Annotated in this window: 33 protein-coding genes, 1 rRNA gene and 1 riboswitch (1 of these 35 running past the window's edge); of the genes, 24 read left to right on the top strand and 10 right to left on the bottom strand. The window is 72.7% G+C overall.

Features of this window, described 5'->3' with window-relative positions; translation table 11 throughout:
• The 11 genes from rrf to IG94_RS0126605 form a co-directional block, all read left to right on the top strand.
• A 5S ribosomal RNA gene (rrf, locus tag IG94_RS39745) occupies positions 1 to 99 on the top strand; the annotation flags it as partial.
• A gap of 110 nt (positions 100 to 209) precedes the next feature.
• Positions 210 to 818: a cardiolipin synthase ClsA gene (gene clsA, locus IG94_RS0126650; protein WP_031042328.1), complete on the top strand. Its 609-nt coding sequence runs from the start codon at positions 210 to 212 to the stop codon at positions 816 to 818.
• A 112-nt stretch (positions 819 to 930) separates the two neighbouring features.
• Entirely contained in the window at positions 931 to 3,426 is a 2,496-nt protein-coding gene (locus IG94_RS44120; RefSeq protein ID WP_031042325.1) for a mannose-1-phosphate guanyltransferase, read from the top strand.
• A 166-nt stretch (positions 3,427 to 3,592) separates the two neighbouring features.
• The gene (locus IG94_RS0126640) at positions 3,593 to 4,429 is read left to right on the top strand and encodes a DUF881 domain-containing protein (protein WP_031042322.1); all 837 of its coding nucleotides are present in this window, start codon (positions 3,593 to 3,595) and stop codon (positions 4,427 to 4,429) included.
• Positions 4,426 to 4,758, top strand: a complete 333-nt coding sequence (locus tag IG94_RS0126635) for a small basic family protein (RefSeq protein ID WP_003977440.1) — start codon at positions 4,426 to 4,428, stop codon at positions 4,756 to 4,758. Before IG94_RS0126640 ends, IG94_RS0126635 begins: the two co-directional genes overlap by 4 nt.
• A gap of 5 nt (positions 4,759 to 4,763) precedes the next feature.
• Complete coding sequence (locus IG94_RS0126630) at positions 4,764 to 5,636, top strand: DUF881 domain-containing protein (protein ID WP_031042317.1); 873 nt, start codon at positions 4,764 to 4,766, stop codon at positions 5,634 to 5,636.
• A 61-nt stretch (positions 5,637 to 5,697) separates the two neighbouring features.
• Positions 5,698 to 6,633, top strand: coding sequence for a zinc-ribbon and FHA domain-containing protein (locus IG94_RS40780; RefSeq protein WP_078892428.1), 936 nt, complete (start codon positions 5,698 to 5,700; stop codon positions 6,631 to 6,633).
• A 43-nt stretch (positions 6,634 to 6,676) separates the two neighbouring features.
• Positions 6,677 to 7,417: a transcriptional regulator FtsR gene (ftsR, locus tag IG94_RS0126620; RefSeq protein WP_031042310.1), complete on the top strand. Its 741-nt coding sequence runs from the start codon at positions 6,677 to 6,679 to the stop codon at positions 7,415 to 7,417.
• An 84-nt stretch (positions 7,418 to 7,501) separates the two neighbouring features.
• A complete protein-coding gene (locus IG94_RS0126615; protein WP_078535699.1) occupies positions 7,502 to 7,975 on the top strand; it encodes a bifunctional nuclease family protein in 474 nt (157 codons plus the stop codon).
• A 193-nt stretch (positions 7,976 to 8,168) separates the two neighbouring features.
• Complete coding sequence (locus IG94_RS0126610; RefSeq protein ID WP_211269690.1) at positions 8,169 to 8,855, top strand: MerR family transcriptional regulator; 687 nt, start codon at positions 8,169 to 8,171, stop codon at positions 8,853 to 8,855.
• An 83-nt stretch (positions 8,856 to 8,938) separates the two neighbouring features.
• A complete protein-coding gene (locus IG94_RS0126605; RefSeq protein ID WP_031042300.1) occupies positions 8,939 to 10,390 on the top strand; it encodes a DNA polymerase IV in 1,452 nt (483 codons plus the stop codon).
• Here the strand turns inward: IG94_RS0126605 and IG94_RS0126600 are convergent.
• Positions 10,306 to 10,683 (bottom strand): PRC-barrel domain-containing protein, encoded by a 378-nt coding sequence (locus IG94_RS0126600; protein ID WP_031042297.1) that lies wholly within the window; start codon positions 10,681 to 10,683, stop codon positions 10,306 to 10,308. The two genes, IG94_RS0126605 and IG94_RS0126600, sit on opposite strands and share 85 nt — an antisense overlap.
• A gap of 165 nt (positions 10,684 to 10,848) precedes the next feature.
• A riboswitch (glycine riboswitch) is annotated at positions 10,849 to 10,944 on the top strand.
• A 175-nt stretch (positions 10,945 to 11,119) separates the two neighbouring features.
• On the opposite strand from IG94_RS0126600, the gene gcvP reads away from it, so the two are divergent.
• Entirely contained in the window at positions 11,120 to 14,005 is a 2,886-nt protein-coding gene (gene gcvP / locus IG94_RS0126595) for an aminomethyl-transferring glycine dehydrogenase (protein WP_031042294.1), read from the top strand.
• 137 nt (positions 14,006 to 14,142) lie between these two features.
• Here gcvP and IG94_RS0126590 read toward each other — a convergent pair whose 3' ends face one another.
• Positions 14,143 to 15,504 carry a CoA transferase gene (locus IG94_RS0126590; protein ID WP_031042291.1) on the bottom strand — a complete coding sequence of 454 codons (1,362 nt, stop codon included), beginning with the start codon at positions 15,502 to 15,504 and terminating at the stop codon, positions 14,143 to 14,145.
• A 123-nt stretch (positions 15,505 to 15,627) separates the two neighbouring features.
• Here IG94_RS0126590 and IG94_RS42625 point away from each other — a divergent pair, with 123 nt between their 5' ends.
• Genes IG94_RS42625 through IG94_RS0126565 form a run of 5 tightly spaced genes read left to right on the top strand, consistent with a single transcriptional unit; the run spans position 15,628 to position 20,435 of the window.
• On the top strand, positions 15,628 to 15,801 hold the full coding sequence (locus IG94_RS42625) for a hypothetical protein (RefSeq protein WP_157852313.1): 174 nt from the start codon (positions 15,628 to 15,630) through the stop codon (positions 15,799 to 15,801).
• Positions 15,798 to 15,887 (top strand): K(+)-transporting ATPase subunit F, encoded by a 90-nt coding sequence (gene kdpF / locus IG94_RS39985; RefSeq protein WP_037761677.1) that lies wholly within the window; start codon positions 15,798 to 15,800, stop codon positions 15,885 to 15,887. The genes IG94_RS42625 and kdpF overlap by 4 nt, the downstream gene beginning before the upstream one ends.
• Positions 15,888 to 15,895: 8 nt before the next feature.
• Complete coding sequence (gene kdpA / locus IG94_RS0126575) at positions 15,896 to 17,557, top strand: potassium-transporting ATPase subunit KdpA (protein WP_031042286.1); 1,662 nt, start codon at positions 15,896 to 15,898, stop codon at positions 17,555 to 17,557.
• A complete protein-coding gene (gene kdpB, locus IG94_RS0126570) occupies positions 17,557 to 19,761 on the top strand; it encodes a potassium-transporting ATPase subunit KdpB (RefSeq protein WP_031042283.1) in 2,205 nt (734 codons plus the stop codon). Before kdpA ends, kdpB begins: the two co-directional genes overlap by 1 nt.
• Positions 19,762 to 19,766: 5 nt before the next feature.
• The gene (locus tag IG94_RS0126565; RefSeq protein WP_031042280.1) at positions 19,767 to 20,435 is read left to right on the top strand and encodes a potassium-transporting ATPase subunit C; all 669 of its coding nucleotides are present in this window, start codon (positions 19,767 to 19,769) and stop codon (positions 20,433 to 20,435) included.
• A 157-nt stretch (positions 20,436 to 20,592) separates the two neighbouring features.
• Here IG94_RS0126565 and IG94_RS0126560 read toward each other — a convergent pair whose 3' ends face one another.
• Positions 20,593 to 20,796, bottom strand: a complete 204-nt coding sequence (locus IG94_RS0126560) for a DUF5999 family protein (protein WP_031042275.1) — start codon at positions 20,794 to 20,796, stop codon at positions 20,593 to 20,595.
• Between the two features lie 278 nt (positions 20,797 to 21,074).
• Positions 21,075 to 21,659 (bottom strand): hypothetical protein, encoded by a 585-nt coding sequence (locus IG94_RS0126555; protein ID WP_031042272.1) that lies wholly within the window; start codon positions 21,657 to 21,659, stop codon positions 21,075 to 21,077.
• A 565-nt stretch (positions 21,660 to 22,224) separates the two neighbouring features.
• On the opposite strand from IG94_RS0126555, the gene IG94_RS0126550 reads away from it, so the two are divergent.
• Together IG94_RS0126550 and IG94_RS0126545 are read left to right on the top strand one after the other, a co-directional pair.
• On the top strand, positions 22,225 to 23,742 hold the full coding sequence (locus IG94_RS0126550; protein WP_031042269.1) for a glutamate-cysteine ligase family protein: 1,518 nt from the start codon (positions 22,225 to 22,227) through the stop codon (positions 23,740 to 23,742).
• 155 nt (positions 23,743 to 23,897) lie between these two features.
• Positions 23,898 to 24,707 carry a CPBP family intramembrane glutamic endopeptidase gene (locus IG94_RS0126545; protein ID WP_052410860.1) on the top strand — a complete coding sequence of 270 codons (810 nt, stop codon included), beginning with the start codon at positions 23,898 to 23,900 and terminating at the stop codon, positions 24,705 to 24,707.
• Between the two features lie 172 nt (positions 24,708 to 24,879).
• Here IG94_RS0126545 and IG94_RS0126540 read toward each other — a convergent pair whose 3' ends face one another.
• Positions 24,880 to 25,689: a PhzF family phenazine biosynthesis protein gene (locus tag IG94_RS0126540; protein ID WP_031042266.1), complete on the bottom strand. Its 810-nt coding sequence runs from the start codon at positions 25,687 to 25,689 to the stop codon at positions 24,880 to 24,882.
• Between the two features lie 273 nt (positions 25,690 to 25,962).
• Between IG94_RS0126540 and IG94_RS0126535 the strand changes: the two genes are divergently transcribed.
• The 4 genes from IG94_RS0126535 (at position 25,963) to IG94_RS0126515 (ending at position 29,688) form a co-directional block, all read left to right on the top strand.
• On the top strand, positions 25,963 to 26,607 hold the full coding sequence (locus tag IG94_RS0126535; protein ID WP_031042265.1) for a PadR family transcriptional regulator: 645 nt from the start codon (positions 25,963 to 25,965) through the stop codon (positions 26,605 to 26,607).
• 201 nt (positions 26,608 to 26,808) lie between these two features.
• The gene (locus IG94_RS0126525; protein ID WP_031042263.1) at positions 26,809 to 27,348 is read left to right on the top strand and encodes a Clp protease N-terminal domain-containing protein; all 540 of its coding nucleotides are present in this window, start codon (positions 26,809 to 26,811) and stop codon (positions 27,346 to 27,348) included.
• A gap of 148 nt (positions 27,349 to 27,496) precedes the next feature.
• Positions 27,497 to 28,501 (top strand): EamA family transporter, encoded by a 1,005-nt coding sequence (locus IG94_RS0126520; RefSeq protein WP_031042257.1) that lies wholly within the window; start codon positions 27,497 to 27,499, stop codon positions 28,499 to 28,501.
• Between the two features lie 206 nt (positions 28,502 to 28,707).
• A complete protein-coding gene (locus IG94_RS0126515; RefSeq protein ID WP_031042254.1) occupies positions 28,708 to 29,688 on the top strand; it encodes a DMT family transporter in 981 nt (326 codons plus the stop codon).
• 19 nt (positions 29,689 to 29,707) lie between these two features.
• Here IG94_RS0126515 and IG94_RS0126510 read toward each other — a convergent pair whose 3' ends face one another.
• Positions 29,708 to 30,406 carry a pyridoxamine 5'-phosphate oxidase family protein gene (locus IG94_RS0126510; RefSeq protein ID WP_031042251.1) on the bottom strand — a complete coding sequence of 233 codons (699 nt, stop codon included), beginning with the start codon at positions 30,404 to 30,406 and terminating at the stop codon, positions 29,708 to 29,710.
• Between the two features lie 35 nt (positions 30,407 to 30,441).
• Here IG94_RS0126510 and IG94_RS0126505 point away from each other — a divergent pair, with 35 nt between their 5' ends.
• Positions 30,442 to 31,779: an aminotransferase class I/II-fold pyridoxal phosphate-dependent enzyme gene (locus tag IG94_RS0126505; RefSeq protein ID WP_031042248.1), complete on the top strand. Its 1,338-nt coding sequence runs from the start codon at positions 30,442 to 30,444 to the stop codon at positions 31,777 to 31,779.
• 142 nt (positions 31,780 to 31,921) lie between these two features.
• Here the strand turns inward: IG94_RS0126505 and IG94_RS0126500 are convergent, their stop codons facing one another.
• The 4 genes from IG94_RS0126500 to IG94_RS0126485 all read right to left on the bottom strand — a co-directional run.
• Positions 31,922 to 32,389 (bottom strand): pyridoxamine 5'-phosphate oxidase family protein, encoded by a 468-nt coding sequence (locus tag IG94_RS0126500; protein WP_031042245.1) that lies wholly within the window; start codon positions 32,387 to 32,389, stop codon positions 31,922 to 31,924.
• Positions 32,386 to 32,883, bottom strand: coding sequence for a Rieske (2Fe-2S) protein (locus IG94_RS0126495; RefSeq protein ID WP_031042242.1), 498 nt, complete (start codon positions 32,881 to 32,883; stop codon positions 32,386 to 32,388). Before IG94_RS0126495 ends, IG94_RS0126500 begins: the two co-directional genes overlap by 4 nt.
• A gap of 218 nt (positions 32,884 to 33,101) precedes the next feature.
• On the bottom strand, positions 33,102 to 33,974 hold the full coding sequence (locus IG94_RS0126490) for a TauD/TfdA dioxygenase family protein (protein ID WP_031042238.1): 873 nt from the start codon (positions 33,972 to 33,974) through the stop codon (positions 33,102 to 33,104).
• 69 nt (positions 33,975 to 34,043) lie between these two features.
• On the bottom strand, positions 34,044 to 41,438 hold the 3' portion of the coding sequence (locus IG94_RS0126485; RefSeq protein WP_052410859.1) for a non-ribosomal peptide synthetase. It continues 2,037 nt past the right edge of the window; the window shows 7,395 of its 9,432 coding nt (coding positions 2,038-9,432); the start codon falls outside the window, past its right edge; the stop codon is at positions 34,044 to 34,046.

Raw genomic sequence — 41,438 nt, 5'->3', positions numbered from 1 at the left:
GGGGAAACGCCCGGTTACATTTCGAACCCGGAAGCTAAGCCTTACAGCGCCGATGGTACTGCAGGGGGGACCCTGTGGGAGAGTAGGACGCCGCCGAACTTCTTTTAGAGCTCTGGCTCTTGGGCACGCAGCCCGAGAGCCAGAGCTTTTTTGCGTTGAGGTAGGGTCGGGGAGCATCATTGGCTCGTTTCCCTCCAGGAGGCCCCCGCGTGGAGGTCCAGGAGACCCGCGTGCAGACCGACCGGGTCCTCACCATCCCGAACATCCTCAGCATGGCGCGCCTGGTCGGCGTGCCACTCTTCCTGTGGCTCATCCTGCGGCCCGAGTTCGGCGGCCCGCAGAGCGATGGTTGGGCGCTGTTGGTGCTGGCCCTGAGCGGGGTCAGCGACTACCTGGACGGAAAGCTCGCGCGGCGCTGGAATCAGATCAGCAGCCTCGGCCGGCTCCTGGACCCTGCGGCTGACCGGCTTTATATCCTGTCCACGCTGGTGGGTCTCACGTGGCGCGAGATTCTCCCGCTCTGGTTGACCCTTGTACTTCTCGCTCGCGAAGCGGTCCTGCTGGTGATGGTGGCCATCCTCCGCCGGCACGGCTATCCGCCGCCGCAGGTGAACTTCCTGGGCAAGGCGGCCACGTTCAACCTCATGTACGCCTTCCCGCTGCTTCTGCTGAGTGACGGAAGCGGGTGGATCGCGTCACTCGCCGCTGTTTTCGGATGGGCGTTCGCCGGATGGGGTACAACCCTGTATTGGTGGGCAGGTGTTCTCTACGTGGTGCAGGTGCGCCGCCTGGTCCGTGCGGACACCGCGGCCGATTGAACTCGCTGATGGTCCGGTCCTGGTGGTCGGATGGCCCGCGCTGGAAAAGTGCGGGACCCTGGACGGGTGAAGTCGGCTTAACCGTCATCTCTTAGAGGAGGACGCTTCCGACATGAAGGCCGTCGTGATGGCTGGCGGCGAGGGCACTCGCCTTCGTCCCATGACCTCGAGCATGCCCAAGCCGCTCCTGCCGGTGGCCAACCGGCCGATCATGGAGCACGTGCTGCGGCTGCTCAAAAGGCACGGGCTCAACGAGACCGTCGTCACCGTCCAGTTCCTGGCCTCGCTGGTCAAGAACTACTTCGGTGACGGTGAGGAACTCGGAATGGAGCTCACCTATGCCAACGAGGAGAAGCCACTCGGTACCGCCGGAAGCGTCAAGAACGCCGAGGAGGCATTGAAGGACGATGCCTTCCTCGTCATTTCCGGCGATGCGCTGACCGACTTCGACCTCACCGATCTGATCAATTTCCACAAGGAGAACGGTGCGCTCGTCACCGTGTGTCTGACGCGGGTCCCCAACCCGCTGGAATTCGGCATCACGATCGTCGACGAAGAGGGCAAGGTCGAGCGCTTCCTGGAGAAGCCGACCTGGGGCCAGGTCTTCTCGGACACCGTGAACACCGGCATCTACGTGATGGAGCCCGAGGTCTTCGACTACGTGGACCCCGATGTGCCCGTGGACTGGTCGGGTGACGTCTTCCCGCAGCTGATGAAGGAAGGCAAGCCCGTCTACGGCTATGTCGCCGAGGGCTACTGGGAGGACGTCGGCACCCACGAGAGCTATGTGAAGGCGCAGGCCGACGTCCTCGAACGCAAGGTCGACGTCGACATCGACGGCTTCGAGATCTCGCCCGGCGTCTGGGTGGCCGAGGGCGCGGAGGTGCACCCCGACGCCGTCCTGCGGGGACCCCTCTACATCGGCGACTACGCCAAGGTCGAGGCCGGCGCCGAGATCCGGGAGCACTCGATCGTCGGCTCCAACGTCGTCGTGAAGAGCGGTGCGTTCCTGCACAAGGCCGTCGTGGCCGACAACGTGTACGTCGGGCCGCACAGCAACCTGCGGGGCTGCGTGGTCGGCAAGAACACCGACATCATGCGCGCCGCGCGGATCGAGGACGGCGCGGTCATCGGTGACGAGTGCCTGGTCGGTGAAGAATCGATCATCCAGGGCAACGTCCGCGTCTACCCGTTCAAGACCATCGAGGCCGGCGCCTTCGTCAACACCTCGGTGATCTGGGAGTCCCGGGGGCAGGCGCACCTCTTCGGCGCCCGAGGGGTGTCCGGCATCCTGAACGTGGAGATCACCCCGGAGCTCGCCGTCCGGCTGGCAGGCGCCTACGCGACGACCCTCAAGAAGGGCTCCACCGTCACCACGGCCCGCGACCACTCCCGCGGCGCCCGTGCGCTCAAGCGGGCGGTGATCTCCGCGCTGCAGGCCAGCGCCATCGACGTACGCGACCTGGAGAACGTACCGCTGCCCGTGGCGCGGCAGCAGACCGCGCGGGGGAGTGCCGGCGGGATCATGATCCGCACCACCCTCGGTGTGCCGGACTCCGTGGACATCATGTTCTTCGACGGCCAGGGCGCCGACCTGTCGCAGGGCAGCCAGCGGAAGCTGGACCGGGTGTTCGCGCGGCAGGAGTACCGGCGGGCGTTCCCCGGAGAGATCGGGGACCTGCACTTCCCGTCCAGCGTGTACGACTCGTACACGGGGTCGCTGCTGCGCAACGTCGACATCACCGGGATCGCGGACTCCGGGCTCAAGGTGGTCGTCGACGCCTCCAACGGCAGTGCGGGACTGGTACTGCCCAGCCTGCTCGGGAAGCTGGGGGTCGACTCGCTGACCATCAACCCCGGCCTCGACGAGGCCAGGCCGACCGAGACGGCCGACATGCGCCGGTCGGGGCTGGTCCGCCTCGGGGAGATAGTGGCGTCCTCGCGGGCCGCGTTCGGGGTGCGGTTCGACCCGGTCGGTGAGCGGCTTTCGCTCGTCGACGAGAAGGGCCGGATCATCGAGGACGACCGCGCGCTGCTGGTGATGCTGGACCTGATCGCGGCCGAGCGGCGCAGCGGCCGGGTCGCCCTGCCGGTGACCACCACCAGGATCGCCGAGCAGGTCGCGGCGTACCACGGCACGCAGGTCGAGTGGACGACGACCTCGCCCGACGACCTCACGCGGGTCGGAGGGGAAGAGGGCGCGATCTTCGGCGGTGACGGCAAGGGCGGCTTCATCGTCCCGGAGTTCAGCAGCGTCTACGACGGCACGGCGGCCTTCGTGCGGCTGATCGGGCTGGTCGCCCGGACCCAGCTCACGCTGAGCCAGATCGACGCTCGGATTCCGCGGGCGCACGTCCTCAAGCGCGACCTCGCCACTCCGTGGGCGGTCAAGGGCCTGGTGATGCGACGGGTGGTCGAGGCGGCCGGGGACCGGTCCGTGGACACCACGGACGGGGTGCGCGTCGTCGAGACCGACGGGCGCTGGGTGATGGTGCTGCCGGACCCGGCGGAGGCGGTGACCCACCTGTGGGCCGAGGGCCCGGACGACGCCTCCGCGCAGGCGCTGCTCGACGAGTGGTCCGCGGTGGTGGACAGCGCGGGCCGGTAAAGACGCCGCACGCGCGCGTGCCGGACAAGTGTCCCCAAGGGGGCCTGTCCGGCACGCCGGTGGGGCCGTTCGGAGGTAGGGGCGGCGGCGTGCGACGATGTGCGGCATGCCGCAGCAACCCCCCGTTCGGAGCACATCGACGCGGCCTGCCCGTCCGGACGCGTCCATGTCATTGCTCACCAATGTCATGGACCACAGCCTCGACGACGGATACGCCGAGGCGGCCGCCCGGAAGAAGGCCGACGGGAGCGGCGGCCTGCCCAAGACCCTCAGGGCCAAGCTCGGACTCGCGGCGGGTCTGGTGCTCGCGGCCCTGGTCGTCACGGTCGGCGCGGCCCAGGCACGGGTCGCCGCTCCCGTCGTGGCCAAGGAGCGCGAGGAGCTGGTCGACCGCATAGAGGAGGAGACCTCGGCGGCCGACGAACTGGAGAAGAGCATCGACGAGCTGCGGGACGACGTCGGCGCCCGCCAGCGCGAGGCGCTGGAGAAGAGCGGCGACGGCGACCGGTCCGACCTGGTGGGCATCCTGTCGGGTGCCTCCGAGGTGCACGGGCCCGGTGTGAAACTCGTGGTGGACGACGCGAAGGAAGCCGGCACGGGAGGCGACGGGCAGGCGCGCGGGACCTCGGACTTCTCCGACACCGGGCGCCTGCGCGACCGGGACATGCAGCGCGTGGTCAACGGGCTGTGGGAGTCGGGAGCCGAGGCGGTCTCCATCAACGGGCAGCGTCTGACGGCACTGTCGGCGATCAGGGCCGCCGGAGACGCGATACTGGTCGACAACAGGCCGCTGGTGCCGCCGTACACGGTGCTCGCGGTGGGGGACGGCGAGCGGCTGAGCAGCACCTTCCAGGACAGCGCCGACGGGCTGTACCTGCACGCCCTGCAGGAGAACTACGGCATCCGGACCGCCATCTCCGTCGCGGAGGACCTCAAGCTGCCGGCCGCGCCGAGTGTGATCGTACGTACAGCACAACCGATAACCGAGAAGGGCACATCGTGATCGCCGTACTGGGCCTCGTCGTGGGAGTCGTGGCCGGACTGTTGGTCCGGCCCGAGGTGCCGGCGGCCGTCGAGCCGTATCTGCCGATCGCCGTCGTGGCGGCGCTGGACGCCGTGTTCGGCGGCCTGCGGGCCATGCTCGACGGCATCTTCGACGACAAGGTCTTCGTGGTGTCGTTCCTCTCGAACGTGGTCGTGGCCGCGCTGATCGTGTTCCTGGGCGACAAGTTGGGCGTGGGTGCCCAGTTGTCCACGGGTGTCGTGGTCGTCCTCGGCATCCGCATCTTCTCCAACGCGGCGGCGATCCGGCGCCACGTGTTCCGGGCGTGAGACCGATGAGCGATCACGACGGGCAGCCGTCGAACCGGCTGCGCAAGGAACTGCCCGCAGAGCTGCCGCCGGCGCGGCCCCCGGCCGCGGACGCGCCGTCCTCGGACACCCCGGCGGGCGACGCCCCGGAGGGGGACCGGTCGGCGTCGGCCGGGCTCACCGGCCGGGACCGGCTCTTCGCGGGGCTCTGGCCGCCGCGCCTGACCCGGGCCCAACTCATCGTCGCCCTGCTCCTGTTCGGTCTCGGGTTCGGCCTCGCCGTCCAGGTGGCCTCGAACAGCGAGAGCGACGGCGCGCTGCGCGGTGCCCGCCAGGAGGATCTGGTGCGCATCCTCGATGAACTGGACGACCGTACTCAGCGTCTTGAAGACGAGAAGCAGGGCCTCGAGAAGCAGCGGGACGAGCTGGAGAACAGCTCCGACCAGGCCGAGGAGGCCCGTAGGCAGACGCTGGAGAAGGAGCGGCAACTGGGCATCCTCGCGGGCACCGTGGCCGCGCAGGGTCCCGGGATCACGGTGACGATCGAGGACACGAAGGGAGCGGTCGAGGCGGACATGCTGCTCGACGCGATCCAGGAACTGCGTGCGGCGGGTGCGGAGGCGATCCAGGTGAACGGTGTGCGGGTCGTCGCGGGCACCTACCTCACGGACTCCGACAAGTCCGTGAGCGTGGACGGGAACAAGATCAACGCGCCCTATCGTTTCCAGGTCATCGGCAAGCCGCAGGACCTCGAACCGGCTCTCAACATTCCTGGAGGTGTGGTGCAGACTCTGGAAAAGGAACAGGCCACCGTTACTGTTGAGCAGTCGAGCAAGATCGTCGTGGATGCCTTGCGAGCGGCGGAGCGGCCTGACTACGCTCGGTCGTCCTCCCAGTGAAGCGGCGGTGCATGAGGGGTGTCCGGCGAGGGCATGAGGTTGCGGGGGGTCGGCGCACCGATTGGGCGGTGCGTGGTGGAAACTGTCTGGTGGAGGCGGACGTTGTGAAGATGTCCGGGTCGGCCAGTACGGTCAGTCAGGGTTCGTCCTGCCCCACGGGCGGGTCTGTTTCGGTCAAGGGGAATCGCCCGTGAAGTTGTTTGCGAAGTTGTTCGGCAAGAGCGCGCGAGAGGGCGGCGACAACGCGACCGCCCGCCATCGCGCCCAGCCCGACGCGGAGGGCGCACGCCCGATGTTCCGGGACCAGGTGGGTGGCCCCGGCGCGCCGTCTGTTGACCCTGCTCAGTCCGGCGGCATAGGTTTCGGCCAGCCCTCAGCCTCAGGTCCGGGTGGAGGGTTCACCCCCGACCCGTACGCGTCGAACGCCCCGGCGGGGCAGCCGCGGCAGGAGGATCCGTCCATGTCGGCCCTGGTCTGTACGAGGTGCGGCAACCGCAACGCGGAGAACAGCCGTTTCTGCTCCAACTGCGGCGCTCCGCTGCGTGCCGGTGCGGTCCCGGAGCGTGCGTCCGAGACGACCTCCACGATCTCCATCTCCGGCCTGGAGGCGTACGACGCGGAGGCCACCGGCCAGACGGCGGTGCCGGCGCTCTCTCCCGAGGCGCAGGCGGCGGTCGACGCGCTGCCGCTCGGCTCCGCGCTCCTGGTCGTGCGCCGCGGTCCGAACTCGGGCAGCCGCTTTCTGCTCGACGGCGAGCTGACCACGGCCGGGCGCCATCCGCAGAGCGACATCTTCCTCGACGACGTGACGGTCTCGCGCCGGCACGTGGAGTTCCGTCGCGCTCAGGACGGTTCCTTCACCGTCGCCGACGTCGGCAGCCTCAACGGCACCTACGTCAACCGGGAGCGCATCGACCAGGTCGCCCTGTCGAACGGTGACGAGGTGCAGATCGGCAAGTACCGGCTGGTGTTCTACGCGAGCCAGCGGGGTTACTGACCCGCCCCCGGGTCCCGCCCCGGGGAACCACCAGGGAAGGTCCATGCTTCATACACCGAGCGGCGGTGCCGGGCAGCACGGCACCGCCGCCACGGACAGTGGGCTGATGAGCATCGGCGCGGTGCTGAACGCGCTGCGTGACGAGTTCCCCGACATCACCATCTCCAAGATCCGTTTCCTGGAGTCGGAGGGCCTGGTCGAGCCGCGGCGGACTCCGGCCGGGTATCGGAAGTTCAGCGCACACGACGTCGAGCGCCTCGGCCGGGTGCTGCGCATGCAGCGGGACCACTATCTGCCGCTCAAGGTCATCCGCGACCATCTGGACGCGGTGGAGCGTGGTGAGGCCGTCTCCCTGCCGACCGTGGGCCGGCAGCGGGACGGGGAGGCCGCACCGGAGCCGGCCGAGGGCCCGACGGTGGCCAGGATCGGCCGGGACGAGCTGCTCGCCGCCGCCGGGATCGAGGACCGGGAACTGGCGGAGTGGGAGTCCTACGGACTGCTCGCCCCGCTGCCCGACGGGGCCTACGACGCCGAGGCGGTGACCGTGGCGTCCCTGGTGGTCCAGCTGGGCCGGTTCGGGATCGAGCCGCGTCACCTGCGGGTGATGAAGGCGGCCGCCGACCGGGAGGCGGGCCTCGTGGACCAGGTGGTCGCCCCGCTGAAACGACACCGCAACCCCCAGACCAGGGCACATGCCGAGGCGCGTACCAAGGAACTGGCGGGACTGGCCGTGCGGCTGCACGCGGCGCTGGTGCAGACCGCGCTCGGCGTGCGACTGCCCTGATCCGGACCCTGCGGCGGCCCCGGATCGCCCACCCGATCCCGGCCCGACTACCCAAACGTCCCGGGCACGGCCTAGGGTTGGTGTGTGAACGAGCTCGATGTCGTAGGTGTCCGGGTCGAGATGCCCTCCAACCAACCGATCGTGCTGCTGCGCGAGGTAGGAGGCGACCGTTACCTTCCCATCTGGATCGGACCCGGGGAGGCGACGGCGATCGCCTTCGCCCAGCAGGGCATGGCTCCGGCACGTCCGCTGACGCACGACCTGTTCAAGGACGTGCTGGAGGCCGTCGGCCAGGAGCTCACGGAAGTGCGCATCACCGACCTGCGGGACGGGGTCTTCTACGCGGAGCTGGTCTTCGCGACCGGCGTCGAGGTGAGCGCCCGGCCGTCGGACGCCATAGCGCTGGCGCTGCGCACCGGGACGCCGATCTACGGCAGCGACACGGTCCTCGACGACGCGGGCATCGCCATCCCGGACGAGCAGGAGGACGAGGTGGAGAAGTTCCGCGAGTTCCTCGACCAGATCTCCCCGGAGGACTTCGGGACCAGCAACCAGTGACCGGTGTGGGCGATGACGGCGAGGGGCGACGCGGGGCCCGGGAACGGGCACATTCGGCCAGCCTTTCCCCGAGACAGGGCACGCGAAACCACTCGTAGGGTGATTATCACTCGGCGTGCCGAGTGTGGCGATCGTTGACGCACCCTTGGTGACTGCCTACCTTCGAGGAGGCAGGTCAAGGACGGAGGTCGGCGTGAGAATCAGCGGCGACGGTACGGCTGGGGGTGGCCCCGGGCACGGTCTCGGGGTGAGTGGTCCGTACCCTCCCCCGGGCTCACGGCTCCGCACGGACGGGGGGTACCCCCAGCACGGCGGCGCGGCCGATCCGGCCCCGCAGCGAGCGGCTGCCGTGCCGACGGGCAAAGGGGCGGCCGCCATGGCTTCGGAGCAGATCGGCTACCGCGGGCCGACGGCCTGCGCGGCCGCCGGCATCACGTACCGGCAGCTCGACTACTGGGCCCGTACGGGCCTGGTCGAGCCCAGTGTGCGGCCCGCGCACGGCTCGGGGACACAGCGTCTCTACAGCTTCCGCGACGTGGTCGTGCTGAAGATCGTCAAGCGTTTCCTCGACACCGGGGTGTCGCTCCAGAACATCCGCACCGCCGTCCAGCACCTGCGGGAACGCGGTTTCCGCGACCTGGAGCGGATGACGCTGATGAGCGACGGCGCCACCGTCCACGAGTGCACCTCGCCCGACGAGGTCCACGCGCTGCTCCAGGGCGGTCAGGGCGTCTTCGGGATCGCCGTCGGCGTCGTGTGGCGGGACGTCGAGGGCGCGTTGTCGCAGCTGCACGGCGAGCGGATCGACACGGGGGAGACCCTGGTCGGCCACAACCCGGCGGACGAACTGGCCCGGCGACGCAGCAACAGGGCGGTCTGAGCACCGGTGCCGAGCCCGGCACGGTCCCGGGCCGGGCGGCGCCGTCGTCGGCGTTGTCAGTGGCGTAGGGCAGCATCAGAGGTGTGAGAACCTCGCCCACGATCCTGCATCTCGACATGGATGCCTTCTTCGCCTCGGTGGAGCAGGCGTCCAAGCCGAGCCTGCGCGGCAAGGCCGTGGTCGTGGGCGGTCTCGGCCCGCGCGGAGTGGTCGCCACCGCCTCGTACGAGGCCCGGGTCTTCGGCGTGCACTCGGCGATGCCCATGGGCCAGGCCCGCCGGCTGGCCCCCAACGCGGCCTACCTGGTGCCGCGCTTCGAGCTGTACAGGTCGATCAGCGAGCAGGTGATGGCGCTGTTGCGGGAGCTGTCCCCGCTGGTGGAGCCGCTGAGCCTGGACGAGGCCTTCGTGGACCTGGAGGCGGGCGGCTCGGCCCGGGACGCGGAGTCCGCGCGGCTGGCCGGGACGAAGCTGCGCACGGACATCCGCGCCGTCACCGGCCTCACCGGGTCCGTGGGCCTGGCCGCCTCCAAGATGCTGGCCAAGATCGCCTCAGAGGAGGCCAAGCCCGACGGGCTGGTCCTGATCCCGCCGGGGACCGAGCGGGCCATGCTGGAGCCGATGACGGTGCGGACCCTGCCCGGGGTCGGGCCGGCGACGGGAGACCATCTCCGGCGGGCCGGCATCACCACGGTCGGTGAACTCGCGGAGGCGGGCGAGGACGAGCTGGTGCGGTTGCTGGGCCGGGCGCACGGACACGCCCTCCACGCGATGGCCCTGGCCCGCGACGAGCGGCCGGTGGTGGCCGAGCGGGAGACCAAGTCCGTGTCCGTGGAGGACACCTACGACGTGGACATCCACGACCGGGTGCGGGTCGGCGTCGAGGTGGAGCGGCTGGCGGACCGGTGCGTGCGGCGGCTGCGCGGGTCCGGACTGTCCGGGCGGACCATCGTGCTCAAGGTCCGCAGGTACGACTTCTCCACGCTCACCCGCTCCGAGACCCTGCGCGGCCCCACGGACGACACGTCGGTGGTGCGGGAGGCGGCCGCCCGGCTGCTGGACTCGGTCGACACGACGGGCGGTGTGCGGCTGCTCGGGGTCGGCGTGAGCGGTCTCGCCGACTACACGCAGGAGGACCTGTTCGCGCAGGCGGCCGGCGGCCGGGACGAGATGCCGGCCGCGGAGCCGGAGCCCGAGCCCGCCGCCGAGCCGCGGCCGGCCCCCGCCGAGCGCCGGTGGCCGTCGGGACACGACGTCCGGCACGCGCGGCACGGGCACGGGTGGGTGCAGGGCAGCGGTCTCGGGCGGGTCACCGTGCGGTTCGAGACGCCGTACTCCGAGACCGGCCGGGTGCGGACCTTCCCGATGGACGACCCCGACCTGACCCCCGCCGACCCGCTGCCGCTGGTTCCGCCCGCGTCGCGAAGACCCGGTGGGGCGGGGGCGGGACGTCAGCCCTCGTCGTTGCCCTTGCCCGCCAGCTTGCCGAAGTCCCGGTCGGGGAGCGGGGGAGGGGCCGCCACGTCGAGCCCGTAGTGGTGGTAGAGCTGGAGTTCCTGCTCCGGCGAGAGATGCCGGCCGACGCCGAAGTCGGGTGCCTCCTTGATCAGGGACCGGTCGAAGGGCACCCGCACCGTGCCGTCCACCAGCTCGCTCGGCTCCAGGGGCACGAAGGCGTCCCTGCTGAACAGGCCGGTGCGTATCGCCGCCCACTCGGGGACGCCGGTGGCATCGTCCAGGTACACCTCGTCCACGGTGCCGATCCTGGCGCCTTCGCGGTCGAACGCCTTGCGGCCGATCAGGTTCCGCGGATCGATGTCAGTACGCACGGGGCCCTCCACTTGATCGCACCACTCTGATCGCACCACTGGGCCGCACCGGGGTCGCACACCGGCCGCCGAATCATCCGTAAGAACTACGAAAAACCACATATGGCCGCTCGGCCACTCGAAGGTTCGCGCCTCGGCCTCGCTGGTACGCTGGCAAACGGCCGCTGACCCCGTGCGGGAGAGTCCTCCGGACATCACCGGAGGCGCCGAAGGAGCAAATCCTCCCCGGAATCTCTCAGGCCCACGTACCGCACGGACGAGGTCACTCTGGAAAGCAGAGCGGGTGTCGACGGCTTCCGCTCTCACCGACGGTGAAAGCCGGGTGCCCTCGGGCCGTCCCGGTGAAGCTCTCAGGTCGAGATGACAGAGGGGGAGGCCGTCCGGGTACCCGCGCCGTGGTGCCCCTCGAAGGTCGTCAGACCAGGAGGCCTCCGCAATGACCGCCCATCGCACCCCGCTCACCGAACTCGAACAGGCAGCGCCGTTCGAACAGCGCCACATCGGCCCCGACCACGAGGCCCGCGCCAAGATGCTCGCGCAGGTCGGTTACGGTTCGCTCGACGAGCTGACGGCCGCCGCGGTGCCGGACGTGATCAAGAACGCCGACGCGCTGGACCTGCCGGGCGCCCGCTCCGAGGCGGAGGTACTGGCCGAGCTGCGCTCCCTGGCCGACCGCAACCAGGTCCTCGACTCCATGATCGGCCTCGGTTACTACGGCACCTTCACACCGCCGGTCATCCTGCGCAACGTCATGGAGAACCCCTCCTGGTACACGGCCTACACGCCGTACCAGCCGGAGATCTCCCAGGGCCGCCTGGAGGCCCTGCTCAACTTCCAGACCATGGTCGCCGAGCTGACCGGTCTGCCCACCTCCGGGGCGTCGCTGCTCGACGAGGGCACGGCCGCCGCCGAGGCGATGGCGCTGTCGCGGCGCATGGGCAAAAACAAGAAGGGCCTGTTCCTGGTCGACGCGGACGCCCTGCCGCAGACCGTCGCCGTGATACGGACCCGCGCCGAACCGGCCGGTGTCGAGGTCGTCGTCGCCGACCTGAGCGAGGGCATCCCGGCCGAGATCGCCGAGCGGGAGATCAACGGTGTCCTGGTCCAGTACCCCGGCGCCTCCGGAGCCGTCCGCGACATCAGGCCGGTGATCGACCGGGCGCACGAGCTCGGCGCGCTCGTCACCGTCGCCGCCGACCTGCTCGCCCTCACCCTGCTCACCTCGCCCGGCGAACTGGGCGCGGACATCGCCGTCGGCACCACCCAGCGCTTCGGCGTGCCGATGGGCTTCGGCGGGCCGCACGCCGGCTTCATGGCCGTCCACGAGAAGTTCGCGCGCAGCCTGCCCGGCCGCCTGGTCGGCGTCTCCGTGGACGCCGACGGCAACAAGGCCTACCGCCTGGCGCTCCAGACCCGCGAGCAGCACATCCGCCGCGAGAAGGCCACCAGCAACATCTGCACCGCGCAGGTGCTGCTCGCCGTCATGGCCGGCATGTACGCCGTGTACCACGGCCCCGAGGGGCTGCGGGCCATCGCCCGCCGCACCCACCGGTACGCGTCGGTCGTCGCGGCCGGTCTCGCCGCCGGCGGCGTCGAGATCGTGCACGGCGCCTACTTCGACACGGTCACCGTGCGGGTTCCGGGCCGGGCCGCCGAGGTGGTCCACGCCGCCCGCGAGAACGGCGTCAACCTGCGGCTCGTCGACGCCGACCACCTGTCGTTCGCCTGCGACGAGACCACCACCCGCGCCCAGGCCGGCGGCGTGTGGAACGCCTTCGGCGTCGAGGGCGACGTCGAGGCGCTGGACGCGGCGACCGAGGAGACGCTGCCCGGAGCGCTGCTGCGCTCCGACGACTTCCTCACCCACCCCGTCTTCCACCAGTACCGCTCCGAGACCGCGATGCTGCGCTACCTGCGCCGGCTCGCCGACCGCGACTACGCGCTGGACCGCGGCATGATCCCGCTGGGCTCCTGCACGATGAAGCTCAACGCGACCACCGAGATGGAGCCGGTCACCTGGCCCGAGTTCGGTGCCCTGCACCCCTTCGCGCCCGCCGACCAGGCGCAGGGCTACCTGACCCTCATCCGCGAGCTGGAGGAGCGGCTGGCCGAGGTCACCGGGTACGACAAGGTCTCGCTCCAGCCCAACGCGGGGTCGCAGGGCGAGTTCGCGGGCCTGCTCGCCGTACGCGGCTACCACCGGGCCAACGGCGACGACCGGCGCACGGTCTGCCTCATCCCGTCCTCCGCGCACGGCACCAACGCGGCCAGCGCCGTGATGGCCGGCATGAAGGTCGTCGTCGTCAAGACCGCCGGGGACGGCGAGATCGACGTCGAGGACCTGCGGGCCAAGATCGAGCAGCACCGCGACGAGCTGGCCGTGCTGATGATCACGTACCCCTCCACCCACGGTGTCTTCGAGGAGCACGTCGCCGACATCTGCGCCCAGGTGCACGACGCCGGCGGCCAGGTCTACGTGGACGGTGCCAACCTCAACGCCCTGGTCGGCCTCGCCAAGCCCGGCCGCTTCGGCGGGGACGTCTCCCACCTGAACCTGCACAAGACCTTCTGCATCCCGCACGGCGGCGGCGGTCCCGGCGTCGGCCCCGTGGGCGTCCGCTCGCACCTGGCGCCGTACCTGCCCAACCACCCGCTGCAGCCCGCCGCGGGCCCGCAGACCGGCGTCGGGCCGATCTCCGCGGCCCCCTGGGGTTCGGCCGGCATCCTGCCGATCTCGTGGTCGTACGTCCGGCTGATGGGCGGCGAGGGACTCAAGCGCGCCACGCAGGTGGCGGTGCTGTCCGCCAACTACATCGCCAAGCGCCTGGAGCCGCACTTCCCGGTGCTCTACACCGGGCCGGGCGGTCTGGTCGCCCACGAGTGCATCATCGACCTGCGCCCGCTGACCAAGGCGACCGGCGTGAGCGTCGACGACGTCGCCAAGCGGCTGATCGACTACGGGTTCCACGCGCCGACGATGTCGTTCCCGGTGGCCGGCACCCTGATGATCGAGCCGACCGAGTCCGAGGACCTGGCCGAGCTGGACCGGTTCTGCGAGGCGATGATCGCCATCCGCGCGGAGATCGAGAAGGTCGGCGCCGGCGACTGGCCCGCCGAGGACAACCCGCTGCGCGGCGCCCCGCACACCGCCGGCACCCTGGCCGGCGCGTGGGACCACGCGTACACCCGCGAGGAGGCCGTCTTCCCGGCCGGTGTGTCCGCCGCCGACAAGTACTGGCCGCCGGTGCGCCGCATCGACCAGGCCTACGGCGACCGCAACCTCGTCTGCTCCTGCCCGCCGCTGGACGCCTACGAGGACTGATCCCCGAGAGGGGCTCCGTTGCCGGAGGCCCGTGCGGGCAGCACCGGAGCGAGTGAGGCTCCGTCCAGGTCCGGCTCCCGGGCCCGGACGGAGCCCTCCGGCCTTTCACGCGGTGGGTGGGGACGCGGGGACAGCGGTCAGATCCAGACCGGCAGGTCCGTGCCCCATCCAGTGGGCGGACGCGCCCAGTTCCGCGGTGCCCCGTCGTAGTGCACCGGGGGAAGGGCGTGGTCGAGCAGCCCATGGCGTGTCGCGGTCGTGGTCAGCCAAGGCCGCGGTGCGTGGACGCCGCCTCGCCCCGGTGTCGGACGGATGTCGTGCAGCAGCCAGGACGCGGTGCCCGCGAGAGACAGCCGCAGATGCCGTCCACCGCCGGTCGCCTGCTGGTCCGTGAGGGCGCGCAGGACCGCGGCCGCCAGGAGGTAGCCGGTCCCGTGATCCAGCGCCTGGGCGGGCAGCACCCCCGGGCGGCCGTCGGCGGAGGCCTCGATCGACGCGATGCCGCTCGCGGCCTGGACGAGGCTGTCGAAGCCGCGCCGCGATGCCCACGGCCCCGACCAGCCCCAGGCGCAGAGCTGAGCCACCGCCAAACCGGGGCGCCTCGCCAGCAGCGCTTCGGGCGACAGACCGTGCCGGTCCAGCGAGCCGGGCCGGTAGCCGGTGATCACGACATCGGCCGAGCCGAGGAGGTCCTCGAAGACGTCCCGGTCCGCGGGAGCGGAGAGGTCCAGCAGCGTGGAGCGCTTGCCGAAGCCGGTGTCGGCATGGGCGTCCTCGTCCTCCGGAAGCCGAGGCGGATCAACGCGCAGCACGTCGGCTCCCAGCAGCGCGAGCGTACGCGTCGCCACCGGCCCGGCGATCACCCTGGTCAGGTCCAGGACGCGTACACCACTGGCCGGCAGCGACGCCACCGGCAGCCTGCGCGGGCCGCTCTCCCCGACGAGCCCGGTCTCCACCAGCGGAAGTGCGGGCTCGAACGGGGCCGAACCCACGGCCACCGCCAGGCCACCCGCCGCATAGACGGCCTCCTGCACCGCATGCGCCGAACGGGTGGCCAGCTCGGCCGACAGGAGCCCGGCCAGGGCCCGGTCGTCGCCGGTGTCGGAGATGCCCAGCGCGCCGAGCAGCCGGGAACGGTGGTGCGGGTAGTTGGCATGGGTCCGCACCCAGCCGTCCGCCGCGCGCCAGAAGCCGGACAGCGGCGCGAAGGACCTGGCGGCCCGGCCGTCGACCCTCAGGTGCCGCTCGCTGACGAACGCCGTCGCCACCGCTCCCTCGGCGACCCGGACCGCCGGTACCGGTCCGGTGCTCCGCCGCGCCAGCAGCTCAGCGGCCGCCAGCGAGCACACCCCCACGGTGGCCCGCGCCAGCTCCCGCACCGGCAGACGCGCGGGCAGCACGCCACTCGCCTCTTCGTACGACACCTTGTCGACCAGCTCGGTCGGCCCGCCGAGGGCGTTCCAGGCGTGCGCCGTCGTCTCGTCCTCGTCGCCGTTCATGCGGTCCACCCTGACACCTTCCGCACGAGGACGGTGGTGCCGGGAACAGGCACTTCACCTCTCCCTTTGCGGGAGGGGCGGGCAACCTCGTAAGAGAGCCGTCAAAGGCGTACAGACCACCGTATGAGACCCGTCAACGGTGGTCCTTTTCGGTCATGCAGGGGCTTTCCTCGAAGCGTCCTAGTTGCAACCGAACTCACTCAGGAGCTCACGATGGCCGATCTGGCCTTCGTCGTCACCACGGTCGCGGTCTTCGCGCTGGTGGCTCTCGTCGCCAAGGGGGTGACGAAGCTGTGACCGCCGAGAACACCGTCGGCCTGATCGTGGCCGTCGCCCTGCTGGGCTACCTCGTCCTCGCCCTGATCTTCCCGGAGAGGTTCTGAGCGCCGCCATGGGTCCCACAACCGCCGGCCTGCTCCAGGCGTCGGCCCTCGTCGGCGCCCTGGCCGTCGCGCACGTCCCGCTGGGCAACCACCTGGCCCGGGTCTACTCCTCCGACCGGCACTGGCGCGTGGAGAGGTGGATCTACAAGGGCATCGGTGCCGATCCCGACGCGCAGCTGCGCTGGCCCGCGTACCTGCGCGGCGTGCTCGCCTTCTCCCTCGCCGGCGTCCTCTTCCTCTACCTGCTCCAGCGCCTCCAGGGAGTCCTCCCGGGCTCGCTCGGCTTCGACCCGGTGGCGCCCGCGCAGGCCTTCAACACCGCCGCGTCCTTCGTCACCAACACCAACTGGCAGTCCTACTCCGGCGAGCAGACGATGGGCCACGTCGTGCAGACCGCGGGTCTGGCCGTGCAGAACTTCGTCTCCGCGGCGGTCGGCATGGCGGTCGCCGTGGCCCTCGTCCGGGGCTTCGCCCGCACCCGCGGCGGCGAGCTGGGCAACTTCTGGGCGGACCTGGTGCGCGGAGTCACGCGGGTGCTGGTGCCGCTGGCCGTCGCCGGGGCGCTCGTGCTCGTCGCCTGCGGGGTCGTCCAGAACTTCTCCGGCATCCACGAGGTCGGCCAGTTCATGGGCGGCTCGCAGCAGTGGAACGGCGGGGCCGTCGCCTCGCAGGAGGCCATCAAGGAACTGGGCACCAACGGCGGCGGCTACTTCAACGCCAACAGCGCCCACCCTTTCGAGAACCCGACGGGCTTCACCAACCTCTTCGAGATCTTCCTGATCCTGCTGATCCCGGTCGCCCTCACCAGGACCTTCGGCATCATGGTCGGCTCGGTGCGTCAGGGGTACGCGATCCTCGCCGCCATGGCCACCATCTGGGCGGGCTTCGTCGCCCTGATGATGTGGACCGAGTTCGCGCACCACGGTCCCGCGCTGCAGGCGGCCGGCGGGGCGATGGAGGGCAAGGAGCTGCGCTTCGGGATCGGCGGCTCCTCGATCTTCGCGGTGACCACGACGCTGACCTCCACCGGCGCCGTCGACTCCTTCCACTCCTCGTACACCGGACTGGGCGGCGGCATCACCCTGCTGGGCATGATGCTGGGGGAGATCGCGCCGGGCGGGGTCGGTTCCGGGCTCTACGGCATGCTGATCATGGCGGTCGTCGCGGTCTTCGTCGCGGGGCTCATGGTCGGCCGCACGCCGGAGTACCTCGGCAAGAAGATCGGCCCCCGCGAGATCAAGCTCGCGGCCCTCTACATCCTGGTCACCCCGGCACTGGTCCTGGTCTTCACCGCGCTGTCCCTGGCCCTGCCCACCCCACCGCACTCGATGCTCAACCCCGGCGCCCACGGCTTCTCCGAGGTCCTGTACGCCTTCACCTCCGCCGCGAACAACAACGGCTCCGCCTTCGCGGGACTGAACGCGAACACCGACTGGTACAACACCACGACCGGGCTCGCGATGCTGCTCGGCCGGTTCCTGCCGATGGTGTTCGTCCTCGCCCTGGCCGGATCGCTGGCCGGACAGCGGCCGGTGCCGGTCACCGCGGGCACCCTGCGCACCGAGAAGCCGATGTTCGCCGGCCTGCTCGTGGGCGCGATCCTGATCATCGTCGGTCTCACCTACTTCCCGGCGCTGGCCCTGGGCCCGCTGGCGGAAGGACTGGCGTGATGACCGCCCGTACCCGGAAGCACGAGGACGCCATGTCCGACCCGAAGTCCGATGCCCTCTCCCCGTCTACGTCCCACTCGGCGTACCGCACCACGGACGGCCCCGCGCCCGCGGTCCCGGGCTCCGCGGACGGCCCGGCGCCGCGCGGCGGCCCCGCAGCGGGCCGGGCGGCGGTCGCCGGACGTGTCGGCGGTGGGCTCTTCGAACCCGCGCGGCTGCTCGCCGCGCTGCCCGAGGCGTTCCGCAAGCTCGACCCGCGGGCGACGGTCAAGTCGCCGGTGATGTTCGTGGTGTGGGCCGGCTCGGTGCTGACCACCGCCTGCTCCTTCACGGACCCGGGGGACTGGTTCGGCTGGACCATCAGCGCCTGGCTCTGGCTGACCGTGCTCTTCGCCAACCTGGCGGAGGCCGTCGCCGAGGGCCGCGGCAAGGCGCAGGCCGACACCCTGCGCCGGGCGAAGACGGACGCCGTCGCACGGCGGGCCGACGGCACCACCGTCCCCGGCGCCGACCTGGCCGTGGGCGACCTGGTGGTCTGCGAGGCCGGAGACGTCGTCCCCGGCGACGGCGACGTCGTCGAGGGCGTCGCCTCGGTCGACGAGTCGGCGATCACCGGTGAGTCCGCGCCCGTCATCCGGGAGTCGGGCGGCGACCGCAGCGCCGTGACCGGCGGGACCAAGGTCCTCTCCGACCGCATCGTCGTCAGGATCACCACCAAGCCGGGCGAGACCTTCATCGACCGGATGATCGGCCTCGTCGAGGGCGCCGCCCGGCAGAAGACGCCGAACGAGATCGCGCTGAACATCCTGCTGGCCTCGCTGACCGTCGTCTTCCTGCTGGCCTGCGCCACGCTGACGCCGTTCGCCGGCCACGCGGGCCCCCGGCTGTCGCTGGTCGTCCTGGTCGCGCTGCTGGTCTGCCTCATCCCCACCACGATCGGTGCCCTGCTCTCCGCGATCGGCATCGCGGGCATGGACCGCCTGGTGCAGCGCAACGTACTGGCCAAGTCGGGCCGCGCGGTCGAGGCCGCCGGCGACGTCTCCACGCTGCTCCTGGACAAGACCGGCACCATCACGCTCGGCAACCGGCAGGCGGCGGCGTTCGTACCGGTGCGCGGCACGACCGGGGGCGAGCTGGCAGACGCCGCCCAGCTGTCCTCGCTGGCCGACGAGACGCCCGAGGGCCGCTCGGTCGTCGTCCTCGCCAAGGAGCGGTACGGACTGCGCGAACGGCACCGCGGCGAGCTGACCGGCGCCGAGTGGATCTCCTTCACCGCCCGGACGCGGATGTCCGGCGTCGACGTCCAGGGGCGGCGGATCCGCAAGGGCGCGGCCGGCGCGGTGACCGCGTGGGTCCGCGAGCTCGGCGGCGAGGTCGCCGAGGACACGGCGCGGCTGGCCGACGGCATCTCCGAGGAGGGCGGCACACCGCTGCTCGTCGCCGTGGCGGACGGGGCGGGGGCCCGGGTCCTCGGGGTGATCCACCTCAAGGACGTCGTGAAGCAGGGCATGCGGCAGCGGTTCGAGGAACTGCGGCGCATGGGCATCAGAACCGTCATGATCACCGGCGACAACCCGCTGACGGCCAAGGCGATCGCCGACGAGGCGGGCGTCGACGACTTCCTCGCGGAGGCCACGCCCGAGGACAAGATGGCGCTCATCGAGCGGGAGCAGGCCGGCGGCAAGCTGGTCGCGATGACCGGCGACGGCACCAACGACGCCCCCGCGCTCGCGCAGGCCGACGTCGGGGTGGCCATGAACACCGGCACCTCGGCCGCCAAGGAGGCCGGCAACATGGTCGACCTCGACTCCGACCCGACCAAGCTGATCGAGATCGTGGAGATCGGCAAGCAGCTGCTGATCACGCGCGGGGCGCTCACGACGTTCTCCATCGCCAACGACGTCGCCAAGTACTTCGCGATCATCCCGGCGCTCTTCGCGGCGGTGTACCCGGGACTGGACAAGCTCAACATCATGCGCCTGTCCTCGCCGGACTCGGCCATCCTGTCGGCGGTCGTCTTCAACGCGCTGATCATCGTTGTGCTCGTGCCGCTCGCCCTGCGCGGGGTGCGGTACCGGCCGGTGAGCGCGGACCGCATGCTGCGCCGCAATCTCGCGGTCTACGGCCTGGGCGGGCTGATCGTGCCCTTCCTCGGCATCAAGGCCGTCGACCTGCTCCTGTCCCTCATACCCGGAATCGGCTGACCGTCATGAACAACTCGGTATCGAACACCGCGCGGCTGCTCGCCGTCGGCCTGCGGGCCCTGCTGGTACTCACCTTGGTCACCGGCGTGGCCTACCCCCTGGCGGTGACGGGCGCCGCCCAGGCCCTCTTCCCCGACCAGGCGGGCGGCTCCCAGGTCTCGGCGGACGGACGTGTCGTGGGTTCCTCGCTGATCGGACAGTCGTACAACCTGCCGCTCAAGCCGGGCCAGGAGACTCCCGAACCGGACCTGAAGTGGTTCCAGGGGCGGCCGGCCAACGGACTGGGGGAGAACACCCTCAACACCCGGTACCGGCTGATCGTCTCCGGCGCGACCAACCTGGCCGCCGACAACCCGGAGCTGGTCAGGCAGGTGAGGGCCGCCCAGGATGCCGTCATCAGGGACAACTCCGTGCCGGGCGGTCCCGTCGAGCGGGACGACATCCCGGCCGACGCGGTGACCTCCTCCGGCTCGGGGCTCGACCCGCACATCTCCCCCCGGTACGCCCAGTTGCAGGTCCGCCGGGTCGCCCGGGAGAACGGCCTGACCGTCGCGCGGGTGCGGGAACTCGTCGACCGGCACACCGAGGGCCGGACGCTCGGCTTCATCGGTGAGCCGACGGTGAACGTCCTCGAACTGAACGTCGCCCTCAAGCAACTCCTGCGGAAGAGCTGAGCGTTGGAGCACGCGTCGGCCGTGCCGGATACGCCACGTCACGCCACGATACGTGACCGGGTCCGGGGCCGGACACGCGTCGGGGCCGGTTCGCAGCGTGACTGCGGTCCGGCCCCGGAGTGCACCGGGCGAGCGGCGCCGCTCGCCCGGCGGATGATCAGGCGGCCGTGATCAGCCCCGCACCGACGGGGCGGTGCGGGGCGATGACCTGACCGTCCGGCAGCAGCTCACCGGTGTCCTCGAAGAGGACGACGCCGTTGCACAACAGGCTCCAGCCCTGCTCCGGGTGGTGCGCCACGAGGCGGGCGGACTCCCGGTCGGCGGAGTCGGCTGAGGGGCACGGTGACTGGTGCTGGCACATGGATGGGGTCTCTCGGTCTGTGATGACGGATGAGGTCGTTGTCCCGGTCTTGGCTGTCCCGCGGCGTGAAGCTTCGTTCATGGCCGCCCCCCGTTGTCTAAGTCGGTCCGAACCCAGTGTTGCCCCACGGGCGTCGATCCGCAGGTATTTCGCAGCACCGCTTCTCACAGGTTCATGACGCGTCACCCGCGCGGACGGTTCAGTCCAACTGCACTGTCACTTCGGGTGGTTCGGCATGGCCGGATAGGGCTAGTCCGCGCGGGTGGTGAGGGGGACGCTCAGGCCGGGGAGCCCAGCAGCCGGGTCGGGGCCGTCCGGTGCGTGAGGACCGGCAGCAGGTCGGCGACCCGGTGCGGCCGGTGGGCGGCGATGCCCGGCGGGGCCGGCGCCAGCGGCACCAGCAGGTCGGTGGGTCCGGGGTGTCCGGCGGCGGCGTCCGCGGCGCGGTCCTCGTGCAGCCACAGGGTGAGCATGTACAGCTCGGGCACGGACAGCAGACGCGGCTGGTGGGTCTGCGGGACCGACTCGGCCTGCCGCAGCGCGAGCCCGGTGGAGGCGACGTAGGGGCCCTCGAAGAAGTGCGAGAACGCCCAGCCGTCGGGGGTCAGGACGGTCTCGGCCGCCGCCACCGCACGGTCGCCGCAGTGGATCAGGAACCGCCACCCGGTCAGTCGCGTGACCGCCACGCCCTCCGCGGTGATCCGGTCCAGGACGTGGACCGGAAGGGGGAGTTCGGGGGTGAGCGGGCCCTGGGCGCGGAGCAGGGCGGGAGTCCGCGCCTCGCGCACCGCGGTGGGCGAGGAGAGGGCGGTGAGGACGGAACGCAGGGCGGGCGCGGGGGCCGGGGGCACACGCAAGGGCATGATGGGTCGCCTCTCATTCGAAGGCACGGTGGCGCGAGGGCGGGGCGGGGCGGACGACGCTGTCAGCTCACGGGGCTGGGAAGGCAGGGGCCGGGGCCCGGGAACCGAGAAGTGGGTGAGGTCTGCCGCGCGTCAGCTCGACGGCGGGATCCTTCGACCGTGGGCGCCGGTCTTCTGCCTTGTCCGCGGAGTTTATACGACATATGTTCAGACCGGGTTTCGGGTAGCCGATTCCGGTTACCGTTACAAGGCTGTATTCGGTCGTTAATATGTCGTCGATATGTGGGAATCCTCCCGGATTCCGGACCAGGTGTACGACGGTGACCTCGGGGAACGTTCACCACGCGGTCGGCCAATTGTCGTCGGCGTTTTTCACGAGTTGTTCGGAGTGCGGAAACCGCGTTCCGGCATGCCCGGTGAATGTGCCACTGGTCACATCGGCACAGCGTAGTGGGTGCCGGGCCCGCGCGGGGACGTTATCGATCGCTTCGGCTGGGCATCATCCACCCTGACCGGTCGCCGACGGCCGGACCTCCGTACCGACGCTCCGAGAAGGGACTCTTCCATGGGGGAGAAGGTCGTGGCAGGTCAGTTCGACCTGTCCGATCGCCAGCGCTACCGCGAGAAGCTCCAGCGGTGCCTGACCGGCCTGGAGCGTCTTCTGGCGGAGAAGCGGTTCGACCGCCCGAAGAACCTGATGGGGCTGGAGATCGAATTGAATCTCGTCGGCGCCGACGGGATGCCGAAAATGTTGAATGCGCAAGTCCTCGAACGGATCGCGAGCCGGGACTTCCAAACAGAACTCGCCATGTTCAACCTGGAAGTCAACATAGCTCCCCATCGGCTGGGCGGCCGGGTATTCGACCGGCTGGCCGAGGAGATCCGCACCTCCCTGGCATATGCGGACCGCAAGGCGGGCGAGGTCGACGCGGGTATCGCGATGATCGGCATTCTGCCGACCCTCGACCGAGACGACCTGGTCTCCTCCAACCTCTCCGCCGTCGACCGCTACGCCCTGCTCAACGACCAGATCGTCGCCGCCCGGGGCGAGGACTTCACCCTCGACATCGAGGGCGTCGAGCGCCTGACCTGCACCTCCAAGTCCATCGCCCCCGAGGCCGCCTGCACCTCGGTGCAGCTGCACCTGCAGGTCACCCCGGACCGCTTCGCCGACGTGTGGAACGCGGCCCAGGCGGTCACCGCCGCCCAGATCGCCGTCGGTGCCAACGCGCCCTTCCTCTTCGGCCGCGAGCTGTGGCGGGAGTCGCGCCCCCCGCTGTTCCAGCAGTCCACCGACACCCGTCCGCCCGAGCTGCAGGCCCAGGGCGTGCGGCCGCGCACCTGGTTCGGGGAACGCTGGGTGAGCTCCGCCTACGACCTCTTCGAGGAGAACCGGCGCTACTACCCGGCGCTGCTGCCGATCTGCGACGACGAGGACCCGCTGGAGGTCCTGGACGCCGGCGGTGTGCCCACGCTTGCCGAACTCGTCCTGCACAACGGCACCGTCTACCGCTGGAACCGCCCCGTCTACGACATCGCCGACGGCGCCCCGCACCTGCGGGTGGAGAACCGCGTCCTGCCCGCCGGGCCCACCGTCACCGACGTCATCGCCAACGCCGCCTTCTACTACGGCGTCGTGCGTGCGCTGGCCGACGAGCCCCGGCCGGTGTGGACGAGGCTGCCGTTCGAGGCCGCCGCCGCCAACTTCGAGGCCGCGTGCCGCCACGGCATCGACGCCCGCTTCGAGTGGCCCCGGCGCGGCCGGCTCGGCGGCACCACCGAGGTCGACGCCGCCGTCCTCGTCCGCGACGAACTGCTGCCGCTCGCCGAGGCGGGCCTTGACGCGTGGGGGGTGGAGCCCGCCGACCGGGACCTGTACCTCGGTGTGATCGAGGAGCGGTGCCGGCGCCGGGTCAACGGCGCGTCCTGGCAGGCGGCCACGTTCCACCGGGCGCTGGAGGCCGGCCTGTCCCGGGAGGCCGCGCTGGCGGCGACGACCCGCCGGTACACCGAGCTGATGCGCGAGGGGGACCCCGTGCACCTGTGGCCGGTGGGTCTGCCCCAGCCGGCACCGCTGGGCTGACCGCCGCCGCGGCGGCTCCGGAGCGCCGGAGCCGCCCCTGCGCCGCCGCGCTCGGAGCGCCCCCGCCGCGCGCCACCCCGTGCCCATCGGGCAAGCTGTGACGTCCCGGCTGGAGGCAGGTGTGCATGGCGGAGGCAGGTCCGGTGGACGATTCGATGGACGGCGCGCTCTCGCGCGACCCCGCCGGCGGGGGGCCGGTCGCCGGCAAGCGGCCCGCACGGCGGATCCTGCGTGACGAGACGCTGCTGGTCCTGGCGCTCTCGCTCGGCGCGAGCGGGGTGTCCGCGCTCATCAGCTTCATCGGCTCGGTCACCCGCCCGGGCGGGCTCAAGGACCAGGCGGCCACCCTCAACTCCTCGGCGGCGCCCGGCAGGCCCTGGCTCGACCTGGCCTGGCAGCTCTTCGGCATCACCACGGCGCTCGTCCCGGTCGCCCTCGTGGCGCACTTCTTGCTGCGCGAGGGACACAGCCTGCGCACCCTCGGCTTCGACCGCACCCGGCCGTGGCCGGACCTGGGGCGCGGGGCCGTCGTCGCCGCCGTCATCGGCAGCACCGGCATCGCCTTCTACCTGGCCGCCCGCGGCCTCGGCTTCAACCTCACCGTGGTGCCCGAGTCGCTGCCCGGCGTGTGGTGGAAGTACCCCGTCCTCATCCTTTCGGCGCTGCAGAACTCCGTCCTGGAGGAGGTCCTGGTCGTCGGCTACCTGCTGCGGCGGCTCGACCAGCTGGGCTGGAGCGCGGGCGCCTCGCTGGCGGCCAGTTCGGTGCTGCGCGGGTCGTACCACCTCTACCAGGGCATTGGCGGTTTCATCGGCAACATGGTGATGGGCGTCGTGTTCGTGTACCTGTACCGCCGCTGGGGCCGGGTGGGCCCGCTGGTGGTCGCGCACTCGCTGCTCGACATCGGAGCCTTCGTCGGTTACGCCCTGCTGGCCGGGAAGGTGGACTGGCTGCCGACGGCCTGACGGAGAAGCAGACGGCGACGGCGACGCGGGGGAGCCGTCGGCCGGGGCCCGGCGCTACGGACGCCGCGGGTCCGGTCCGGCCGCCACGGAGACCGCGGGCTCGGACGCCACGGAAACGCGGGTCGGGCCGTCACGGTGTCCGCGGGGCGGGCCGTCGGCCGCCGGGCCGGAGTCAGGCCAGCAACTCGCCCTCGATCACCGTCACCGCGTGCCCGTTCAGCAGCGTGCGGGCGCCGCGCAGCTCCGTGCGGACCCGGCCGGAGCGCGGTGAGGCCTGGAGGCCGGTGAGGGTCGCCCGGCCCAGTCGCTGGGACCAGAAGGGCGCGAGGGCGGTGTGGGCGCTGCCGGTGACCGGGTCCTCGTCGATGCCGACGTTGGGGAAGAAGCAGCGGGAGACGTAGTCGTAGCCCCGGGCGGGGTCCTCCGCGCGGGCGGTGACGACGACACCGCGCGCGGAGTGGGCGGCCAGCGCCTTGTGGTCCGGCGTCAGTCCGCGCACGGTCTCCTCGTCGGCGACCTCCACCAGCAGGTCCCCGACGTTCTCCCCGGTGTCGCACACGGCCTGCGGTTCCGCGCCCAGCGCCTCCGCGACACCGGCCGGGGCCTCGACCCGGGTCAGCGGCGCGGTCGGGAAGTCCAGGGTGAGCGAGCCGTCCTCGTGCGGCGTCGCGGACAGCACGCCACTGCGGGTGGCGAACCGCACCGGCCCCTCGTGGGCGCCTGTGGTGTGCAGGACGTGCGCCGTGGCGAGGGTCGCGTGGCCGCACATCGCGACCTCGGTGACCGGTGTGAACCAGCGCAGCGCCCAGTCGGCCTCGCCGCCGGGAGGCAGGCGGTGGGCGAACGCGGTCTCGGCGTGATTGACCTCGAGGGCGACCCGCTGGAGGCGGTCGTCGTCCGGGAAGGCGTCCAGGAGCAGCACCCCCGCGGGATTGCCGGCGAACGGACGGTCGGTGAAGGCGTCGACTATTCGGATGCGCATGCCCCGACGCTAGCGGCTGCCCCGGGCCGGGGGCCAAGGCCAATCCCCGGTCGCTGGCCCGCCCGCCCTCCCTGCTCGGGGCACCGGTCTCCGCCTCGGGCGGGGACGGTTGCCTGGGCCGGTGGAAAGCCGGTGGAAAGCCGGTGGGGAGCCAGAGGAAGGCCCGGGACGATGCGGCACGCAGAAGGGGGTTGGCATTCGACAGGTTCCGATATATCGTTGAGGCATCGCGTTAGAGTCGCGTTAGGTCAACGACTGGATGGAGTGATGGCGATGCGTACCCACGGATACGAGCACGGACACGGTGGACACGGCCGCGGCGAGGGTGGTCCCTTCGGACGCGGTGACTTCGAGGGCCGGCGTGCGGCCTTCGGCCCCTTCGGGCCGGGCGGCCCGGGTGGTCCCGGTGGTCCCTTCGGGCCCGGTTTCGGTCACGGCGGCCCCTGGGGCGGCCGAGGGCGCGGTGGTCCCAGGGGGAGGGCGCGGCGCGGCGACGTACGGGCGTCGATCCTGGCCCTGCTCAAGGACCGGCCGATGCACGGCTACGAGATGATCCAGGAGATCGCCGAACGCAGCGGCGGCGCGTGGAAGCCCAGCCCCGGTTCGGTGTACCCCACTCTCCAGCTGCTGGAGGACGAGGGGCTGATCGCCAGTGAGAGCGAGGGCGGCAAGAAGCTCTTCGCGCTCACCGAGGAGGGCCGCACCGCGGCCGGCGAGGGCCCGGAGGCGCCCTGGGAGGATGCCTCCAAGGGGGTCGACTGGGAGGCGCTGAACGATGTCCGGCAGGCCGGTTTCGGGCTGATGGAGGCGTTCGGCCAGGTCTGGAAGACCGGCAGCAAGGAGCAGCGGGAGAAGGCGCTCGCCGTCATCGGCGACGCCCGCAAGAAGCTGTACCTGATCCTCGCCGACGAGGACTGAGCGCCGCACGGCGCCGACCCCGAAGTGCCCCGCGGAACGCTCCGCGGGGCACTTTCCCGTGCGGGATGCCGTGCGTGGCCATACGGCTTGATCTCATCCGTAAGGAGGAGATTCCGGCCGGACGGGTCCACTCTGTGTGGGACGCCGAAATGCTCCCCCTCGGGGATGACTCGGTCGGGCGGGACTGATGGGCTGGGAGATGTGCAACCCCGTATCCCCCGGCAGTCGGCCGGTGAGCAAGACGGTCCGCGCCCGGACGGCGCCGACCTCGACGACCGGTTCGACGCGGACCTGGCCGCGGCGGTCTCCGGCGCCCGCCGCAGGGCGGTCCGGGACGGGGACCGGCAGATCGACACGGCCCACCTGCTCCACTCACTCCTGGAGTCCGATCCCGAGGTGCGGTCCGTCCTCGGGGACGGGCCGCGGATCGCCAGGCTGCTCGGTTACCTCGTGCAGCGCAGCATCGGCTACGGCCTGCGCTGGCAGAGCGCCGTCGAGGACTCCGGCGCCGTACCCGTCGTGACCGGCGCCGCCGGTTTCTCGCCGCTGGCAGCGGCGGCGACGGAGGAGGCCTGCGCGCGGGCCGCGCGGCGCGGGGCAGCCCGTGCCTGCGGCGTCGACCTGCTCGCCGCCCTGGTCGCGGACCCGCAGGCGCGCGCCGTCGAGGTGCTGGCCCGCGCCGCCGTCGAGCCGCCCACCGTGCTCGCCCGCGTGGAGCAGCACTTCGAACCGGCGCCCTGAGCGGGTCCCCGTTCTGCGCGGGCGGGCCGTGCGCGTGACGCGAGGTGCCCACCGTGCGGGCCCCGTACGCGACGCGAGCCGTGCGGGACGTCCAGTCGGTGAGACAGGTGTCATTGGGGGTGACGGTCATGTCGACCCCTGTCATCATGTGGCCGTGCATACGTCTGACAGCGTCCGGGGCGGCCGTGGCAAGGGTGCCGGGCTCGGCCTGGCGCTCGCGTCCGCGTTCGCCTTCGGCGGCTCCGGGGTCGCGGCCAAGCCCTTGATCGAGGCGGGCCTCGACCCGCTCCACGTGGTCTGGCTCCGGGTGGCCGGCGCCGCCCTGGTGATGCTGCCGCTCGCCGTGCGCCACCGCGGGCTGCTCCGCCGCCGCCCGGGGCTGCTCGCCGGGTACGGCCTGCTTGCCGTGGCCGGCGTGCAGGCCTGCTACTTCGCCTCGATCTCCCGCATCCCCGTCGGCGTGGCGCTGCTCATCGAGTACCTGGCGCCCGCCCTGGTGCTCGGCTGGGTGCGGTTCGTGCAGCGGCGGCCGGTGACCCGGGCCGCCGCGCTCGGCGTGGTCCTCGCGGTCGGCGGCCTGGCCTGCGTGGTCGAGGTGTGGGCCGGACTCGGCTTCGACGCCGTCGGAGTCCTGCTCGCCCTCGGCGCCGCCTGCTGCCAGGTCGGCTACTTCGTCCTGTCCGACCAGGGCAGTGACGCGGGCGACGAGAGCCCCGACCCGCTCGGCGTCATCGCCTACGGACTGCTCGTCGGGGCCGCCGTGCTCACCGTCGTCGCCCGCCCCTGGTCCATGGACTGGTCCCTCCTCGCCGGCTCCGCCCGCATGGACGGCACCCCCGTCGCCGCCGCCCTGCTGCTGGCCTGGGTCGTGCTCGTCTCCACGGTGCTCGCCTACGTCACCGGCATCGTCGCCGTGCGCCGTCTGTCGCCGCAGGTCGCCGGGGTCGTGGCGTGCCTCGAAGCGGTCATCGCGACCGTGCTGGCCTGGGTGCTGCTCGGCGAGCACCTGTCCGCCCCGCAGATCGTCGGCGGCGTCGTGGTCCTGGCGGGCGCCTTCATCGCGCAGTCGTCGACGCCCGCGAAGGGCTCCGCGGACCCCGTGGCGAGCGGGGGACCGGAAAGGGAGTTGTCCGGCCGGGGGACGGCGGCCTAGGGTGCTGATCATGCATTCCGACGCGTGCGTTCTGCCGCCTCCGGCCGCCTGAGGCGGGCCCCTGACCAGTGCCCCGACAGGGGCACCAGCCCGGCGTGTCGTCGCCGGGCCGGACAGTGCCGCCCGCAGACGCGGTCCGTGCGCCCCCGGCCGTTCCGGGGCCGCTCCGAACTTCCGCGCCTCGTGCGCGTCTGCGGAGAGAACTCGTGCCGAATGCCGTCTCCGGCCTGCCCGTCGGGCGTGGCCTCCTCTATCTGATCGTCGCCGGTGTCGCCTGGGGCACCGCCGGTGCCGCCGCCTCACTGGTCTACCGGGCCAGCGACATGGGGCCCGTCGCCCTGTCCTTCTGGCGCTGCGCCGTCGGGCTCGTCCTGCTGCTCGCCGCGCGTCCGCTGCACCGGCGGGTGCGCACGGCCGTGAACGGCGGACCGGACGACCGGGCCTGCCGCCGGAGCACCCGGGAGCCGTTCGCCCGCAGGGCCCGGCGGTCCCTGGTCACCGGTCTCGGTCTCGCGGTCTTCCAGACCGCCTACTTCGCCGCGGTGCAGTCCACCGGGCTCGCCGTGGCCACCGTCGTCACCCTCGGCGCCGGACCCGTGCTGATCGCGCTCGGCGCGCGGCTGACCCTGGGCGAGCACCTGGGCGCGGGCGGCCTCACGGCGGTGGCCGGGGCGCTCGCCGGGCTGGGGGTGCTCGTCCTCGGCGGGGGCGGGACGACCGTCCGGCTGCCGGGCGTGCTCCTGGCCCTGCTGTCCGCCGCCGGGTACTCGGTGATGACGCTGCTCACCCGCTGGTGGGGGCGGGACGGCGGGGCCGACGCCGCCAGCACGTCCGTGGGCGCCTTCGCCGTCACCAGCCTGTGCCTGCTGCCGCTCGCCCTGGCCGAGGGGCTGGTGCCGCACACCGCCGAACCGGTTCGGCTGCTGTGGCTCCTCGCGTACGTCGCCGCCGTCCCGACCGCGCTCGCCTACGGGCTCTACTTCGCCGGGGCGGCCGTCGTCCGGTCCGCCACCGTCTCCGTGATCATGCTCCTGGAGCCGGTCAGCGCGGCGGCGCTCGCCGTCCTGCTGCTCGGGGAGCACCTCACGGCGGCGACCCTGGCCGGCACCCTGCTGATGCTGGGCTCGGTCGCGGGGCTCGCGGTGGCCGAGACCCGGCAGGCACGGACCCGGTCCGCGCCCGCCTGACCGCCGGGGGCCCGTGGCGTCACCGTGCCGGCAGGTAGTCGGGCACGGTGGTGCCGGGGGCCAGGCCCGGGTCGGCGACCGGAGCGCCGTACCCCTTGCGCAGCGGGACGAGACCGGCCCAGTGGGGGAGGGAGAGGTCCTCGGGCTCGTCGTTGACGCCGCCGGTGCGGAGCTTGGCGGACACCTCGTCGAGGTCGAGGCGGATCACGGCGGTGGCGGCCAGTTCCTTCCTGCTGGCCGGCCGGGAGTCCCGGGAGCGGCCGGGCACCACCTGGTCGACCAGGGCGTCCAGGGCCGTGCGGCGCTCCTCGGGGTCCGTCACCTCGTACGCGGTGCCGTGCGCCACCACCGACCGGTAGTTGATCGAGTGGTGGAAGGCCGAGCGGGCGAGCACCAGGGCGTCCACATGGGTCACCGTCAGGCACACCGGCAGCCCCGGGTCGGCCGCGCCGGTCATGCGCAGGGGGCGGGAACCCGTCGAGCCGTGTACGTACAGCCGCTCGCCCACCCGGGCGTAGAGCGTCGGCAGCACCACCGGGGCGCCGTCGCGCACGAAGCCGAGATGGCAGACGTAGCCCTCGTCGAGTATCGAGTGCACCAGCTCCCTGTCGTACGAGGCCCGGTCGGGGGAGCGGGTGGGGACCGTGCGGTCGGTGGGCCGGTAGGCGGCCGTGGGCTGCGACGGCGGCTGCGTGGTCTCCTGGGCGGCGTCCCGCATGGCGTTCTCCATTGCACTAGTGCATAATCGTCTTTGTGCTAGGAGAGTATCGGATCACAGGGCGGGGCGCAGCGGAGATTTCCGCGAGCGTCGAGCGCGCGGTGGGGGCGGGAGAGCTGGAGCCGGGGCAACCGCTCCCGCCCATGCGGGAGTTGGCCGAGCGGCTCGGCGTCAATCCGAACACCGTCGCCGCCGCCTACCGCACCCTGCGTGAGCGCGGGGTCATCGAGACCGCCGGGCGCCGGGGCAGCCGCGTGCGCGCCAAGCCGGCCACCACGGGGCGCGAGTACATCCGGGTGGAGGTGCCCGAGGGAGTGCGCGACGTCTCCGACGGCAACCCCGACCCGGCTCTGCTGCCCGCCCTGGGCCCGGTCTTCGCCGCCGCCGCCGAGCAGGGCGACCGGGACCCCGTGCTCTACGGGCACGCGCCCGTGGACCCCGGCCTCGCGCGCGTCGCGCGGGCCGAACTCGACGCCGACGGGGTGCCGGACGGACCCGTGGCCGTCGCGTCGGGATCGCTGGACGCCATGGAACGGGTACTGGCGGCCCACCTCAAGCCCGGCGACACCGTCGCCGTCGAGGACCCGGGCTGGGGCAGCCTCCTCGACCTCGTCCCCGCGCTGGGCCTGCGCACGGTCGCCGTCGGCGTCGACGACGAGGGGCCGCTCCCCGGCGACGTGCGCCGGGTCCTGGAGTCCGGCGCCCGTGCCCTGGTCGTCACGGACCGGGCGCAGAACCCGACGGGCGCGGCGCTGAGCCCCACCCGCGCGCGTGCCCTGCGGGCGGTGCTGCGGGACCACCCCGCGACCCTGCTCGTCGAGGACGACCACGGCCACCGCATCGTGGACCTCCCGCTGCACCCCCTCGCCGGTACGACGCAGAGCTGGACGCTGATCCGCTCGGCCGCCAAGGCGTGCGGCCCCGACCTGCGGCTCGCCGTGTTCACGGGGGACCCGGTCACGCTCGACCGGGTGCGCGGACGGCAGCGGCTCGGCCCCGGCTGGGTCAGCCACGTCACCCAGCGGGCCGTGGCCCGACTGTGGTCGGAGGACGGAGTGGACGCGCACGCCGTCGCCGCGGCGTACGGACACCGCCGGGACGGGCTCCTCGACGCCCTCGACGCGCGGGGGATCACCGGGTACGGGCGCAGCGGCCTGAACGTGTGGATCCCGGTGCCGGACGAGACCGGGGCCGTCGCCCGCCTGCTGCACGCCGGCTGGGCGGTGGCCCCCGGCGCGCGCTTCCGCCTCGGCGCCCCGCCGGGCATCCGGATCACCGTCTCGACGCTGACGGACGACGACATCGGGCCCCTGGCCGGGGCGGTCGCCGCGGCCGTGGGGCCGGGGGCGGGGCCGCCGGGGAGCCACGTCTGACGCGAGAGCGGGCGGGGGACGCCGACGGGGGACGCCGCCGGCGGACTCGGCGCCGCTCGGCGGCCCGCCCCGGCTCACCTCTCCGGCCGCGGGTCCGCCGCCGCCCGCATCGGGCGGCGGCGTCGGCCCGCCCCGGGCCGGCCTACGCCGGGCCCAGCTTGCGGAAGTCCCAGGAGACGATCTTCTCCGGCGTCAGCCGCAGCCAGGCGTGGCGGCCGTCGTGCGGCATCTCCTGGAGGCCGAAGTTCTTGCGCGCGAACAGCGTCTCCGGGAAGTCGAGTTCCGCGCACAGCTCACCGGTGCGCGGAGCCTCGCCCACGAACTCCACCCGGCCGGACAGCTCCGCGCCCCGCAACTCGTCGTACTCCTCACCGGTGTCCACCACGACCGCCACCCGCGGGTCGTGCCGCAGGTCCGTCCAGCGCCGGCTGCGCACCACCGAGTAGAGCCACATCGAGGCACCGTCCCACACGAACCACAGGGTGCTGACGTGCGGCGTCCCGCCGGCGGAGACCGTGGCGACCCGGCAGGTGCGCTGCGCGGTGAGAAACGCCTCCAGCTCGCCGGGCGTCATCATGATCCGGCGGCCCCGGCGCTGCGTCACGGTCATCCGGCGAGCTGGATCGAGTCCCCGCTGACCGTGATCTGCACGGCGGGCAGCGGCTTGGGTGCGGGACCGCCCTGCACGCTGCCGTCGGTGATCGAGAAGTTGCTGTTGTGACAAGGGCAGTTGATGACCCCGTCGGCCACCTTCTGCACCGCGCAGCCCTGGTGGGTGCAGGTGGCGGAGAACGCCTTGAAGTCGCCCGCCGTGGGCTGGGTGACGACCACCTTCTGGTCGGGGAAGACCTTCCCGCCGCCCTCGGGGATGTCGGCCGTCGCCGCCAGCGCGGCTCCGGCCCCGGCGTTCTCGCCACCGCCCGAACCACCGCTGCTCGCCCCCTCGGAGCCGGAGGCCGACGGAGCGGTGCCGGTGTCGCCGGACGTGTCCTCGTCCGAGCCTCCACAGGCGGCCAGCACGGCGGTGAGCCCCGCTGCTCCGGCCGCCGTCACGACGGTGCGGCGGGCCGGTCCTGCGGGGCGGTGAAACGATGCGCTGGTCATGCTGGGGTTCCCTTCCGGGGTGGATGCGTGATGATCTGCCGAGAGGTACGGCCCCGTGGCACATGCTGTTCAGACCGTGCGGCGATGCTGTCGCGTCGGCGGTCGGGCGGACGTAAAACACGGCTGTCGATTCGCTGTCGCCCCGCCTCCCGGGCACCCGGCCGGGGCTCCCCGCGCCGGACCGGCGACCGGTACGGGAAACGGGCCGGGACGCGCCGCTACCAGCCCTTCAGCGGACCGCCGTTGATCGCGACCCGCCGGCCGTAGCGGGTACGGGGGTAGTAGTCGTAGGTGGCGTGGTGCTGGACGCAGCGGTTGTCCCAGAAGACCAGCGTGCCGGGCGTCCAGCGGACCCGGCAGGTGAGCAGCGGGCGCTGCGGCACGAGGGCGAAGAGCATCTGGAGCAGGGCGTCGCTCTCCTGCTCGGAGAGCTGCGGGATCCGGGAGACGTAGGCCTGGTTGACGTACAGGATCGGGCGGTCGGTCTCGGGGTGCCGCACCACCACCGGGTGCTCGCTCACCGGGACCTCGTAGTTCGGCGGCACGCTGTAGCCGCGGAAGCTCTGCGCGCCGTCGTGAATGGCCGTCAGGCCGTCCAGGATGCCGCGCATCGTGGGCGACAGCATCTCGTAGGCCAGGTGCATGTTGGCGAACAGCGTGTCACCCCCGCTGCCGCCCTCCGGCGTCTCGGTGATGTAGAGCATCGAGCCGAGCGACGGTTCGAGGTCGGCCGTGCCGTCGGCGTGCCAGGCGTTGCCCGCGACGTTGCCCGCCGCCGCGCTGGTCTTGATCTCCAGCACCACGGGGTCGCCCTCGGGCGGCGGAGGGTTGACCGGCCGCAGCTCACCGAAGTGGGCGGCGAAGCGCTTGTGCTCGTCCGTGGTGATCTCCTGGTCGCGGAAGACCAGGACGTGATGGTCGAGGAACGCCGTCCTGATCTCGGCCAGCGCGGCGTCGCTGAGCCGGGAGAGGTCCGCGCCGGTGACCTCGGCGCCGGTGAGGGGGGTCAGAGGGGTCACGGAGATGTGCTCGTAGGCCCTCGGCGGCCTGGTCGTGACGGCTTCCAGCGCGGCGAGTTCGTAGGCTTCCATCGCGTTCTCCTCAGGGGGTGGTGGGCGGAAGTGGTGGTGGGGCGGCGCGGCTTGCGGGGTACGGCTGTGTCAGCGGGCGGCGGACCCGTCCGTCGGGCCCTCGGCCACGGCCTCGTGGACGGCCTCGTTGACCGCGTGCGCCACGGCCGCGGCATGGGGAGGGCGGACGACGCCGTAGTGCGTCGTGTCCAGCACCTCCGAGGCCGTCGGCTCCGGCAGGTGGGCACGCCAACGGGCCCGCTGCTCCACGGGGGTGCCGAGCGACGGCAGGCCCTCGACGGGGTCCTGGGCGAGCCAGAGCCGGGTGGCCGTCACGGTGATCCGGGGCAGCCGGTGACCGGCCATGCTGTGCAGGTTGGCCACGCAGCAGCGGGTGAGGCGGTCCGCGTAGGTGTCCGCCTGCCTCCCGGGCCCGGTCTCTTCGCCGCCCAGTCCCAGCTCGGCGGCGAAGACCGTCTTCAACTGCCGTTCGTCGTACTCCTGGAACACCGCGCCGCTGCCGGGCGGCGGCGGGTCGAGCAGGTGCAGCGAGCGGGCCGGCCGCCCCGCGGACTCCGCCTCGGCCGCCATGCCGGCGGCCACCCAGGCCCCGAACGACCACCCGGCCAGGTGCCATCGCCACGTGGTCTCGGGGAAGCGGGCCCGCAGGGCCGCGAGGTAGTGGTGGGCCCGCTCGGCGATCGTCCACCGCGGGAGTTCCCGGCCCCGCAGGCCCGGGTCGGCGATCAGGGCCACGGTCGCCCCCGGGTCGATCTCGGCCGCCAGGAAACGGTAGGCCTGGACGTCCCCGCCGACCGGATGCACCAGGCACACGACGTCGCGCCCGGCGCCCTGCTGCCAGACCGTCAGCGTCACCCCGTCCCCGTCCCCGTCCTCGTCCTTGCCCTCCTCCGGGTTCAGGTGGTCCTGGGAGTCCTGCGTCCGGTCCGCCTCGCCGCGGGCCTCGTCCAGCCGCGCCACGATCTCGTCGAGGCTGACCCGGTGGCTGAGGGAGCCGAGGTCGAGTTCGACGCCGAAGCTCCGGTCGACCGCCTCGATCACGCTCAGCAGGGTCAGGGAATCGGCTCCCAGGTCGTACAGCGACGCGTCCGGGTCGAGCCGGTCGACTCCCAGCAAGATGCACAACTGCTCGGCCAGCAGCTTCCGCGCCGAGTCCGGCGCCGGAGCCCGGTCTCCCGCCGGCGCCCCCGGCAGCCGGGCGGCGGGAACACCGGACGCGTCGTGACCGGCGCCCTCGTAGAAGACGCGTGACTCCTCCACGTCCGTGGTGGAGACCAGCAGGTGCGGCAGGCCGAGCCCGACGGCGCGGGCGAAGACCCGCTGCCCCTCGTCGACGGTCAGACCCACGCCGAGGTGCGCCCGGTGCCGCGCGTCGGAGTGCAGCGTCCGCACCGCCATGCCGGTCTCCCGCCACACGTCCCAGGCCAGCGCGGACCGGGCGGTCGTGCCCCCGCCCGGCCCGCCGTACCGCGCGAAGGCGTCGAGCAGCGCGTTGGCGGCGGCGTAGTCGAACTGGCCCACGCCGCCCAGGTGCGCGGACATGGACGAGCAGTAGACGGCGAGGGCCGGCCGGTGCTCCTCGATCAGCTGCTCCACGAGCAGCGCCCCGCGCAGCTTCGGTGCGAGGGCCTTCCGCATGTCCTCGGCGTCGCGCCGCGCCACCAGCCCGCCCGCCGCGACGCCCGCCGCGTGCACCACGGAGGCCAGCCCGGTGGTGCGCGAAGCGATGCGCTCGGCGACCTCGGCGGTCGGCTCGGCCGCCAGGTCGGCGTCGACCAGTTCCACGCGCTCCGCCCAGGGGGCGAGCACCTCGGGAAGCCGTGGGCGGCGCGACAGCAGCAGCACCCGGCCGGGGGTGTGCGCGAGCAGCCACGCCGCGATGCCGGTGCCCAGGCCGCCGGTGCCGCCGAGGATCAGGTGGTCGCCCTCGGACGCGGGCAGTGGCTCGCCCTCGTGGTCCGGGGCCGCGGCGACCGGCAGGAGCACCTGTTCCCACCAGCAGCCCTGGCGCAGCGCCAGCTGCCGGGGCAGGCCTGCGGTCTCCGGCTCGGCGAACAGGGCGGCCAGCTGCGCCGCCCAGGCGCCGGTGCCGGGGAGGTCGACCCAGTGGCCGCGCGGGGCGCCCTCCTGCGGTCCGACCTCGGTGACACCGGCGAGGAGGGCGGTCTCCGGCCGGCTGACGTCACCGTGGACCGGCCTGGCCCCGCGCGACACCCACCAGGGCCTCAGCAGCGCCGCGTACGGCCTGCCGGACACCGCCCGCAGCAGCGCGGCCGGGGTGTCCAGGCAGGCCCAGGCGGCCCGGTCGACGCTCGTCGCGTGTACGGGCCCGTCCACCGAGAGCGGCAGCATGTGCACCCAGTCGACGCCCGGGGGGCCGTCCTCGGTGACGGCGTCGAGGACGTACCGCAGGTGGGCGGGGTCGGCGGGGTCGGCCTCGAAGCGGTCGGCTCCGGTTCGGGCCCGGTCCGCCGACGCCCTGACCCACACCACCCGGCGGTGACCGGCGGCGAAGGCGTCCACCAGGGCGGCGTCCGCCGGGCCTTCGGCGACGACGACGAGGGTGCGGGCGCGGTCGCCGCGGGGAACGGTGGCCGCGCGGCGCAGGCGCACCCACTGCGGCTGGTGCAGCCACTGCGCCTCGGGAAGGCGCTCCGGCGTCCGTGCCGCCGCGAGGGCCCCGGACGGTGCCGGCGCGGAGTGCGCGGCGGACGCCCGGCCGAAGTGGAAGTCCGCGAGGTCGAACGACGGCGGTGGGAAGTCCCACGGTGCCTGGGCGGAGCCCTCCGGCCACGCCACGGTGCGTCCCGCCAGCCAGGCGTCGGCCAGCTCCGACACGGACCGGCACTCCGCGGCCGCGACCGGATCCCGCGGTGGCGCCGCCGGCCTCTCCCCGGCACCCGGCTCGGCGGACGAGGCCGCCGCAGCGCGGAGCCAGTCGACGGCGCTGAGCGGGGTGGGGCAGACGGCGGCTGCCCGCAGCCGTTCCTGCGGCCGGCCCGCCTGCAGGTGACGCAGCACCTGACCGTAGGCCTCGGGCCTGCGCTCCAGGTAGTCCGCGATCCGCGAGGCGTCCGACCGCAGCCGGACCGCACCGGCCGCGGAGAGCACGACGAGCGGCACGACCTCCTGGTCCGCGGCGCCCGAGTCCGCGGCGTCCGGCGGCGGCCCGGCCGCGCTGCCTCCCTCCAGCACCACATGGGCGTTGGTGCCACCGATGCCGAAGCTGCTCACCGCGGCCACCCGGTCCCGCCGCGCGGGCCAGGGAAGCGCCTCGGTCGGCACGTAGAACGGCGTAGGGTCGGGCCCGATCTCCGGGTTGAGGGCGCGGAACCCGCGCGTGGGCGGTATGACGCCGTGGTGGACCGAGAGCACGGCCCGTATCAGGCCCACGGCTCCGGCCGCCGCTCCCAGGTGGCCGATCTGGCTCTTGACCGAGGTGAGGGCGCAGTGGTCCGGCTCCGTCGTACCGAGCGCCTGTCGCAGGGCCTCCGCCTCCACCGGATCGCCGAGACGCGTGCCCGTGCCGTGCGCCTCCACGTAGGCGACGTCCGAGCCCGGGCGGCCGCTGCGGCGCAGGGCGGTACGGACGGCCGCGCGCTGACCGGCCAGAGAGGGAGCGCTGTAACCGAGCTTCGCGGACCCGTCGTTGTTCACCGCCGAGCCCGTGATCACCGCGTACACGGTGTCCCCGTCCGCCCGCGCCCGGCTCAGCGGCTTGAGGACGAGCACGCCGGTGCCGCTGCCCCCGACCGTGCCGTCGGCGTCGTCGCTGAACGGCCGGCAGTGGCCGTCGGCGGAGAGGATGTGCTGCGGCCGGTAGCGGTAGCCCTGGGAGAGCGAGGTGTCGACCAGGACGCCGCCCGCCAGCATCACGTCGGCGTCCCCCTGGCGCAGCATCCCCGCAGCGAGGTGCACGGCGACCAGGGAACTGGAGCACGCGGTCTGGGCGGCGAGTACCGGGCCGGTCAGCCCGAGGTGGTAGGCCGCCTTGGTGGCGAGGAAGTCCTTGTCGTGGTGGAGGGCGAGCTGGAAGCCGTCGGGGAGGTGCGCGGGGTCGGCCTCGCGGAGCATGGCCTGGAAGTAGGTGTTCTCGCCCGCCCCGGCCACCAGCCCGACGCGCGCGGCACCGGTGTCGGCGAGTCCGGCGTGGGCGAGCGCCTCGACGCAGGCCATCAGGAGGTGCCGCTGCTGGGGGTCCATCAGCCGCGCCTCCTGGCGGCTGATGCCGAAACGCTCCGGGTCGAACGCCAGCAGCCCGTCCATCTGGCTGCGGGCACCCACGACGCCCTCGGGCGCGTCGAAGTACTCGATGCCGCCGGCCCCCGAGGCGATCAGCTCCCAGAAGGCGGCCAGATCCGGGGCACCCGGCGCGCGCACCGCCATCCCGACGACGGCGATCCCCTCGGCACCCGCAGCGGCACCCGTGAGGTCGCCCGCACCGGCCCCCGCATGGTCGCCTGTACCCGCACCGACACTCGTACTCGTGGCCGTACCCGTACTCATACCCGCACCCGCACCCCCACCCGTGCCGGCTCCGGCGTCCGTGTCGAGGAACCGCGCCAGCCGGCGCACGGTGACGTGCTCGAAGAGGTCGGCGACGGTGAGCGGCAGCCCGAGGACGGTCGTGCAGCGCAGGTGGAAGCGCATCAGGTCGAGACTGGACGCCCCCGCCTCGAAGTAGGTCTGGTCCGGCCCGATGGCCGACCCGGTCGCCTCCTCGAAGGCGGCGGCGAGTGCGGCCTCCCGCCCGGACGACGGCCCGTCGGCGGCGCGGTGGGCGCCCGGCAGTTCCCGCGACGGGGCGCGCAGCGCGGCCTCCCGGTCCAGCTTGCCGCTCGGGGTGCGCGGCAGCTCGGCGAGCAGCCGGTAACGGGCGACCCGCACGTGCGCGGGCAGCAGACCGGCCAGGTGCTCTCGCAGCTCGGCCGGCGAGGGCGCGGCGTCCCCGCACCGCAGGCACGCCACCAGCTCCCCACCGTCGACGGCCACGACGGCCCCCACGACAGCGGGGTGGCGCAGCAGGGCCGCCTCCACCTGGCCGGGTTCCAGCCGGTGGCCGCTCAGTTTGACCTGGTCGTCGGCGCGTCCCAGGAAGTGCAGGAGGCCGTCGGAGTCGAACCGGGCGCGGTCGCCGCTGCGGTAGAACAGGCCCTGTCCGGGCAGCTCGGTGAACCGCTCCTCGTTCAGACGGCCGTCGCCCAGGTAGCAGGGCGCGTCGATCACGCCCCCGAGGAGCAGGTCGCCCGGGCAGCCGGGCGGCACGGGCAGTCCGGCCTCGTCGACGACGTGCAGCACCGCGTTCGCGACGGGGCCGCCGATGGCCGGCCGTTCCGGCCAGCGGGAGGGGTCGCCGTCGAGGCACAGGCTGCTGACGACGTGGGTCTCGGTCGGCCCGTACTGGTTGAACAGCCGTGAGCCGGGCATCCCGGCGAACCAGCGGCGGACGGCGTCGGTGGAGACCAGCTGCTCCCCGGCGGTCACCACCTCGCGCAGCCGCGACGGGTAGCGGCCGAGGTGCACGGCGTGTTCGGCGAGCATCTGCAGCGCCACGAACGGCAGGAAGAGGCGTTCGATGCCGGCCGCCTCCAGCCGGTCGAGGAGCGCGGGAACGTCCTGGCGCAGACCGGGCCGTACGAGATGCAGGCAGCCACCGGAGCACAAGGTGCCGAAGATCTCCTGGAACGACACGTCGAACGACAGCATGGAGAACTGCTGCGTAGCCGCCGCGCTGCCCAGCCCGCCCGACGCCGCCTGCCACTGGAGCAGGTTGCACAGCGTCCGGTCGTACACCCGTACGCCCTTGGGGGTTCCGGTCGATCCCGAGGTGAACAGGGTGTACAGGGGGCGCTCGCCCCGGTGAGGGGGGACGGGAAGGGCCGGGTCCGGCGCCGCGGACAGGGTCACCGTGCGCCGCGGCAGGCCCAGCCTGCCTCTTGGGTCCACCGCGTCGAACGCGGACTGGTCGCCGGGCGGGAGCAGGACGCACAGCGGGTCGGTCTGCTCCAGGATCTGCCGCAGCAGCGCGGGCGGGTACGACGGGTCCACCGGCACGGCGGTCAGGTTCAGCCGGGCCAGGGCCAGCAGCGCCACCACGTGCTCGACGGACGGTTCGAGGAACAGGGCGACATGGCACGGCCCTTCGGCGTCCCGTGCCCCGGCCGTCGCACGGAGGTCGGCGGCGAGCGCCGCCGCCCAGGCGTCCAGCGTGCGGTAGTCGACCGGCCCCTCGGCGGTCATCAGGGCCGGGTCCGACGGGGTCCTCGCGACCTGCAGGGCGAACCCCTCCGCGACCGTCGTCCAGGCCCAGGCACGCGACTCGCCGCGTCCGGGTTCGGGCAGCGAGCCGCGGTGGCCGGCGACCAGGTCGGCCACGGTGCCGGTCGCGGAGTGCTCTTCGGTGAGGGCGTCCACTCCTCGGCGGAACAGCTCGGCCAGCGCGGCGGCCCGCTCGGGGGTGAAGTGCTCCGGCGCGTACTCCCACTGGCAGGCGAGGCCGTCGGGCCGTTCGATCACCGAGAGCGTCACCGGGCACTTGGCCCCGGCGGGCACCGGCCATCGCGGGGACGTCTCGCAGCCGGGCAGCTCCAGCGAATCGAAGTCGGTGTTCTCCAGCACGAAGAGGAAGTCGAACGGGGAACCCGCCCGGCGCCGGGGACCCTGCCCCTGGACGACGTCGGCGAGCGCGACGTCCTGCCGCTCCAGCACCTCCTGCGTGTCCCGCCCCAGTCGCAGCAGCTCCTGCCGCAGTTCCCGCCGCGGGGACACGTCCAGCGGAAGCAGGACGGTGTTGGCGAACATGCCGACGCTGTCCTCGAACTCCCGCACCGGACGGCCCGCGACCGGTGCCGCGACCCGGGGCCGGGCGTCGCCGGTCACCCCGTACAACGCCCAGGCGTAGACGGCGAGCAGCACCTGGAACCGGGTCAGCCCCGCGGCGCCGCAGAGCCGGTCGAGAGCCGCGCGGCGCACCACGTCCAGCTGCGTGTGCAGCAGCGCCGCACCGGGGCGGTCCGCCGGGTGGGGCGCCGGCTGCGGCACCGCCCGCCCGGGTTCGGTGCGATCGGCGTAGTGGGCCAGCAGCCCGGTGCGCAGCGCGTCGTAGGCCGGTTCGGCCCGCCACCGCTCCTGCCAGACGGCGAAGTCGAGCGGAGTGGGCGCCGGGGCGGCGCGGTCCGGGGCGTCCTCCCCGCCCGCGAGGGCCGCGGCGTAGCCGTCCGACAGGTCGCGCAGCAGGACGTTCACGGACCAGCCGTCGACGGCGATGTGGTGCAGGTGCAGGAGCAGCACCGAGCCGGAGCCGGTCTCCGCCGGGAGCAGGCCCATCCGCAGCATGCGGGGCCGGGACAGGTCGAAGGGCTCCGCGAAGAAGGCGTCCTGCGGCGCGCCGGGATCCGGCACACCGCCCGCGACGACGCCGGGCGACGCGTGCGGCCGCTCCGCCGGCACCCACGGGTCGTACGG

The organism is Streptomyces olivaceus (assembly GCF_000721235.1).
Classification (GTDB): Bacteria; Actinomycetota; Actinomycetes; order Streptomycetales; family Streptomycetaceae; genus Streptomyces; species Streptomyces olivaceus.
The sequence above is the reverse complement of the archived record's forward strand: the minus strand, read 5'-3'. Positions and strand labels throughout refer to the sequence as shown.

Excerpts from the sequence above, each read along its gene's own strand:
- IG94_RS0126555 (WP_031042272.1), bottom strand. The coding sequence starts at position 21,659 with ATGCCCTTGCGTGTGCCCCCGGCCCCCGCGCCCGCCCTGCGTTCCGTC.
- gcvP (WP_031042294.1), top strand. The coding sequence starts at position 11,120 with ATGACCGCCCATCGCACCCCGCTCACCGAACTCGAACAGGCAGCGCCG.
- IG94_RS0126495 (WP_031042242.1), bottom strand. The coding sequence starts at position 32,883 with ATGACCAGCGCATCGTTTCACCGCCCCGCAGGACCGGCCCGCCGCACC.
- IG94_RS0126510 (WP_031042251.1), bottom strand. The coding sequence starts at position 30,406 with ATGCGGGACGCCGCCCAGGAGACCACGCAGCCGCCGTCGCAGCCCACG.
- IG94_RS0126640 (WP_031042322.1), top strand. The coding sequence starts at position 3,593 with ATGTCATTGCTCACCAATGTCATGGACCACAGCCTCGACGACGGATAC.
- IG94_RS0126565 (WP_031042280.1), top strand. The coding sequence starts at position 19,767 with ATGAACAACTCGGTATCGAACACCGCGCGGCTGCTCGCCGTCGGCCTG.
- IG94_RS0126540 (WP_031042266.1), bottom strand. The coding sequence starts at position 25,689 with ATGCGCATCCGAATAGTCGACGCCTTCACCGACCGTCCGTTCGCCGGC.
- IG94_RS0126630 (WP_031042317.1), top strand. The coding sequence starts at position 4,764 with ATGAGCGATCACGACGGGCAGCCGTCGAACCGGCTGCGCAAGGAACTG.
- IG94_RS0126490 (WP_031042238.1), bottom strand. The coding sequence starts at position 33,974 with ATGGAAGCCTACGAACTCGCCGCGCTGGAAGCCGTCACGACCAGGCCG.
- kdpA (WP_031042286.1), top strand. The coding sequence starts at position 15,896 with ATGGGTCCCACAACCGCCGGCCTGCTCCAGGCGTCGGCCCTCGTCGGC.
- IG94_RS0126535 (WP_031042265.1), top strand. The coding sequence starts at position 25,963 with ATGCGTACCCACGGATACGAGCACGGACACGGTGGACACGGCCGCGGC.
- IG94_RS44120 (WP_031042325.1), top strand. The coding sequence starts at position 931 with ATGAAGGCCGTCGTGATGGCTGGCGGCGAGGGCACTCGCCTTCGTCCC.
- IG94_RS0126550 (WP_031042269.1), top strand. The coding sequence starts at position 22,225 with ATGGGGGAGAAGGTCGTGGCAGGTCAGTTCGACCTGTCCGATCGCCAG.
- IG94_RS0126590 (WP_031042291.1), bottom strand. The coding sequence starts at position 15,504 with ATGAACGGCGACGAGGACGAGACGACGGCGCACGCCTGGAACGCCCTC.
- ftsR (WP_031042310.1), top strand. The coding sequence starts at position 6,677 with ATGCTTCATACACCGAGCGGCGGTGCCGGGCAGCACGGCACCGCCGCC.
- IG94_RS0126545 (WP_052410860.1), top strand. The coding sequence starts at position 23,898 with ATGGACGGCGCGCTCTCGCGCGACCCCGCCGGCGGGGGGCCGGTCGCC.
- IG94_RS0126500 (WP_031042245.1), bottom strand. The coding sequence starts at position 32,389 with ATGACCGTGACGCAGCGCCGGGGCCGCCGGATCATGATGACGCCCGGC.
- IG94_RS0126560 (WP_031042275.1), bottom strand. The coding sequence starts at position 20,796 with ATGTGCCAGCACCAGTCACCGTGCCCCTCAGCCGACTCCGCCGACCGG.
- kdpB (WP_031042283.1), top strand. The coding sequence starts at position 17,557 with ATGACCGCCCGTACCCGGAAGCACGAGGACGCCATGTCCGACCCGAAG.
- IG94_RS42625 (WP_157852313.1), top strand. The coding sequence starts at position 15,628 with ATGAGACCCGTCAACGGTGGTCCTTTTCGGTCATGCAGGGGCTTTCCT.